This window comes from Martelella lutilitoris, assembly GCF_005924265.1.
Taxonomy (GTDB): domain Bacteria; phylum Pseudomonadota; class Alphaproteobacteria; order Rhizobiales; family Rhizobiaceae; genus Martelella; species Martelella lutilitoris.
Map to the genome: position 1 here is coordinate 1 of NZ_VCLB01000009.1, position 54,832 is coordinate 54,832.

Sequence of the window (54,832 nt, forward strand, 5' to 3'; positions counted from 1 at the left end):
CGTGCAGGCGATCCTGGATTTCACCCATCAGCGGATCGCGTTCGACTATATGAAGGCCGACCCGTTCAGGACCGCCTTTGGTGGCTTCAGCGATGGCGTCGGCGTCTGCCGCGACTATGCCCACCTCGCCATCACGCTCTGCCGCTGCCTCAATATTCCGGCGCGCTATTGCACCGGCTATCTGGGCGACATCGGCGTGCCGAGGGATCCGAACCCGATGGATTTCAGTGCATGGATGGAAGTCTATCTCGGCGGTCGCTGGTATACCGTCGATGCGCGCCACAACAGCCCGCGCATCGGCCGCATCCTGATGGCGAGAGGCCGCGATGCAACCGATGTGGCGATGTCGACGGCCTTCGGCCCGGCCATTCTTCGCCAGTTCGATGTGGTTACCGAGGAAATCTGAACCGGCGGGGCGTGTAGAAAAAAGGCTCAGGTAACGTCAGAGGCCGTCAGGACATAGACCGCCTTGCGGCCTTTCAGGTAGATCCTGCGTGCTGCGTCGTAAATCGTCTCGCGCGCTGCATCGAAAGCGGCGAGATAGGGCTCTTCGCCATCGGCAGGATTGCTCAGAGCATCGGCCCTGGCGAAAAACATCACTTCGAACATGCCGTCATAGCCGGTAAAGCGAACACGTTTGCCCTTGTTGTCATAACTCCGGCTCTGATTGGGGAATTCGAGTGCCATGACCGAATAGATCCTTGAGATTGTGGCGAGAAATGCCACTGGTTTATGGAACAGGCTTGTAAGGTTCATTCTATCGTCACCAGAAACACCGACAGACCGGATTTTCTTGCCCGATCTGTCGTAGCGTCGGCCGGGGGCGGCGTGGCGGTTCAGCCTCTCGGCTTGCCGCGCGTCACATTGTTGTTGCCGGCATTTCTGACCAGTGAGCCGAGCGGCGGCGCCTCGATGGTTGCCGCGCTCTTTTCCTTCTTGGGTTTTCTGACTTCGCGATTGCTTCGCTTCTGACCTTTGGCCATCTGCAAACTCCATGTGTCCGGCGCGCTTCGTTGCGGTGGCGCCTCTTGCTTGCCGCTGGTAAATCCGGGTATTGCCCGTGATGAGAAAGCCGTTTCCGGCTGCCTCTTCGGCGGTTCATTCTCTGTGGTTTTTCATCCGACAAGCGCGGCGGCGCAGCCCGAGGCGGCGTCGCGACTTGCGTCATCGTCTCCCGGCATCGTGGCCCAGCCGCCATCTTCAATGAACTGACGCTGCTTGTAGGAGCTGTCGATGGCCTTCAGTTCGCTCATCTGCTGTGCTGAATCAGGCGCCGCCTTGAACCTCTGGACACAAATGACCGTTGCCAGTTCATCGCGGGAAAGCTCTCCGGCTTCGGCTACGAGGGATCTTGATGTGCCGCCTGTCACCCATCCGCCCCAGGTGAAGCCAATGGTGATCGTGACGATGGCGGTGATGATGCAAGCCCACACGAGTGTCGACTTTGCCGGGTGATAGGCTTTCCACCGTTCGCCGATGGATGACGCTTTATTGTTTTCTGCTGCCATGATGCCGATTCCTTCCGATTTGGGATGAATTGTCTGGTGTGATCGGCGGCAGCGCTCCCCGGCCGCTTCAGCGTAAATGGACGCGCTCTGTTGGCGTCGTGAGCCTGGGAAAGGCACCCCCAATTGCGCACATGCGCCATCATCGCCTCACAATGTGAGCGAAATCCTGAAGTGCTTTTTTACAGGCATTTTTTTCATGAGGCCGGGTTTAGCGGACCATGAAGTTACATATATCTATGATTGCGATTGAATAATAGGTCATAATGGTAATATTTTCATAATATTAATATTTTTATATTTTCGATTTTTCTTCGCAAAAACAAAAATCACGCCTTGATTTAAACATGAAAGAAGCGCATATGACGTCCATCGATCTTGTTTGACGAACTTTATTTTGCGCATAACGCTCTGGTGAAATTCCCATCAACATCGACTTTATCGCTCGGTTGCGACCATCGAGGCCATCCGGGCATTCTCTGTGATTGATTGAAAGGAAATCGTCATGAGCACTGGCACAGTGAAATTCTTCAACAGCACCAAGGGTTTTGGCTTCATCGAGGTCGAGGGCGGCGGCGCGGACGTATTCGTCCATATTTCCGCTGTCGAACGCTCCGGAATGAGCACGATCTCCGAAGGCCAGAAGCTGACCTTTGACGTCGTTGCTGACAGCAGGTCCGGCAAAAGCGCCGCGGAAAACCTGCGCGCTGCATAAAATAGCGTCTTTGCTTCCGTGACCACGGATGTACTGGCACGGAATATCAAGACGAGTGGATCGGCCGGGCAATGCGCTCGGCCTTTCTTGCTTTGAGCGTCCGCGCAAAGGCGGGGCGAACCTTTCGCGACAGATGATCGCGCGTCCGGGTCAAGCGCAGACGGGAGCCCGGAGAAGCCTTGGAAAGCAATACCGCGAGGGTTGAAATCGAACGGAACCATCGTTCATGGATCGCGCCGATTGCCCCCAACCGGCGTGCCAGCCCGCTCCGAAGGACGAACGAGAGCGCCGTCACGGTATTCCCTTTTCGTCGCTTCGTGGGCGCTGCTGGCACTGGCTGTCGTGAACGGCCACTGGCGGGCGCTGTTACTGACGGTTTTCGCGGCCGGTTTTTCTGTTTGCCCGTTTGTCCTGCAGCATGATCGCGACCAAAATGCGCCGCGCAGGCATCGTGCTCTCACGCGAGCAGCGATCGAAATGGCTGAGCCACGTTGTCGCCGAGCGGTCCAGAACCACAGACTGGTATGAAAAATGCGAACCCGACTATCTCGAAGAGCCGATGCGCGCCACCGAGATGATCCTCCAGAAACTGCAGAATCACACCCACAAGAGCCTGATTGCGCCACAATGCAGGCTCCGCGCAATCGCGGCACCAGATAAATAACAATGATTTCAATTGGTTGAATGGTCGGAGTGGAGAGATTCGAACTCCCGACCCTCTGGTCCCAAACCAGATGCGCTACCAGGCTGCGCTACACTCCGACTGCGGCCCGGATACACTGAAGGCCCTGCCACCGCAACAGGAAAATGGCTTTTGCCAATGCGCCGTCAATATGAAAGCGCCGGTCCACTGACGCGGTCGCCCGGCCTGAGGCCATAAGTCGCCGCTTCGCCCCCGCCAATCTCCAGAACATAGCGCACGGGTTCATCGGAAGTAATGATCGCTTTTGATTCCGGTACGGCGTTTTCGTGAAAGCCCGAGACCCGGCCATCCGCGCTGATGAAGACCATGTCGAGCGGGATCAGTGTGTTGGCCATCCACATCGAGGCCGGACGGTCGACGCCGAGATCGAAGATCATGCCGTGATCCCGGGCAAGCTCGGTTCTGAACATCAGCCCGCGCTGTCGCTGCAGCGGGTCTTTCGCGACTTCGACGACAATCGGATAGTCGCCGGTTTTGGTGTGGAGCGTCAGCTGCGAGACGGGAAAGCGGACGGCAGCGCTTTGGGCCAAGACCATGCCGGACGCAAGCAGAGCGAAAAGCCCGACCAGCGCGGCGAGTGCCCTTTTGCCGAGGAAGCGTGTCATCAAGGTCCTCTCAAAGGTTTCTCACGAAAGCCGGCTTCACGGAGCACAGCCGCCTTCGCGAAGAGACACTAGCACTGCAGGCAGCAAACCAAAAAGCCCGCAATGTCAGGATTGCATGACCACGCATCCGGGCGTACCGCAAGACAACGCCTTCAGTGGGTCTGTCGGTTGGAAGCCGGCATGTCGGGATGGACCTCGGCGGCCATCAGCCCCTTCGGGCCCTCGCCGAAGCGCACCAGCACGCTCTGGCCGGGCACAAGTTCGGTAATGCCGTAGCGCCTCAATGTTTCCATGTGCACGAAGATATCCTCCGTCCCCTCGCCGCGGGTCAGGAAACCGAAACCCTTCTCGCGGTTGAACCACTTGACCAGAACGCGCTCGAGCCCGCTCGACGGCTCAACCTGGACATGGGTCTTGACCGGCGGAAGCTGCGAAGGGTGAACTGCCGTCGACTGGTCCATGGAAAGGATACGGAAGGCCTGAAGGCCGCGCTCGCGTTTCTGCACCAGCGCCACCACGCGGGTGCCTTCCAGGATCGTCTGATAACCGTCCCGCCTCAGACAGGTGACATGCAGGAGAATATCCTCCATGCCATTGTCCGGCACGACGAAGCCGAAACCCTTGCCGACATCGAACCACTTCACGAAACCGGTGACCTCCAGCAGTTCACCGGTCTCCGTGCCCGCCTCTTCTCCGGCCGAGTATCGTTCTGCCTCAGACCTTTCGGCCATGCCGCCCCGCTCCTTGAAAAAACCCGGCTGCGAATTAACTGATTCTTGTCATAAGAATAACATTCAAACTGCGGGTTCCCGCAAGTTCTAAACGCAAAACGCGTCCATACGGGTCCCGTCCCCATCGAATAGCTCACCGCCGAACACACAACAGGGAAGAGAACATGCATTACCTCCACACAATGGTCCGCATTACGGACATCGACGCATCGCTGCGCTTCTACCGCGAACTGATGGGCCTCAAGGAAGTGCGCCGCATCGACAACGACAAGGGCCGGTTCACGCTGATCTTCCTCGCCGCGCCGAAGGATCTGGAAAACGGCGACGGCGAACATGTGCCGAAGCTGGAGCTGACCTATAACTGGGATCCGGAAGAGTATACCGGCGGGCGCAATTTCGGCCACCTCGCCTATCGCGTCGAGAACATCTATGATTTCTGTCAGAAGCTTTCGGACGCGGGCGTGATCATCAACCGTCCGCCGCGCGATGGCAACATGGCCTTCGTCCGTTCGCCCGACGGCATCTCGATCGAGATTCTTCAGGAAGGCGATCCGCTGGAGCCGAAAGAACCCTGGGCATCGATGCCGAACACGGGCAGCTGGTAGAGGGCTTCAGAGCCGCGCTGAAACGCGCGGCATCTTCTCATTAAAATCAAACAGTTATGCGCAAGCTTGGATGACCGTTTTCAACATGTCGTTTTTTTGAAGAAATCGCTGTTTTACGCTTGCAGCAATTCTATTGCCTGATTATAAGGGCGCCCAGCGAACGCACGCGCCCTTCGTCTATCGGTTAGGACGCCAGATTTTCATTCTGGAAAGAGGGGTTCGATTCCCCTAGGGCGTGCCATTCGCGCACGGTCGGAAGATCGTGTTGCAATGGGTCCGAAGGTTTGTTTCGGATGACGTGTTTTCGCCGACCGGCGGGATTGCCTGAAGCGATTTCGCCAAACATGAGATGCGCGCCCTTCGTCTATCGGTTAGGACGCCAGATTTTCATTCTGGAAAGAGGGGTTCGATTCCCCTAGGGCGTGCCACTCATTTTCTGCCTGACGGCAACCACCCCTGTGATACAGAGATGGCGACCGCCAACACATGCCGCATGTCCCGTGCATGCGCCCTTCGTCTATCGGTTAGGACGCCAGATTCTCATTCTGGAAAGAGGGGTTCGATTCCCCTAGGGCGTACCAGTTATCCACAACTCTGTTCCCCTCTCCCTCTTCGCCTGTCCCGATGCGGCCTCCTTGACGCCCATCTTCGTCCGCCCTTTATTAGCAAAGCACAATAAGTTACTGGAGGCTTTCCAAAGCAGCGAGGACGTCTTCCCGGAACGAGGAACGGGCATGCATCTCATCCACGAATCGATCGCGCTGATCGAACCCTATCTGCGTCACTATGGCGTGGCGGCGCTGTTCGTCATCGTCTATCTGGAATCGCTCGGCGCGCCGCTGCCCGGCGAAAGCGCCGTCATTGGCGCCTCGCTGCTGGCGTCCGGCGGCCAACTGCCGATCGAGGGCGTGTTTCTGGCAGTGTTCATCGGCGCCGTGCTCGGCGACAATACGGGCTATGCGATCGGCCGCTACGGCGGGCGCAGCCTCGTCGAGCGCTATGGCCGCTATATCGGCTTCACGCACCAGAGGCGGGAATGGATCGAGGGGCTCTACGACAAACATGGGACGGCGGTCGTCGTCGGCGCGCGTTTCGTGGTCATTCTGAGACAGCTTAACGGGATTGTTGCCGGCATGATGGCGATGGCATGGCGCCCTTTCCTGCTGGCAAACATCGCCGGCGCCCTGTTGTGGACCAGCGTCTGGACCGCAGCGCCCTTCGTTTTCGGCGATTTCTTCGCCGCGCATTTCCACGACCTGATGAAGTAGCCGGCTCAGCCGCGCATGATCCGGTCGATCTTGACCGCATAGCGGTCAGTCATCCCCGACACATAGTCGGCCATCGTATGCAGCGCGGAATAGGGGTCGCGCGCATGTCGAAGGTCGATGCCGAGGGCGCGCTGCAACTGACGGGGATAGCCGTCAATCCGGTCTTCGTCGAAATCCGCTTCGGCAAGCGCTTCCAGAACGGGCAGGACGCCGTCCAGAATGCGGTGCACCAGATTGCGCCCCATCACCTCCAGTTCCGTCTTGCGCGGAGACGTAAAGATCCGCTCGCTGGCAAGAGCCTCAATCGTGGCGAAGGCTTCTGCCTGCGCCGAGGCGCTGACGAGCGCACCGGCGAACTGACCGCTCATGATCGCATCGTAGTTCTCGGCAAAGGCCGTGCTGCATGCCTCGAAGGCCCTGTTGATCGCGACTGCCCTCAAAACTGCGATTTTTTCCTGGGGCGTGTCGCCGCGATCATCCTTCGGCGAAAATCCGGTGACGGCGGAAAGCAGTGGAGCAACGTCGCCATAACCAAGATCGCCGGTCGTAAAGGCATCCTCAAGATCGAGAATATTGTAACAGATGTCGTCGGCCGCCTCGACCAGATAGACCAGCGGATGGCGTCGCCACCAACTTGCCGACGCATCGCCGGCAAGAAGCCCGGTTCTGGCGGCGACGGTCTCCAGCGCCTCGCGCTCGGCCTCGAACACGCCGAATTTCTTCAGGCCGCTGTCGCGCGCTTCGATCGTCTGGCGGGTCCGGGCCGTCACCGGATATTTGAGGAAGGCGCCCAGCGTGCCATGGGTGAGCCGCATGCCGCCGCGCCGATGCATCTCCAGCCCGGCAATGATGCGGAAGCCCTGGGCGTTGCCCTCGAAGGCTTCGAATTCCTCGGCAAAACAGGCTTCGCGGTCGGCAAAGAGCCCCTCGCCCCGGTCGAACCTTTCGGCAAACCAGGCGCCGATCGCCGCCTCGCCGGAATGACCGAAGGGCGGATTGCCGATGTCATGCGCGAGACAGGCCGCATGGACGAGACCGGCGACGATTGCCTGTCCGCCCTTTGCCACCTTGCCTTCCTGTTCCAGCCACCAGCCGACCTCGAGCCCAAGGGAACGACCGACGCTTGCCGTCTCGACGGAATGGATCAGGCGGTGATGGATATGATCATTGTCGTAGAGCGGATGAACCTGCGTCTTGTTGGCGAGCCGCCGGAAGGGCGCCGAGAAGGTGATGCGGTCGGCATCCTGGTCATAGGCGGGGCGGCGGGGTTTGTCCGACGAGGAGACCAGGAACAACCGTTCGAGATCGAGCAGTTTCGACCATTCCATCGTCGTCATGCGATTTTCCTTGCTTTCACGGCCACGTTGCAGCCTTCGCTATTCGGCTGCCTTGCCGTCGGTGTCCGCGTCAAGCGCGTCGTCTGCCTCTTCGTCGCGTTCAAGCTCGTAGGCATAGCCCTCGAGCATGGTATAGGCCTGCTCGATCGCCTCGATCTGGTCCTCGGCATTGCGGATCGCCTCGCCGATCGACTCGCTTCTGGCGCGCAGCATGGAGCCGAGCACGTCAGTCGCAGAACTGTCGCGCTTGCGGCGGCCGAGCCGGTCCATATGTTTGCGGACCCGCGCGCGATGCCGCTCGAGCTCGAGGATGTGAAAGCGGCTCTTGAGGATATCGTCGGAGAGCTTGCGACGCATTGCCGCAACCGGATCAAAACTGCCGGGTTCGCGATCGTCGAGGATCATCTCATTGACCAGCGGCTCCAGCAGCATCAGTCCCTTGAGGTCCTTCGGGTCGGCAAGCTCAGGATCATAGCCGGTATCATCAAACACCTTGCGCCGGACGGGGTCCTTCAACAGGTCGTAGGACGCCTGCAGACGGGCGAAACGCTCCTCGTCGCCGCCGCTGTCAGGATGGGCTTCCTTGGCCAGACGACGATAGGCCGCCCGCACGGTCTTCTCGTCGCAATCATGGTCTACGCCAAGCACTTCATAGGGGTCGATCAAGATGCTACCCGTCTCGCCGTGTCGATCAAACTCCCCCTTGAACTACTCTGCCATCGTCGCCGGTTCAAGCCGAAAGCCGGCCTGCCCGGCGCCCCTTCCCCTTGAATTGGCGAAAATCACCCTATTTCCATGACATGATTGAATGCATGACACTTCGGCGCCGGAAATTTGACATTCCACTGCCATAATTCTACACAGCGGAGGCCGCTCGATCGTTGAATTGACAATAGATAAGGTGGCCTTGTCGGGCTCTCTTGAGCCCTGGGGTATCGCGGACATTCGCCGGGTCGGTTCTGCCGAACCTGCGCTTTCGCTCGTATGCGAGAGACATGTCCGGATGGATGCGAACGTCGCTTCCAGAGCCCCTTTTGCGTGGCGCGCGCGGGCCGCGCGCAGGCACAACCGAAGATCGGACGCCTCAGGGACCCTCATTCCCCTGTTGCCGAGTAAGGAAGAGGTATGACTGTCAAACTGACCGCGAAAAACATTTCCAAGCTTTTCAACGATGACAGCGGCGAAGGGGCACGTCGCCTCGCCGCCGGCGAGAGCAAGGAAGAAATCTTCAAGGCCACCGGCGTTACCGTTGGCATCGACAATGTGAGTTTCGATGTTCAGGAAGGCGAGATCTTCGTCATCATGGGCCTTTCGGGCTCCGGTAAGTCCACCATCGTGCGCACGCTGAACGGCCTGATCCCGCCGACATCCGGCTCGATCATGATCGATGACGTCGACGTCGCCAATTGCAGCAAGGAAGCGCTGAGGGATGTACGCAGACAGAAAATCACTATGGTTTTCCAGCACTTTGCGCTGTTTCCTCATAAAACGATTATAGACAATGTTGCTTTCGGCCTCAAACTGAAGGGTGTCGGCAAGGAAGAGCGCCACAAACAGGCGCTGGCCTCGCTCGCCAAGGTCGGGCTTGATGCCTACGCCAACAGCTATCCGAGCCAGCTCTCCGGCGGCATGCAGCAGCGCGTGGGCCTTGCCCGCGGGCTGGCCAATGATCCGGAAATCCTGCTGATGGACGAACCCTTCGGCGCGCTCGACCCGCTGATCCGCCGCGAAATGCAGGACGAATTGATCGTTCTTCAAAAAGAACTGAAGAAGACCATCATCTTCATCACCCACGACCTCAACGAGGCGATGATCCTCGGCGACCGGATCGCCATCATGAAGGACGGCGCTTTCGTGCAGGTGGGCACCGCCCAGGAAATCGTCTCGCAGCCGGCCGACGACTATGTCCGCGCCTTCGTTTCCGATATCGACCGAAGCCGCGTCTTCAAGGTGTCCGATATTTCCAGTGACGCCGCCTGGGTTAAGGTCGACGCCACTGCGCGCGATGCACTTCGCGTCATGGACAAGGCCAAGACGGACCTCGCCTATGTGGTGGAACGCGGCGTGCCCGTTGGCCTTCTGATGCGCTCGGATGCGCTTGAATGTCCGCGTGACACGCCCGTGCGTGACGTCATGTTTGCCGAGCCGCCGACCGTCCCGGAAGAGGCGTACCTCAATGAGGTCTATTCGGCTGCACAGGGCGGCGTTCCCATGGCCGTAACCGACGATGACGGCAAGCTTGTCGGCGTGGTCTCGCAGGACCAGATCTTCGAGCAGCTTGCCGCCGAGCCGGAAGAGCCCGAAGCGGAGACTGAAGAGTCCGACGCAGAGAAAAACAAACCGGCTGCAAGCCAGCCGGCTTCGGAATAAGCCGACAGGAGACCAGAGATTTGCTAGATCCATCGCAGTATTTCACGATCCCGTTCGACACGTGGGTCAATGACTTCGTCCGCGGCTTCCTCGTCCCGAATTTCCGGCCGTTTTTCCGCGCGCTTCAGGTGCCGGTCAACCAGGTTCTGATGGCGCTCGACACCTTCCTCGCTTGGGTGCCGATGCTGGCGATGACCGCCATCTTCGCGCTTCTTGCCTGGCGCATCGTCGGCCGGACCATGGCGCTGGTGACGATTTTCGGGTTTCTGTTCGTCGACCTGATCGGCCTTTGGCCGGAGACAATGACCACGCTCGCCATGATCCTTACATCGGTGTTTTTTTGTACCATCATCGGCGTGCCGGTCGGTATTCTCGTTGCCCGCAGCGACATGCTGTGGCGCATCGTCCGGCCGATCCTCGACGTGATGCAGACCGTGCCGAGCTTCGTCTATCTGGTGCCGATCGTGATGCTCTTCGGCGTCGGCATGGCGCCGGGCATCATCGCAACCATCATCTTTGCCCTTCCTCCGATCATCCGCATGACCAATCTCGGCATCCGCAACGTGCGCACCGACCTGATCGAGGCATCGGAGGCTTTCGGCGCGAATTACACGCAGACGCTGATCGAGGTTCAGCTGCCGCTTGCCATGCGCACCATCATGGCGGGGTTGAATCAGACCCTGATGCTCGCCATGTCAATGGTTGTCATCGCAGCGCTCATTGGCGCGGGCGGCCTAGGACAGGTTGTCAACACCGGTCTCGGCCGACTTGATGTGGGCGGCGCGACCGCCGGCGGCGTCGGCATCGTGGTTCTGGCCATCGTGCTCGACCGCATCACCCAGGGCCTCGTAGAGCCTTCCGATCCCAACCGGATGACCTTCCGTCAGGCGTTGGGAACACTCTTCAGCGGCCAGAAAAAGGCCGCCGAATAAGCACGAGGGCGGCCCGAGGGCCGCTTTCAAGGGATCTCCGATCCCGTAGCCAAGGCGACGCGCCTGCCTCCCCGCAGGCGAGACGCCGCAACACGTAGAAACGGAGAAACACTCATGAACAACAATCTCAGCAAGCTCACCGCTGCCCTGATGATCGGCGCGGCCAGCCTTGTGCCGGCCACTGCCGCCTTCGCTCAGGAGCCCGGCGACGGCAAGACCATCCGCATGGCCCAGGCCGATTGGGATACCGGCTGGTTCCAGGCCGAAATCTACAAGCAGATGTTCGAGGACCTCGGCTACACGGTGACCGGCCCCATGACGCTCGGCGCCTCGGCCTTCTATCAGGCCGTTTCGCAGGGCGACGTCGACCTCTGGGTCAACGGCTGGTTCCCTCTGCACCGCACCTATGAGTCGACCTTCGAGGGCAAGGCCAAGGTTGACGGCGCGGTTGCCAAGGGCGGCGCGCTGCAGGGTTATCTGGTCGACAAGGCCGCCATCGATGAGTTCGACATCAAGACGCTTGACGATTTCAAGCGCGACGAAGTCAAGAAAGCCTTCGACCGCAATGGTGACGGCAAGGCTGATCTCGTAGCCTGCCCGCCGGGCTGGGGTTGCGAGCTGACGATTTCCAAGCACATGGAAGAGTTCGACCTCGGTGACGACATCAACCCGATCAAGGCCGGCTATTCCGCCTCGATGGCCGATGCGATCGCCGCCTACCAGAACGGCGAGCACATTCTGTTCTACACCTGGACCCCGAACTGGACTGTTGACCAGCTTTCGCCGGGCAAGGACGTGATGTGGATCGAAGTACCGCAAAAGGAAGGCGTCGACCTGCCGGCTCCGGCCAAGGGTCTTAAGACCTGCGTTGCCGATCCGTGCTACATGGGCTTTGTCGCCAACGACATCGTTCCGGTCGTCAACGATGAATTCCTCGCGGACAATCCGGCTGTCGATGCACTCCTGAAGGAAGTATCGATCCCGCTGCCGGATATCTTCGCGCAGAACTCGGCCATGAACAATGGCGACGACGACGTGCAGGCCCAGGCCACCAAGTGGATCAAGGACAACCAGGACGAGGTGAACTCCTGGCTTGAAGCCGCCCGCGCCGCTGCCAACTGAGTTTGAGGCAGACAATTGAACGGACTGAACCCGGCCCTGGCGACAGGGCCGGGTTTTTCTGTCGCGTCAGCGGCCGTCGAGGCTGATGCCGCGCGTTTCGATACGGAAGAAGAAGGTTACCACCGCGCCGATCAGCGAGGTTACGACCAGGCCGTAGAGCAGCGCCGTGGTGCCGATATCGACCAGCAGAACCGGAAACAGGAAGGCCGTCATGCAGGCGCCGATCTTGGCGAAGGAGGCGGCAAAGCCCGCACCCGTGCCGCGGATGTGGGTCGGAAACACCTCTCCCGCGATCAGGTAGGTCTGGGCGTTCGGCCCGAGATTGGTCATGAAGTTGAACAGCATGAAGCCGGTGAAGATCAGAGCCGTTTGCGTCGCGCCCGAATAGCTGCCTGCCTGCGCGGCGATGAACAGGCCGACGGCGCAGCCGATGAAACCGAAGACCTGCAGGCGGATACGGCCGATGCGGTCGGCAAGCAGCACGGCGCCGATAATGCCGACCAGAAGCAGAAGGTCGAGCAGCGCCGTTCCCTTGGCGGCGATCAGGTCGTTGTTCACCAGATCGGCGACATTGCGGACATGTTCGGTCTTGTGACCGACGGTCGCGGCCAGGATGGTGGGGGTGAAGATGCCGATGCCATAGGTACCGAGATCCTGCAGGAACCACGGAACGGAGGACAGGATCAGCGGCCGCAGATTGTGCCTCTGGAACAGCGCGCGATAGCCGGTCAACTTCTTGCGCGCGAGTTCCGGAGGCTCCGAGACACTGACCTTGGTCGGATAGGCCGGCACCCTTTTCAGCAGTTTCTGCAGCTCCGACTCGGCCTCCTTGCCGCGGCCGTGGACGGCGAGCCAATGCGGGCTTTCCGGTATGAAGAACCGGCCAATGAACACCGCGAGCGCCGGAATGATCGCCACGCCGTACATCCACCGCCAGGCGCCGATCGAAGGATCGAGGGTCAGGATGATATAGCCGAGAAGCGTGCCGAAGATGGCGCCGACCGCCTGGAAGCCGAATGCCGAGAGCACCAGCCCGCCGCGCGTCTTCGACGGTGTGCTTTCAGAAATCACCAGATGCGCCGTGGGATAGTCACAGCCGAGCGCCAGCCCCATGCCGAACAGGCAAACGATCAGCCAGGCAAAGCTCTGGGTAAAGATGATGGCCGTGAGAAAGGCTATGAAAAGCCCGAGTTCCATGATGAAGACGCGCTTGCGGCCGAACCGGTCGGCAAGCCCGCCAAGCGCGCTCGCGCCGATCAGGATGCCGAACAATGATGCCGAGCCGACCATACCGTGCTGCGTTGCATTCAGGCCGAACTCCGATGCGATCAGCGGCATGGCGACGCCCGTCATGAACACCACCAGCCCTTCGAAGAACTTGCCCGCGACCGACAGCCACCAGATCAGCCATTGCGTACCGGTCATCTTCGGCGGCGGCGCCTCGGTCCCGTCGACCCAATAGGGACGTTCGTCGATATAGAACTGAACACTCCTTGCCCTATCGAGCCGAGCCTGGTCAGTCGACATCTCGTTCATGGAAATTCCTCTCGGGTTACTCATAGACCTTTTACGGGAATGACATAACCGCTGCACTTGTGGGTTTCATGACAATTGCACGACTTCTTCCCGTCAGCAATGCAACCAAGTCGTGCTGCCATCGACCGAACGCGGCCATTCTTGACCTAAGTCAATGAAGATGAGGGGCATTTGTCCGCAAATGGCACCATGAACGGTCGATTCAGCAGGGAGGAACGCATGACGGCCGAAACCCTCGCGACTGATTGCTTGGACACTCAATTGACCCAGCCGATACTTGACACAAATAGCGCGGCGGGCATGGCGCTCAGTTCCGCCCACGCCTCGATCCGGCGCCTTTGCGAGGCACTGGAAGACGTTGCCGATTCGCTCCCCGCCAATGTCAATCGCAGCGATTGTCGACGGCTGGCCGATGATCTGGTGCCTGCGCTCAAGGCCGCGCAGGAAGCGGAAGAAATGCAGGTTTTTCCGGCCATCCGCCGGGCGGCCAGCGGGCGCAATGCGGCCGAAGCGCTCGACCGCCTGGCCTACGAGCATTTTGAGGACCTGTGCTTTGCCGAAGAGGTCACGGACGTATTGCGACGCCTTTCGATCGGCGACACCGTCAATACCGAAGCCGTCGGCTACATGCTGCGCGGCCTTTTCGGCGCGCTCAGACGTCACCTCTCCTTCGAGCAGGAGCTTGCCGCCAGCCGCCTGAGGTAATCGGGCGGCTCCGGCTCATCTATCGCTTACGGCGCGCCCAGCGATCATGATACCAGAGCCATTGCTCCGGATATTCGCGCACCCAGCTTTCCACCTTGTCGTTCAGCGCCTGGGCTGTCGCAGCTACGTCCACCGCGCCCTTTTCCGTCCGGGGAAGCGGCATCTCCTCTTCGAGCTCAAGGCGAAAACGGTTGTCCGGCAGCCTGATGCAGCGGGCAGGAAAGATCTTGCAGTCGAACTGGCGCGCAAGCTTGGCCAGAAGCGGGTTGGTCCGCACTTCCTGGCCGAAATAGGACGACGGCGAGCCGCGCTTGAACTTCTGGTCGACAAGAACGCCGACCCCCCTGCCCGCATCGAGCGCGCTGGCGAGCGCGAAGGCGGAGCCCGCATGAGACGGCACGAGTTCGCCCATGCGCTTGCGGCGAAAGCGGAAGACCTTCTCGGCGATATAGGGATTGTTCGGCGGACGAAAGAGAACCGAGACGTTGAGCCCGAAAGATGCGGCCGCCACCGGAAGCAGCTCGAAATTCGCAGTATGTGCCGTGAACACGATGAACGGCTTGTCGAGCGCCAGAAGATCCATGAAACGTTCCACGCCCGCCACTTCGATCCGCCCCGCGTCTGGCTTTTCCGGATCGAAATCGAAAAGCTCGTCAAGAAACACATATTCCGCCGCCAGTCGGCCGATATGGCCCCAGCTGGCAAGCGCGATCCGCTCGACTTCTGCCTCCTCCATTTCGGGAAAGGCACAGCGCAGGTTTTCAAGCACCAGCTTGTGCCGGCCGGTATAAGGCCCGATCTTGCGCATCGCCCAATCGGCAAACCGGATCGAACCATCCGCCGGGAAGAGCTTCATCACGGAAAGCAGGCCGAACACCAGATAGGCAATCAGCCATTGCTGGAACTGCCGGGCTTTGAGAACGATGCGGGTGACGAAGGACTTCACGGGAACCAGATCCAGAATCGAGTGCGGGCAGCGCGAGTAAACCGCGCTGCCCGCCTTTTAACGAGGATTTTCGTTTAGGCCAAGCTTAACAACGCCTGCCGCTCAGTCTCCGATTTGGAGCACGATCTTGCCGAAGACCTGTCGGCTTTCCATCCGTTCCAGCGCCTTGTCGATGCCGTCGAAATCGACCAGCGTATCGATGACCGGGTGCACGATACCCTGCGCCATCTTCTGCATGGCGTCCGCCATGTTCTCCATGCGGCAGCCGAAGGAGCCGAAGAATTTGAGCTGCTGCTGGAACAGCATCATCAGGTTGACATTGGTGGAAACGCCCGAGGTCGAACCGCAGGTCACAAGGCGGCCGCCGCGCTTCATCGACAGCATGGATCCGGCCCAGGTTTCCGCGCCGACATGTTCGAAGACGACGTCGACGCCCTTCTTCTTCGTCAACTTGCGGACGACGCCCTCGAAGCGATCCTCGCGGTAATTGATCACATGGTCGGCGCCAAGCGCGCGCGCCTTTTCCATCTTGTCTTCCGAACCAACGGTGGTGATCACCGTGCAGCCCATCTTCTTCGCAAGCTGGATTGCCGCCGAGCCGATGCCCGAACCGCCGGCATGCACCAGGATGGTCTCGCCCGGCTGGAGCTTCGCATTGTCGAACAGCATGTGCTCGACCGTGCCGAAGGTGACGGGCGCCAGCGCTGCGGCAACGGCGTCAATACCGGGCGGCGCAACGACAAGCTGGCGGGCGGGAATGTTGATCCTGTCCTGGGCGAAGCCGTCGAGATGGAAACCATGGACGCCGCCCACATGTTCGCACAGATTGTCCCGGCCCTCACGGCAGGCCTTGCAACGCCCGCAGACCCGCGCGCCATAGATCGAGACCAGATCGCCCGGCAGAACATTGGAAACGCCGGGCCCGATCGCTTCGACAATGGCGGAGGCCTCCGCGCCGATGGTGAGCGGCAGCTTGCGCTTGGCAAAGGCCATGCCGCGCCAGCCCCAGACATCGATATGGTTGAGCGCCACCGCCTTCGGCCGCAGCGTAACCTCGCCCGGACCGGGCGCTTCCGGCTCGGCAACGTCCATAAGCTCGATCTTGCGGTCATCTGTCAGCTGCAATGCGCGCATGGGTCATTCCTTCAACATTTCGAAAAGACGGCCTTAGGCCGACTCGCAAACTTACGGCGCGATCCTCCCTCAGGAGGGTTCGCGGGTCATCACCAGGCAGGCATTCTGCCCGCCGAATCCGAACGAGTTGGAAAGCACGGAGGAGACGCTTGCCTCCCGCTTTGCATTCGGCACGACATCGAGCTCGATCGTCGGGTCCGGCGTGTTGTAGTTGATCGTCGGCGGCAGAACGCCCGTCAGCATGGTCTGCAGAGAGAACACCGCCTCGACCGCGCCGGCCGCCGTCAACGTGTGGCCGATCATCGACTTGTTCGACGACAGCGGGATTGACGGCATCATCTCCTCGCCGAAAACGGCCTTGAGAGATGAATATTCCATCTTGTCGTTTTCCGGCGTCGAAGTGCCATGAGCGTTGATATAGTCGAGCCCGTCAATGCCGAGGCCGGCATCCTCAAGCGCCGCGCGAATGGTGGCGATCGCCGGTCCGCCATCGGGCGAGGACCGCGTGCGGTGGAAATGGTCCGCCTTCTCGCCGCAGCCGCGAATGATGCCGTAAACGGTCGCCCCGCGGGCATGGGCGGCTTCCAGCGATTCGAGAATGAGCGTTGCCGCCCCTTCCGCGATGACGAAGCCGTCGCGATCCTTGCTGAACGGCTTGGAGGCCTTTTCCGGCGGGTCATTCTGGGTCGAAAGCGCCGACAGCAGCGAGAAGCGCACCAGCGCCTCGGCCGTCACCGAGCCGTCGGTGGCAACCGTCATCGCCCTGTCGGTGCGGCCCTGGCGGATCGCCTCGACGCCGAGCTGGATCGCGGTGGCGCCGGACGCGCAGGCCGTCGACAGCGTCACCGGCAGGCCGCGCGTGCCGAAGCGGTCGGCGATCCGCTCCGAGATCGAACCGAACATCACAGCCTCGTGGAAGGCGGGATCCGCCTTTTCACGCATGGCGGCGAGAAAACGGATATAGGCGTCATTGTCTTCGCTCGGCGGCGGCGCGCGGTCGGCGAGGTCGAAGCGCATCGACCATTCCGGCTCGACCGGCGGAGCGGCGAGAAACAGCGGCGCATCGAAGTCGCCGGAAAGCCCGGCCATCGCCAGTGCTTCCTCGATCGTGGCCTCGGCAAAGGCGTAGGACCGCGCGACGGGGTTCTGATCGGAGGGGATGAAATCCACCGTACCGGCAATGCGCGTGGACAGGTGGTCGGTCGGAAAGCGCGAGATCGCGTGAATGCCGGAAACGCCGCCGGTCAGCTTCTCCCAGTTATCCTTCAGGCCGCGCCCGAGCGAGGTGACGACGCCCATGCCGGTAACGGCGACCAGCGGACGGCCAAGGTGATCGGTAAATTTGCTCATCTGCCCGTCCTTTCTCACTTCTCGCCGACAAGCACGGCAACGCCTTCGCCGCGCTGCAGGCCGACTGTGGTCACGGCGATCTTCTCAGCCGGCGCCGACATCGATGCCTCTCCGTCATTGAAGACGGGCACCGGCGCCTTGGCGTCGAGCGAAAGCGCGGCCAGCGCGATGCCGAGGGGGAAGTTGGCCTCCATGGCGTGGCCGGTCATACCCGTATAGCCGCGCAGCGGCGTATCCGGGAAACCGGACTTCAGAACATCGGCTTCCTGCTTCGTCAGCGCGCTGAGGCCGGTGGCGCCGGAGAAGATGGCCTCGTTGCTGCCGCCGTCAAAGCCGGCATCGGCAAGGAGCCGGGCGAAGCGTTTTTCGAACTTTCCATCTTCGCGCTTGCCGCGATCGCCCTCAACGCCGGAGAGCGTGGCATAGATATGCGCGCCGCGCGCCTCGGCATAGGCGCGGGATTCGAGCACCAGGAAAGCGCCGGCCGACCCCATGATCATGCCGCCGTCGTCCTCGGCGGCCCTGTCCCAGAGCGGCGCCCATTTGCCGCGCGACAGCGCATGAACGGCCTCGAACATCAACAGGATGTCGCGCCGCTCGGCCACGAAGGAGGCGCCGACAAGCGTGTGCGTCGACTGGCCGGCCAGGATACGGGCGTAAGCCGTGGCAACAGCCGAGATGCCCGCCGCCTCTTCGCCCATGAAGGTGCGCGACGATCCCGTGACCTTGTGGACGATCGAGATATTGCCGGCCACCAGATTGGCAAGCTGGGCGAGGAACAGCGTCGGGCGCAGTTCCGTCGTCAGCTTTTCATTCAGAAGGATTTCGCGGTCGTTCCGTTCGCGCGCCTCGTTGACGATCATCGTGTCGACGGCAATGTCGCGTTCGCCGCCGCCGGCAGCCACGATCATGTCCATGGTCGAGCAGATCTCTTCATTGCCCTTCACGCCCGCATCGTCGAGCGCCAGGCCCGCGGCATAGACGCCGAGACGCTGCCAGTTTTCCATCTGGCGCTGGTCGCCGCGTTTGGGGATCTGATCTTTCCAGTCGATCTCGGGCAAAGGGTGCACCGGATAGGGCGCACAGATCTCGTCATCGATGCGCATATCGGGCGCCGCGCCGCCGGTCAGCATGGCGACATGCGGCGCCTGGCCGACGCCGAAACTGGTCACAAGACCGACGCCGGTGACAACGACATCATTGTCCGATTTCGTCATTTCAGGACCTTTCCACGGTCTGGCCGCTCTCGATCGCGGCGAAAAGGCCGACTTCCTCGGCCCGTCGCCGGACGATCGGCGCCAGATCATTGTCTTCAAAAGAAAGCGTGCGGAATTTCAGCTGCGCGCTGGCGATCGGCTTGCCGGCAGACGCGATCTTCGCCTTGGTCACGGCAAAGCCGGAACCCTCGTGCTCCAGCGCCGCCTCGATATCGAGCACGGCATGCGGCTCGACGAAGCTGCGCAGCTTGGCGCTGTCGACCATCATCAGGAAGGGCATTGCCGAACAGTTATTGACGCCGAGCAGAAGCATGCCGGAGGCCTGCGCCATGGTCTCGATCAGCAGCACGCCCGGCACAAGCGGCATGCCGGGAAAATGCCCTTCGAAAACGGGGCTCTTTTCAGGCACCGTCGAGCGCGCGACGATCCGGCCCGCGGAAACATCCACGGACGCGATCTCGTCGATCATCTGGAAATATTCGAGCAGCATGAATGCCTTCAGCCTCTCCCGCCTGCATCGTTCACGGCCAGGAAACGGAAGCCACGGCAGGCCCCGAAGCTTGTCCGCAGAAGAGGGCTGCCTGACAGAATCAGGCGTTTTTGGCCGCTCTCAGCTCGTCGATCTTGGCGCAGAGATTCTTCAGGATGAAGTATTCATCTGCATCGACCTTGCCCTCATTGACTTCCTGAGTCCATTTTTCGAGCGGAATCTTGATACCGAATTCCTTGTCGATGGCAAACACGATATCGAGGAAATCAAGACTGTCGATGCCCAGATCGTCAATCGTGTTGCTTTCCGGCGTAATCTTGTCGCGGTCGATTTCGCTCGTTTCAGCGATGATATCGGCAACTTTATCGAATGTAGCGCTCACGCCTGTACCTCTTCAAACTATCAATTCAGCCCTTCTCATAGGCAAAGATTGGCGAAAAGCCAATGGCCACGGGGCATCGGATGATCATTTTTCGACATTTGATCAGACAGCCGAGGAGTGACGCCCCCGGCCGCCTTCCAAATAGGTATCAAAAGTCGCCGCAACAGAGCGGGCAAAGGGAAATGCCGCATTTTCCAGGCGAAAACCGAAGGCGTCGAAGCTGCAGATGTCCGGATTGAGACGCGCATAGGCCTTGGCTTCAGCGAGCACATGCTCCGCCGCAGAGCCGAAACGGGCGCGCAACTCGCAACTGGAAAAACCGTAGGCGCACATCACCTTTTCAATGACGAAGCGGCGCAGCCGGTCCTCATCATCAAGCGCAATTCCGCGCACCACCGGCAGTTCCCCGGCCTCCGCCAGACGCCGGTATTCGCCGATCGCCGGCATGTTCTGCCAGTAGCCTTCCCTCACCTCGCTGATCGAGGAAGCGCCGAGCCCGATCAGCGCGTCGGCGCTCTCATCCGTATAGCCCTGGAAATTACGGCGCAGGCGCCCTTCTCTTGCCGCACGCGCCAGGCTATCGCCGGGCAGCGCGAAATGGTCGATGCCGATCGGCTGGTAGCCGGCTTCCGCCAGCATGTCCCCGGCAAGCGTCATCTGCTCGAATCGCGCCTCTGGATCCGGCAGCGCATCCTCGGGAATCAGCGTCTGATGCTTCTTCATCCACGGCACATGGGCGTAACCGAAAAGCGCGATCCGGTCGGGGCGAAGCGAGATGATCTGCGCCACAGTGCGTGACAATGTCTCAAGGCTCTGGTGCGGCAGACCGTAGAGCAGGTCGCAATTGACCGAGCGCACGCCGCGTTCGCGCATCGCGGCAATCACTGCGGCCGTCTGCTCGAAGCTCTGCAGGCGGTTTATGGTCTTTTGCACACGCTCGTCGAAATCCTGAACGCCGAGGCTTGCGCGGGTCACGCCGATATCGGCAAGCGCATCGTAGCGCGGCTCGTCGAGATCGTTCGGATCCATCTCGACGCTGATCTCCGCGTCATCGGCGAAGTCGAATGCGTTCCGCAACCACCCCATCAGCCGGCGCATGTCGTCCGGCGTCAGCATCGTCGGCGATCCGCCGCCCCAGTGCAGGGCGGACACCTTCACCCCCTGCGGAAGCAGGGCGCCAACGGTCTTGATTTCCTGACTGAGGCTTTCCAGATATGAGGTTATCGGATCGTAACGCAGCGTATGTTTCGTGTGACAGGCACAGAACCAGCAAAGCCGGTCGCAATAGGGAATGTGCACATAGAGCGAGACTTTGTCCCCTTCAGGAATAGCCTTCAGCCAGCCGGCAACATCCTTCCCGGCAATCCCGCCGTGAAAATGCGGGGCCGTCGGATAACTCGTATAGCGCGGAACGGGGCGCGAGAACGTCTTCAGCAACTGCCTGCTTGATACCATGACGAAAACCCTTCCTCTTGCGGGATCAGTTTGTCGTTATCGTCTTGCACTGCCCCCGGCTTTGACTTTAATCAAGGAATGAGAATGTCATACGCCCGCGCCGATCTCTAAACTGTTGCGCGCCGGACAAAGGGCGTCTAGACGGGTCGGAAGATTGAAGGCAGCCTCGTGAACGGGCTGCGATTTGGTGAAACCATGGATGAAAAGCCGCATTTCGCAACCGACGATGACGCCATACCGCAGGTGTGCCGGGCCTGCGAGGCGCGCCATGGCGGCATCTGCTCGGTGCTGAACGGTTCGCAGCTGGCTGTCTTGAACAAGCAGTCGTCAAAACGGACGATCGATCCCGGCACGGAAGTCGTCGGCCAGGGCGAAAACGTCAACAGCTATTCCAATATCCTGCGCGGCGTGGTCAAGCTGTCGAAGATGATGGCCGACGGCCGCCAGCAGATTGTCGGACTGCAATTCGCGCCCGATTTTCTCGGCCGTCCCTTCTCGCGCGAAAGCTCGCTGACGGCGGAAGCGGCGACGGCGACGGAGATCTGCGCCTTTCCCCGTGCCGCGATCGAGCGGATGATCGCCGACACGCCCGGTCTCGAACACAAGCTCTACGACCAGTCGCTGAAGGAACTCGACGAGGCGCGCGACTGGATGCTGACGCTCGGCCGCAAGACCGCGCGCGAGAAGGTTGCCTCCTTCCTCCACCTGATCGCCACCCATATCGATCCTGAAGCCGATGACGGCTGCACCTTTGATCTGCCTTTGTCGCGCGCAGACATCGCCGACTTCCTTGGCCTGACCATAGAGACGGTCAGCCGCCAGATGACGAAGCTGCGCAAGGAAAAGGTGATCGTCGTGGAGAACAACCGGCACGTGACCGTGCCGGATATCGAGCGTCTGAACGAGGCCGCCGGCAACGACTGAGCGTCAAGCCAAACGCAAGCTTCCTGCAACCGTCCGAATCAGAGACGGCTGATGATGTGGCTCTCGCCCTCGTCATCGGCGTCCTGCTCGGCCCAAAGCGCCTCGATCGCCGGCAGGATTTCGCCAACGTCCTCGATCAGGCGCGGGCGCACCTGGTGGCTCGTGTGCAGGAACCCCTCGCCGCTCATATGTTCGAGCAGCTGGATCATCGGGTTCCAGAAACCGTCGACATTAGCGAAGATCATCGGCTTCGAATGGCGACCGAGCTGCGCCCAGGTCATGATCTCGACGATTTCCTCCAGCGTGCCGATACCGCCCGGAAGCGCGACAAAGGCATCGGCGCGTTCGAACATGGTGTGCTTGCGCACATGCATGTCCGGGGTGATCAGCAGTTCGTCGAGCGCCTCGAGCTGGTGGCGGGTCGCCTCCATGTCCACCAGAAACTCCGGGATGATGCCGACCACATGGCCGCCATTTTCGAGCACGCCCTCGGCAACGGCGCCCATTATGCCCTTGGTGCCGCCGCCATAGACGAGGCGATATCCTGCCATTGCGATGGCCGTTCCAAGCGCCTTGCCGGCGGCCATGTAGCTTGGCGATGTGCCGGGTCTTGATCCGCAATAGACGCAGACGGATCGAATCGTATCTTGTTCGTTGTTCATGAATTTACTCAACCTCATTTGGCCGTTGCCGGTCAAGCGCATTGCAAATCGACCACAATCAGACGTTTACCTTGTTCATGCTTTCTCGCAAGCGCGAATGAACACTTGTGTATAACCGGCACTGTCGCTAGCGTTTTCAGCGAATTGACGTCGTCTGCGTGACGCCGTGACTGGAGTGACGAATGAACAAGAACAACACACGAGTCATCATTGCCGTGCTTGTGCTGCTGCTGATTGCAGCCGGCGCCTATTTTGCGTTGCGCGACAAGGGTGAGGACCTTTCCGGCGAGCAGCAGGCTGCCCCGAACACGCAGACCGCCGCACCGCAAACGGAGCCCTCCAGTCCCGACATGCAGGAAGAAAGCGCCGCCGCACAGGGCGAAACGACAAGATCAGGATCTGAAACGGAAGTCACCGAGGACGACCAAAGCCCTCCTGTTGAGCAGCAGCAGGCCACGCTGCGCATACCCACATTCGATCTCCTGCGCGTTGAACCTGATGGTACCGCCGTGATCGCCGGCGGCGCCGAGCCGCTCGGTCTTCTTGATGTAAAAGAGGAGGAAAGCGTCCTCGCCTCCTCCGACGTCACCGAAACCGGCGATTTCGTCGCCATCGTCGAGACCCCGCTTTCGCCCGGCGACCATCTGATCTATCTGAGCGTCACCATGCCGGACGGACGGACCGTCCGGTCCGAGCAGACGGCCACGGTCTCCATACCCGACGGCAATAATGGCGAACTTCTTGCGCTGATCACCGAGCCCGGCAAGGCCTCGGAAATCATCTCCGCGCCGGAACTGCAGACGACAACAACGCCCGACAACACTGTCGTTGCGACCCGCGAGACCGACGGGAACGAGGAAACGGCCGGCGCGCGGGACAATGGTCGGGATCAGGACATGGTCTCCGGCGATACGTCCGGAGACAGCGACACGGAAACCAACCTGCCGGCGATCAACGTCGAAACGCGGGGCAGAGACCGCGACACGGCCGAGGCGGTCACGGCGGCGCAGGAGCCCCTGTCCGACCAGAAGCCGGTCGCCGTCACCGTCAGAATCAAGGCGGTGGAGATCGAGGACGACACGCTTTTCGTCGCCGGCGAAGGCGAGATCGGCGCGACAATTCGCGGCTATGTCGACGATGTGCTCGTGGCCGAGGGATCGGTCAATGTCGAGGGCAATTACGTGCTCGAGGCGAAGACCGATGTCTCCGTCGGGCTCCACACCATCCGCGTCGACATGCTCGATGCCGACAGCCGGGTGGTTGCCCGCGCCGTCGTGCCGTTCGACCGCCCGCCCGGCAACCAAATCGCCGCGATCTCGACCGATGCCGACGGCACCAGCGCCGAGCAGAGCGACGGCACCCGAACCTTCGTCCAGCCGCAGCTTCAGGGCAGCGACAATGCCGTCATCATCCGTCGCGGCGACAATCTGTGGCGGATCTCGCGCCGGGTCTACGGTCGCGGCGTGCGCTACACCACAATCTACCTCGCCAACGAGACCCAGATCGTCAATCCGGACCTCATTCTGCCCGGTCAGGTGTTTTCCGTGCCCGTCGAACCATTGCCGGACAGCGAGGCGGAAACCATCCACCGCCGCCTGCTGGAAGGCATGCCGGTGGGCCCGGAATACCAGCTTCCGCCGGCCGATCAATAAGGCGCAATTGCGGCAAAGACGCCGTTCCGGCATTGCAATCGGTCGCTGACGACCCTATCTCGCAGAACAAAACGACGCCCCGTGCGTCGTTTTCCCGTCTTTGAACCTTATTTGTTTTGGCTCGGCAAACCCGCCTTGAGCCGGGGGATTAACATGGCAGACCGCCAGAAAACCGTTTCAGCGGATTCAGCCAATCCGCTTCAGACCATCATCAATCTCTGGCCCTATATCTGGCCGTCCACCCGCCCGGACCTGAAGCGGCGCGTCGTCTATGCAACGATCGCCCTGGTGATCGCCAAGCTGATCCTGCTCATGGTCCCCTACTCCTTCAAATGGGCGACCAATGCGCTGACCGGCGAACTGGAGATCAACACCATCCTGCCGGCCTTCCTGTTCGGGGCGATCACGCTGGTGCTGTTCTACAATCTGGCCCGCATCGGCCAGCTCGGCTTCAACCAGCTGCGCGACGCGCTCTTTGCCAGCGTCGGCCAATATGCCGTGCGCCAGCTCGCCCACCGCGTCTTCGTGCATATGCACCAACTGGCGCTGCGTTTCCATTTGTCGCGCAAGACCGGCGGGCTTTCCCGCATCATCGAGCGCGGCACCAAGGGCATCGAGACCATCGTCCGCTTCACCATTCTCGCCACCCTTCCAACCGTGCTGGAATTCTTCCTGGTCGCGATAATCTTCTGGTGGGGCTATGGATTCGACTATCTGGCGATCACCGCCGTCACCGTCGTCCTCTATGTCTGGTTCACCATCAAGGCCAGCGACTGGCGCATCGCCATCCGTCGGCAGATGAACGAGAGCGACACAGACGCCAATACCAAGGCGGTCGATTCGCTACTCAACTACGAAACCGTCAAATATTTCGGCAATGAGGAGATGGAGGCGCGTCGGTTCGACAGTTCCATGGCCCGGTACGAGGCGGCGGCAACGCGCATCTGGACCTCGCTCGGCTGGCTGAACTTCGGACAGGGCATCATCTTCGGCGCCGGCATGACGGTCATGATGGTGCTTTCCGCAATCGCGGTGAAGAACGGCACGCAGACCATCGGCGATTTCGTCTTCGTCAACGCCATGCTGATCCAGCTCGCTATTCCGCTCAACTTCATCGGCTCGGTCTATCGCGAGATCCGCCAGGGACTGACCGACATCGAGGAGATGTTCAACATCCTCGAGGTCGACCCGGAAGTCACCGACAAGGACGAGGCGCAAGACCTGCAGATCCGCCAGGGCGCAATCGCCTTCAAGGATGTGCACTTCGCCTATGACCCCGCGCGGCCGATCCTCAAAGGCGTCTCCTTCGAGGTGCCGGCCGGCAAGACGGTGGCGATCGTCGGGCCGACAGGCGCGGGCAAATCGACGATTTCACGTCTTCTGTTCCGCTTCTACGACGTCAACGAGGGCGCGATCACCATTGACGGCCAGGACCTGCGCGAGGTGCGCCAGCATTCGCTCAGAGAGGCGATCGGAATGGTGCCGCAGGATACCGTGCTGTTCAACGACACGATCGCCTACAATATCCGCTACGGCCGAACCTCAGCGACCGACGAGGAAGTCAATGCGGCGGCCGAGCTTGCCCAGGTGGGCGATTTCATCCGGCAGTTGCCCGAGGGTTTCGACACCCAGGTCGGCGAGCGCGGACTGAAGCTTTCGGGCGGCGAGAAGCAGCGCGTCGCCATCGCCCGCACGATCCTCAAGGCCCCGCCCATCCTCGTGCTCGACGAGGCAACCTCGGCGCTCGATACCCATACCGAGCGCGAGATCCAGGCCGCCCTCGACGTCGTCTCGAAAAACCGCACGACGCTCGTGATCGCCCACCGGCTCTCCACCGTCATCGGCGCCGACGAGATCATCGTCCTGAAGCGCGGCGAGATCGCCGAGCGCGGCACCCATGACGACCTGATCGCCATGAACGGCCTTTACGCGCAGATGTGGGAGCGCCAGCGCGAGGCGACGCTCGCCGAAGAACACCTGCGCGAGGTGCGCGAGAGCGACGACATGGGCGTGATCATGCGGCTCGACCCCGCCAACTGACCGGTAAAGCCCGCCTTGCGGACACCCATTTTCAACGCGAAGGGGAACCTGTAAGCTTCCCGCGCGTCAAACACTGTAGAAGCGCAATGCCGCGCCCGGAGCCAAGGATAAAGATGACCGTTTTCGATTCGATCAGGAAGGCGATCGTACCCATCCACAAGGAGGGCTATCCCTTCATCGCGATCTTTCTCGTCGCGACGCTCATTCTCGGCTGGATCGCCGATCCACTGTTCTGGATCGGCCTCTTCGCCACGCTCTGGTGCGCCTATTTCTTCCGCGATCCCGAGCGCGTCGTGCCGCAGGATGACGACATTGTCATTTCGCCGGCAGACGGACGGGTCTCCTCCATCAGCGAGGAAATCCCGCCGCAAGAAATGGGACTTGGCGACGAGCCGATGCTACGCATCTGCGTGTTCATGAATGTGTTCAACTGCCATGTGAACCGTGCGCCCATGGCCGGCACGGTGCGGGGCATTCATTACCGCCCCGGCAAATTCCTCAATGCCGAGCTCGACAAGGCAAGCGAGGACAATGAGCGCAACGGCGTGGTGCTCGACACAGCCCATGGCGCGATCGGCGTCGTCCAGATCGCTGGCCTTGTTGCCCGCCGCATCGTCTGCTTCGTCGAAAACGGCGATGTGGTCGACGCCGGCGAGCGTTTCGGCCTCATCCGCTTCGGCTCCAGGCTTGACGTCTACCTTCCCGCCGGCACGACGCCGCGGGTAGCGGTCGGTCAGACGGCGACCGCCGGCGAGACGGTTCTGGCCGTTTTCGGAGACTTTGAACTGCCCGTGGTCGGACGGCGGATCTGATGGTGGAGAATGAGACTGACGGACCGAATGACGGTCCTCTCGCGACGCGGAAGAAAGCCGGCGCCGACCGGTCCGGCCGCGGACCGCGCCTGCGTGAAATTCCGCTGCGCCTGATTGTTCCCAACCTGGTGACCGTGCTGGCCATCTGCGCCGGGCTTTCCGGCATCAGGCAGGCGATCGACGGCAAGTTCACCGAAGCCGTGATGATGCTGCTGATCGCAGCCTTTCTCGACGGCATTGACGGCCGGCTGGCGCGGCTTTTGAAGGCATCCTCGAAATTCGGCGAGCAGATGGATTCGCTTGCCGATATCGTCAATTTCGGCATCGCGCCGGCGCTCGTTTCCTATATCTACCTGTTGAACGATGCCGGAACCCCCGGCTGGATCGCCGCCCTGCTCTATGCGATTGCCGCCGCGCTGCGCTTGGCACGTTTCAACGTGATGGCCGATCGCAAGCGCAAGGCCAGCTGGCAGGGCGAGTATTTCGTCGGCGTGCCCGCGCCTGCCGGGGCGATCATCGTGCTTCTTCCGGTCTATCTCGGCTTTCTCGGCATGGAGCCGAGCCGCGGCATCGCGCTCGCCGCCTCGCTCTATACCGTCCTCATCGGCTTCCTCCTGATCAGCCGCCTGCCGGTCTGGTCGGGCAAGAGCCTCGGCCTCAACGTCCGGCGCGAATTCGCGCTGCCGATGATGCTGCTGGCCGTCCTCTCCGTTGCCCTCCTCGTCGCCTATACGTGGCACATGATGATTGCCGGCTCCGCGCTCTATCTTGCGGCCCTGCCGCTCGGCGCCCGCGCCTGGCATTCGAAATACGGCACGCTGGTAATGGAGGAAGACGACGATGAGGATGACGAGGAGGATCCGGGTCATCCGCGCAAGAACCGGCTCGATCTCGATATCTGACCTGTCGACCGCAGGCGCGTCAGAACAGATCCATCTGATCGCCCGGTCCCGTCTCCGGCTCGTCCGGCAGCAGCGCAGGCCCGATCGGCTCGATCAGTTCAGCGCCGAGATTGCGGGCGTTGCTGACCGCCTTTGAGACCGGAAAGGCCTCGAAGAAATCGTCCGGCGCCGGCTTCATCAGATCGGCCACATGGCGCGGCTCGAGCGTGCGGCAGTCAAGCCATCGTTCGAAGTCCTCCGGCATAATGACCACCGGCGAGCGGTCGTGCAGCTTCGCCACCACGCCGCTTGCCTGCGTGGTCAGGATCGTTCCGGTATCAAGCTCCGTGCCGTCCGCCCCCTGCCAGGGCGACATCAGCCCGGCAAAAGCGATGAGGCCGCCATGGCGCGGGCGGATCCAGTAGGGCTGGGCCGTGCCCCTGCCGCCCGCCTTGCGCCACTCGAAGAAGCCGCTTGCCGGCACCAGCGCGCGGAAATGGCGCATGGCGCCGCGAAAGGCCGGTTTTTCGGCCGCACTCTCCGAACGCGCATTGAAGAGGAGCGGAAAATCCCGGCCGTCCTTGACCCAGGCCGGAATAAGCCCCCAGCGCACCAGAAGCGCCCTTCGCCCCTCTCCGCCTCCGGTCAGTTCCGAGGCGTTGACCACCATCAGGATCGGTTGCGACGGCGCGATATTGTAGCGCGGCGGAAACGGCTCGATCCCGGTCAGATCGAAAGCCGCCGCCGCCGTCTCAGGGCTTGTTATCAGTCCGAAACGTCCGCACATTCCCACTAGATTTCATCTTGCGCGGCGGATGACAAGCTCCGTGCGCGCATGCCGGAAGGACTATCATGACCGTTTCCCCCAGACCCGCCTCCTCCGTAATCGTCAGACGCGGCGAAAAATTCCTGCTCGTGCGCCGGGCCAACCCGCCGGCACAGGCGATGTATGCCTTTCCCGGCGGCAAGGCCGAAGAGGGAGAAACGGCCGAACAGGCCGCGATCCGCGAGCTTGCCGAGGAAACAGGGCTTGTTGCCGCGTCCGCCCGGCTGTTCGCCGTCTATGACCTGATCGACCGCGACGACAGCGGAGAAATCGCCAGCTTCTTCCGGCTCAGCGTGTTTCAGGCGGATGTCGACGGAGAAGCCGTTGCGGCGGCCGCGGACGATGCCGACGATCTCGGCTGGTACGCGCTCGAGGAAATTCGGGCCATGAATGTGCCGACCAGCGTGCTCGAATGCGCCGAAAGGCTCGGTCGCCCGGGCTGAGAGTGTGGCAGCTGCGACACATCGGCGGTACAAGAAACACGGACCGCCCCTGACGTTAACCGGCTGTTCACTTTTTATGGCAGTGCCGCTGACAGACCGGGTAAAATGTTGATACGATAGTGCCGGAACGACCAAGAACGAGAAGCCAGCAAGGAACCGAGATGAAGCCGAATGCCAATGAAATCGACGACATGATCGTGCGGGAAAAGATGCAGGCGGCTCTCGAATACCAGAACGAAGCTTGGGCCGACGGCGTTGCCGACGGCATCGAACCCGAAATCATCGCCGATGCGGCGCTCGCGCTTGCCATGCGCGAAACCGTGCGGATGATCGGCGAGGAAGGCGCGGAGGCGATGCTGGAATCGCTGCGCGAACGGATGCTCGCCGGCGAGTTCTCCCCTGAGCGCATCCTGCAGTAATCCCGGCCTGCCGACCGAACGCTCCTCCCCGCATTGACGAATGCCGCTTCGCGCGTGACAAATCGGGTCGCGATTCGATCCGCGCCGCGCATGAAAGGGACGACCATGGCATTGATCCACCTTCCGGACAGAGCCTTCATCACGCTTGAGGGCGAAGACGCCGAAGCGTTTCTGCAGAACCTGATCACAACCAATATCGAGGGGCTTGCCCCCGGCGAGGCCTGGCCCGGCGCGCTGTTGACGCCGCAGGGCAAGATCATGTTCGATTTTCTGATCGCGCGATGCCCAAACGGCTTTCTGATCGAGACCCATGCCGCGGACCAGGCCGCGCTTGCGAAGCGGCTGATGCTCTACAAGCTGCGCGCCAAGGTGACGATCGGCACGCCCGACCATGACGGCGTCACGATTCTGGTGAACGAGGAGACTGTTTTCGAGGGCGCGACCACCGACAAACGCTTCTCAGCTTCCGATATCGCGCTTTACCGTCTGCCCGGACGCCTGGACGACGCGGCAGACGATGCCGACGCCTATACCGCTTTGCGGATCGAAGCTGGCGCTGCGGAAATGCATGCGGATTTTGCCGCCGAAGACGCGTTTCCGCACGACGTGCTGTTCGACAAGAACGGCGGCCTCAACTTCCGCAAGGGCTGCTATGTCGGCCAGGAGGTCGTCTCGCGCATGCAGCATCGCGGCACGGCGCGGCGAAGACTCGTGCGGCTGGAGGCGTCCGAACCCTTCAACACGGATCAGGGCGCGGTCGAGGCGGGCGGCAAGAGCGCCGGCAGCCTCGGCTCGGTCAGCGGACACGCCGCCATGGCGATCGTGCGCATCGACCGGATCGCCTCGGCTGCCGGTGATGTCAGCGTCGGCGGCATGCCGGTCAGCGTCACGCCCTATGCTTGGAGCGGCGTATCGCTCGAGCCGACCGGCGCGGAGCCCGAGTAGCCATGGCGAAGACCGATGCCCGGGCCTGGCAGCGCATGCTGTCCGGCCGCCGCCTGGACCTGCTCGATCCCTCCCCGCTTGACGTCGAAATATCCGACATCGCCCACGGGCTTGCCCGCGTTGCCCGCTGGAACGGCCAGACCGTCGGGGCCCACGCCTATTCCGTCGCCCAGCACAGCCTGGTGGTCGAGACCATCTTCGTGCACTGCCACAAGGCAAGCCCCGAAGACTGCCAGATGGCGCTTCTGCATGATGCGCCCGAATATGTGATCGGCGACATGATCTCTCCGTTCAAAGCGGTTGTCGGCGGCGGCTACAAGAGCGTTGAAAAGCGGCTGGAGGCGGCCGTTCACCTGCGCTTCGGGCTGCCGCCGCATCCCTCACGGACGCTGAAGGCGCGCATCAAGGCTGCCGACCGCATCGCCGCCTATTTCGAGGCGATCACCCTCGCCGGCTTTTCGCGCGCCGAGGCCAAGCGCTTTTTCGGCGAGCCCAACGGCGTGTCGATCGAGATGCTCGCAATCGAGCCGATGGCGACGACCGATGCCCAGACGCGCTTTCTGGCGCGGTTCTCCGAGATCGAGGCCGAGCGCGCCAGCCGGGAAGCGTCGGCGAAGGGGAATGGCGGATGAGCGCGGCAATCGTGGTTAGCCCGCTGGCGCGCATCGGCGAGATGGCCGCCCGCCACAAATGCCGGTCGATGCTGTCGCTGATGGCGAACGGCCATGATTTCTCGCGACCGGGCGTAATCGATCCAGCCCGGCACCTGACGCTGCGGATGAACGATATCGCCTTTGCCGGCAGCGGCAAGCTGGTTGCGCCGGAGGCCTTTCACGTCGAAGAGATTATCCGCTTTGCCCGGGCCGCCGACGGACCCATGCTCGTTCACTGCTGGATGGGCGTATCCCGCTCTCCCGCCGCGGCGTTGATCGCGGCGCTTGCCCGCACGCCTGTGCTCGATGATCGTGCGTTGGCAAAGGCGCTGAGGGCAGCATCGCCCTTTGCCACGCCGAATGCGCGTCTCATTGCCCTCGGCGACGAAGCGCTCGACCGGAAAGGGCGTCTTGCCGAAGCGGTCAGGGCGATCGGGCGCGGACGCGACTGCCAGCTGAACCTGCCCTTCGTGCTGGAACCGCAGCGGCTTTTCGATGACGGTGGCGATGTTGCAGCGACGCTCAAGTTTTCGTAGCATGGACTTGCGCTTAAACCGCCCTAGCTAGACAGAAAACAAACCTCGAATTTCCAAAGACAAGGCCTTTTCAATGGACAGTATCGAGCAGCAGGTCGGAGAACTCGTCAAGAGCTCCGGAGATTTCGCCAACGCAATGTGGGCGCTGGTCATCACCTACACATTTTCGGTTCTGGGCGCGGTCATCCTCCTGATCGTCGGCTGGATCATCGCGGCAATCACCCAGCGATCAATCAAGAACGCATTCCTCAAATTTGAGAATGTCGACCGAACCCTGGCGGGGTTCTTCGGCAATATCGCCCGTTACGGCATCTTGACCATCGTCATTATCATGGTGCTCGGCCAGTTCGGCGTGCAGACGGCGTCCATCCTCGCCGCTCTCGGCGCTGCCGGCCTGGCCATCGGTCTCGCCCTGCAGGGAACGCTGCAGAATATCGCGGCGGGCATCATGCTTCTCGTGCTGCGTCCCTTCCGAGTCGGCGAATATATCAGCACCGGCTCGATCGACGGCACGGTTCAGGAGGTCGGCCTGTTCGCCACCGAACTGAAGACCTTTGACGGCCTCTTCCGTCTGGCGCCCAACTCGACGCTCTGGAATGTCTCGATCACCAATTATTCGCGCGTTACCCAGCGCATGCATGAGCTTGCCATCGGTATCGGCTATGACGACGACCTGAAGAAGGCGATCGAGATCCTGCTGGATCTGGCCAGGAACAATGAAAACGTTCTTGCCGATCCCGAGCCCTACGCCTTCGTCAAGGAACTCGGCGACAGCGCCGTTGTCGTCGCGATGCGCTACTGGGCGCCCGGCTCCGTGTGGTGGAAGACGACGCATATCATGACCCGCGATGCCAAGCTCGCCTTCGACGAGGCCGGCATTTCCATTCCCTTCCCGCAGGTCACGCTGTCGACTCTGGACGGCGACGAACAGCTCCTCGAAAAAGGGGACGAGGCCGCAGACAAACCGGCGGAGAAGAGCTAGGATCAGGAACAAAGTTGCCGGCCTCGCGCCGGCTTCTTTTTTGATCCTTCACGCCGGAGCCTGTCATGAAGATTGCCGCACTCAACATCTATCCGCTGAAAAGCGCGCGCGCGATCGCGCTTGAGGAAAGCCCGTGCGGCCCGTCGGGACTTGTCGGCGACAGGACTGCGATGATCACGGACGCCGCCGGTCGGTTCATTACCCAGCGCGACATGCCGGCGCTGGCCCGGCTTTCCGCTGTCCGTCAGGACGACGGGCTGGTGCTCGCGATGGACGGCTACAAGCCGATTTTTGCTGCTCCGCGCCATGCCGACAGGCTTGATGTCACCGTGTGGAAGGACACGGTCAATGCCGCAACCACATCGGACGAGGTCGATGCGACATTGTCGGACTGGTTCGGCCGGCCTGTTCGCCTGGCCTTCTTTGACGATTCTGCAAGCCGCGTCGCGAGCCGCGACTGGGTGGAGCAGGATACGCCCGTTTCCTTCGCCGACGGCTTCCAGCTTCTGGTGACCACCACCGGCTCGCTTGCAGCGCTCAATGCCGATCTTGAAGCCCATGGCGCGGAGCCGGTCGGCATGGAGCGCTTCCGACCGAATATCGTGCTCGACTGCGCGGAACCCTGGGCGGAGGACGGCTGGACCGGTATCCAAATTGCCGGAATCCGGTTCGACTTCGTCAAACCCTGCGCCCGCTGCATCATGACCACGCAGGACCAAGCGACCGGATCGCGCGACGGCGCCAATCCTCTGCCGGCAATGGGGCGCATCCGCATGTCGGCGGATCGCCGGGTGCCCGGTCCGCTCTTCGGCTGGAACGCCGTGCCGCGCGGCGAAGGTCTTCTGCGGATCGGCGACGCGGTGGAAATTACCGGAACGCGGGACGAAAGCTGGCCGCTGAAGCGGCGGGGTTGAACGTCAGGCCGTTTCCTGCTTCTCCAGCGCCCTCAGGGTTGCCGCGATGAAACTGTCGCGGGCGCTGTCCGGCCTGATCCCGCGCGGCTCGTAGACGTGGCGATCGAGAAAGAAGCCGGTCAGGCGAAAACCCGCCGCCAGCCCTGCAGGATCGGCGGCCTCGTTGATGTCTGCCCTCAAGAAGTCCGGCAGCGACAGCATCCGGTCGGCATAGGGCGCGCCGGCATCCCGCGAGACCGCCCTGCCCGACTTCGGCGACACATAGACAAGATCGACCACGGAACCGTTTGCGGCGCAGCGCGCCAGATCAAGCCCGAAGCCGAGCTCGTTCAGGAGCGCCAGTTCGAAACGAACATAGAGCTCGCCCGCCGAGACGGGGTCATCCAGGTTCGCGATGATCACTTCGACGGCTTCGCAGAGATGGCGATGCGGGTCGCGTTCCGGCAGGAGTCGCAGAAGGGCCGCCATGGCGCGCAAGCCGTGGAGCGCGGTTGCCGATTGCATCAGAATGCCGGCGCGCTGGCTGAGCGGTTCCACGCGGAATTCGCCGAGATGTTCGGAGAGCCTGGCCCGCCAGGTGAGCGAAACCCGGTTTCCCGGCTGCAGCACCGGACGCATGGCGCGGGAACGACCGCCGCGCACGAGCCCCAGATGGCGTCCATGGGCAAGCGTCATCACCTCGGCGATGGCGCTTGTCTCGCCATGGCGGCGCATGCCCAGAACTATGCCCTCGTCCTGCCACTCCATCGCTCACATCATCCGACGTTTACTGCGAATAATCGAGCCCCATCTCGCGATAGCGCTCCGGATCGTCGCCCCAGTTCTCGCGCACCTTGACGAACAGGAACAGATGGACCTTCTGTTCGAGGATCTCGGACAGCTCCTTGCGCGCGGCCATGGAGATCGACTTGATCGCCTCGCCGCCCTTGCCGAGCGCGATCTTCTTCTGGCTGTCGCGTTCCAGATAGACCACCTGCTCGATGCGCACCGAACCGTCCTTGCGCTCCTCCCACTTCTCGGTTTCGACATGGGCAGAGTAAGGCAGTTCCTGATGCAGCCGCAGAAACAGTTTTTCGCGGGTGATCTCGGCGGCAAGCTGGCGCATCGGCAGATCGGAAATCTGGTCTTCGGGATAGTACCACGGACCCTCCGGCAGGGCTTTCGCCAGATAATCCATCAGGTCGTCACAGCCCGAACCATTGGTGGCCGAAATCATGAAGGTCTGCTCGAAACCGATCGCCTCATTGGCGGCGGCAGCGAGTTTCAGCAGGTCTTCATGGCGCACGCGATCGATCTTGTTGAGCACCAGGATCTTCGGCTGGCGGACCTCTTTCAGACCTTCGAGAATAGCCTCAGCGTCGCCCTTCAGACCGCGCTCGGCATCGACCAGCAGCATGATCAGATCGGCATCGCGCGCGCCGCTCCAGGCCGCCAGCACCATGGCCCGGTCAAGCCTGCGGCGCGGCTTGAAGATGCCGGGCGTATCCATGAACACGATCTGGGCATTGTCATGAATGGCGATGCCGCGCAGCGTGGCCCGCGTGGTCTGCACCTTGTGGCTGACGATGGAAACCTTGGCGCCGACCAGCCGGTTTACGAGGGTCGACTTGCCGGCATTGGTCGGACCGATCAACGCGACGAAGCCGGAACGGGTCGCGGCGGTCTCTGCGCCATTTTCTGCGTCAGTCATCTGCTTCTCCTGCGGCTCGCACCAAAACGCGGAAACCGGTAAAACACTTTGAATACAGTCTATTGTCACGCCATACGAAACGCGTGCATCAAGCGCGAGGCATCAGTCCCCGGCCGTCCAGATGCCTTCGCGCTCCAGAAGCCTGGTCGCAGCCACCTGTTCGGCCGCCCGTTTCGAACGGTCGACGCCGATCTCGGGCTCTACGCCCTTCACGGTGACCTTCACGGTGAAACGCGGCTCATGATCCGGGCCGGAGCGGTCCTCGACATGATAGACCGGGGTTTCGCCGTGATTGGCGTGCGCCCACTCCTGCAGTTCCGTCTTGGCGTCGCGTCTCAGCTTCACGCCATCGGCAAACAGCGGCTTCCAGTGCGTCTCGATGAAGCGGCGCGCCGGCTCCAGGCCGCCCTCCATATAGATCGCCGCGATCACGCTCTCGACCACGTCGGCGCGGATCGAAAGCACGCGCTTGCCCGTCAGCTTCTTCACGTCCTGACCGGTCTTGATGAACCGGTGCAGGCCAAGATCGTCGGCGACCCTGGCGCAGGCCTCCGCGCTCACCAGCTGGTTGAGGCGAACGGAGAGCTCGCCCTCGGTTGCCGTCGGGAAAAGCTTGAACAGGTTCTCCGCGATCACCAGCCCCAGCACGCGGTCGCCGAGGAACTCCATGCGTTCGTAATTGCCGTCCTTGCCGCTGCGCGCGCTCGAATGTGTCAGAGCCCGCGCAATCCGGTCCCGGTCGGAAAATTCGAAACCGATCAGCCTCGCCAGTTCGCCGACTTCATCCTCTCCTGCGCCCCGTGCCGCCATTCAGCCACCGATGACCTTGAACAGGCGGTCCCAACGCATGTTGAACGGCCATTTCCAGATTTCGGCGAAGGACGTGTCATTGCCGAGCGAGAAGAAGATCAGGCTGGCGCGGCCGATGAGGTTTTCCGCCGGCACGAAACCGACGTCAAAGCGGCTGTCGAGCGAATTGTCGCGGTTGTCGCCCATCATGAAATAATGGCCCTCGGGGACGATGAATTCGCGGGTGTTGTCGCCCGGCGAATTGCGGATCTCGTCAAGCGTGTCATAGCTCACGCCATCGGGAAGGGTCTCGCGGAAGACCGGAATGTCGCGGCCCGGATCCCGGCGATAGTCGGAGGTGAAGGTTCCGTCAGCGGTACGCGGAACCGGCGCGCCATTGAGGTAGAGGATGCCGTTCTGCACCTGCACCCGGTCGCCCGGAAGACCGATCACGCGCTTGATGTAGTCGACACTCGGGTTCGGCGGGTAACGAAACACCACTACGTCGCCGCGATCGGGATCAGAGCCGAAAATGCGACCTTCGAACAGGTTGGGCGAAAACGGCAGAGAATAGCGCGAATAGCCGTAGGAGAACTTGTTCACGAAAAGATAGTCGCCCACCAGTAGGGTCGGCATCATCGAGCCCGAGGGAATGGTGAAGGGCTGGAACAGGAACGTCTTGATAACGAGAGCAAGCAGCAGCGCCTGGACAATGACTTTGACATTGCTCCAGAGCGAGCTTTCCTTTTTTTCTTCTTCTTCGGCCACGCTTTGTTTCCTTCTTCCACCCAGGCAGTCCGTTTGCCTGAGCTTTAGCCCCTCCCTGCGGTACGGGCAATGTTTTTAAACGAAAATGCCGCCTCTACACAGCTTCGATGATGACGAAGGCCTGGGCGAGAGGATAGTCGTCGGTGATCGTCACGTGGATGCGGGGCGTCAGCCCTTCGGGGATCATCCGGGCAAGATGTTCGGCGGCGCGACCGGTGAGTTCCATGGTCGGCTTGCCGCCGGGAAGGTTGACCACGCCCATCTCCCGCCAGAAAACGCCGCGCGCAATGCCCGTACCAAGCGCCTTGGCACAGGCCTCCTTGGCGGCAAACCGCTTGGCGTAGGATGCCGCGCGATTGCGGCGTTGATCGGACAGTTCCTGTTCGATTTCGGTGAAGCAACGTGTGGTGAACCGCGCGCCGTGCCGCTCGATCGATTTCTCGATTCGCCTGATATCGATGAGATCGCTGCCCAGTCCGACAATCATCGTCTTGTTCTCCGCATCAGATCAGCTCTTGCTGCCCTCTGCGGCCCGGTTTTCCTGCGGCTTGTTGCCGCGCGCCTCGAGCATGGCCTGCCGGCGCTGCTGGAAGGACTGCACGGCAAAATAGGTCAGCCCGTAAAACAGGGCACCGCTCAAAAGCGCGGGCAGCACCGCGCCGACGGCCATCGGTTCCAGGAGCGGACGCCAGAGATCGGAAAGCTCGAAGCGGTGCACCAGGTCGACCAGATCGATATGGTCGCGTCCGCTGACGTCACGACCGAGCAGCGCGCTGCCGAGCCGCCAGGTGGAGAGCCAGATGAAGGGAAAGGTGAGCGGGTTGCCGAAGGCCGTGCCGAGGGCCGCCGCCGCATAATTCCCGCCGAAGAGGAAGGCGAGCAGGAAAGCCGAAAGGAAATGCCCGCCGATGAACGGCGTCCAGGATACGGCGACGCCCGCGGCTATGCCCATGGCTATCGCATGCGGAGTCGCCCTCAGGCGAACCGTGCGGTGATATAGATAGACCGGCACGCGCCAGAAGCCCTTCTTGGGCCATATCGCGGCACGAATCCGCTGCCAATAATTTGCCTGGGAACGTCTCTTAAAAAGCATCGCCTACTTTTGACATCTGGCGGGGGGATTGCAAGGGCGTAGATGGTTTCTTCGTCCGCTGCACCACAGTTTGACGGGCGCGCAAAGCGCGAGAGAAAACTGACGCCGGATGGATGGGCAGAGCCCCCCCTCCTTCGTTGTTCTCCCAGATGTCGGCTACTGGCGGCGGGACGGTCAGCCTTCCTTGTGTTCGCCGGAGTCGCGCTGCGGCGTCGGACGGTTGGGATCGAAACTGTGGTCGATATTGTCGATCACATGCTTCACGCCATCGACCTCCTTGTCGGTAACCTTGGGACTGGTAAAGCGCTTGAAGAAGCGCGTTAGACGATCCAGCATCTCATACCTTCCTTTCCTCGTTGGCCCTGCCTTATTAGACATCAAGCGCTAACAGAAAGACGCGGCGAAATGGTGGAAAGTTCCATATTTTCCAGACAACCGCGCTATTCGAAAAGGCGGTCTACCGTGGCAACGCAATCAAGCGCCTTGAGCTGGTTCAATGTCTGGGTCAATTGCCGCAGATCCCAGACCTCCATATCCATCGTCACCTCGGCAAAATCCTCGGCGACAACCTTCATCTGAATGGTGCGAATATTGACGCCGAGCGTCGCGATCGTCTCCGTGATCCGGGCAAGCGTGCCCGGCTCGTTCAGGACACTGATGCCGACGCGGGCGCGGAAGCGCTTGTCATTGGTGGAATCGATGTCCCAGCGAATATCGATCCAGCGATCGGGCTCATCGTCGAAATGCTGCAGGTCCGGGGACTGGATCGGGTAGACGGTGATGCTGCCGTCATCGCCCGCAATGCCGACGATCCGGTCCCCCGGCACGGCGCCCGACGGCGCGAAGCGCACGGTTGCCCCGGCATCCAGACCGCGCAGTGGAAAGCCTGCCCCGGCCTCGCCGCCGTCTGCGGGTTCGGGAAGCTTGAACGCCATGCCCTCGCCCTTCGGCAGGTTGACCCAACCCTCCTCGATGCTCGGCTTGATGGTGACGCGCTCATCCTTGTGGTCGGGAAAGACGGCGCGCAGGACGTCGCTCGACGACATTTCGTTGCGCCCGACCGCAGCGATCACGTCCTCGACATCGCTCTGTCCGAGCCGATGCAGAACGGTCGATAATACCTCGCGCGAAAAGGTCTTGCCCGAGCGGGCGAAGGTGCGCTCCAGGATGCGATAGCCGAGGCCGCTATACTGTTTGCGGATCGCGGCCCGCGTCGCCCGGCGGATCGCTGCGCGCGCCTTGCCGGTTACCACGATGCCTTCCCAGGCAGGCGGCGGAACCTGAACGCCGGAACGGATGATCTCCACCTCGTCGCCATTGTTGAGCCGCGTGACGAGCGGCATCATCCGGCCGTTCACCTTGGCGCCCACGCAGGTATCGCCGACATTGGTGTGCACCGCATAGGCAAAGTCGATCGGCGTCGCGTCCTTCGGCAGGGCGATCAGCTTGCCCTTCGGCGTGAAGCAGAACACCTGGTCCTGGAAGAGTTCGAGCTTGGTATGCTCGAGGAATTCCTCCGGACTGTCGCCCTCCGCCAGCGCCTCGATGGTCTTGCGGAACCATGAGAAGACGCTGGTCTCCTCGTCCCCGACCTGCCCCTTGACGGTCTTGCCGTCCTTGTAGAGCGAATGCGCGGCAATACCGTATTCGGCGATCTCGTGCATGTGCTTCGTACGGATCTGCAGCTCGATGCGCTGGCGCATCGGCCCGACGATGGTCGTATGCAGCGACTGGTAGCCGTTCTGCTTGGGATTGGAGATATAATCCTTGAACCGCTCGGGCACCATCCGCCAGGTGGTATGCACGAGGCCAAGCGCCCTGTAGCAAGTCTCCACCTCGTCAACGATGATGCGGAAGCCGTAAAGGTCTGACATCTGCTCGAAGGAAAGCGATTTCGACTGCATCTTGTTGAAAATCGAAAACGGCTTCTTCTGCCGGCCCTTGACCTTGACGTCCTCAAGCCCTTGCTGCTGCAGCAGCGCTTTCAGCTCATCCTCGATGCTCTTCACCAGAGCCTTGTTCTGCCCCGAGAGGTCCTCGAGCTTGCCCTTGATCGTCTGGTAGGCGTCCGGGTTGATATACTGGAAGGACAGATCCTCCAGCTCCTCGCGCATGTCCTGCATGCCCATGCGGCCGGCAAGCGGCGCATAGATTTCCATCGTTTCCTCGGAAATCCGCCGGCGCTTGTCGGGGCGCATATAATAGAGCGTGCGCATATTGTGCAGCCGGTCGGCAAGCTTGACCAGAAGCACGCGCACATCGTCGGCAACGGAAAGAAGAAGCTTGCGCAGGTTCTCCGCCTGCTGCGCCTTGCGGGAGACGAGATCGAGTCGCTTGATCTTGGTCAGCCCCTCGACCAGCGCGCCGATCTCATCGCCGAAAAAGGCATCGATCTCCGCGCGCGTCGCCGAGGTATCCTCGATCGTGTCGTGCAGCAGCGCGACGGCGATCGTCGATTCATCCATATGCAGATCGGTCAGGATCGCGGCGACTTCGAGCGGATGCGAGATATAGGGATCGCCGCTGGCGCGCCTTTGCCGGCCATGCTTCTGCATGGCGTAGACATAGGCCTTGTTGAGCAACGCTATGTCGGCGTCAGGCTTGTATTTCTGTACCCGCTCAACAAGTTCGTATTGCCGCATCATAACTGAAAGACCAGGCCCGATCGGGCGAAATACGGGTCAGGCGCGGCCCGTTCTGTCACAGGAAAGAGAAGAGCGTGCGGGGCATAAAACCCCGCAACACGGGCGATCAGTAGTCGTCGCCCTTTTCCGGCGGTACAAGCCCCTCGATACCGGCGCGAAGCTCTTCTTCCGACATCTGGTCGAAAGGAATGGCTTCGGGCTGATCGGGGCGATCTGCAGTCTCTTCGCTGACATCGTCTTCCGATGCCGTGCTCTGCGTCTGTTCGGCTTCCGGCTCGTCCACCTCGACGTGACGCTGCAGGGAATGGATCAGGTCTTCCTTGAGGTCGTCGGGCGAAAGCGTTTCGTCAGCGATTTCACGCAGTGCGACAACAGGGTTCTTGTCATTGTCGCGATCGACAGTTATCGGAGCGCCTTGGGAGATAAGACGCGCACGATGTCCGGCGAGCAGAACCAGATCAAACCGGTTGTCAACTTTGTCGATACAGTCTTCAACTGTGACACGTGCCATTGACTGTCCTTTTGGGTGATTTCTGTGGAAATGCTTCTCATAGAGATTCAGATATCGGAATTCAAGAGCGCATTTTCAATCCCGAACAGGGGTTTCGGAACAAACCGCGCTTCTGTCCGTTCACGGACTATAACTATGGGTTGAATGTTTCTGCATAGGTGATTAAATCACGTAAAGGCGCGACTGGCATTTTCGCCCTGCAGCCTTTATTTTGAAGGTTCTTTATTTATCGCAATTCGGGCCCGACCCACGCAAAGCTGGTTTTAAATGAAGGGTATTTTGCATGTTTGATCCGCGCGAGAAAATTGCGCTCTTTATCGATGGAGCGAACCTCTATGCCGCTTCGAAAAGCCTCGGGTTCGACATCGATTATCGCAAGCTGTTGAAAACGTTCAACAACAAAGCCTATCTCCTGCGCGCCTATTATTATACGGCGCTGATCGAGGACCAGGAATATTCGTCGATCCGTCCGCTGATCGACTGGCTCGACTACAATGGCTACAAGGTGGTCACCAAGCCGGCCAAGGAATTCACCGATTCCATGGGACGGCGGAAGATCAAGGGCAATATGGACATCGAACTGGCGATAGACGCGATGGAACAGTCGGCCACGGTGGACCACCTCGTCATCTTTTCCGGCGACGGCGACTTCACCACGCTGGTCGAGGCGCTGCAGCGCAAGGGACGCAAGGTCTCCGTGGTTTCCACCATGTCGACCCAGCCGCCGATGATTGCCGATGACCTGCGCCGCCAGGCGGACCACTTCATCGATCTGATATCCCTGCGCGCGGAAGTCGGACGTGAGCCCTCGGAACGTCCGCAGCGTGCCGCCGAAGTCGTCTCGTCGGATTTCGACGACTGAAAACCAGACCCGAATTAAGGGGCGTCATCTTGGCGTGCCATAGCTGATAGCGTTGTCAGCAACCCACTACGAAAGAACAACCTTAGGTCGAAACGACTTTTTCAGCCGAGTTGCTTCAGAAGCCTGCTCTTTTCGCGGTTCCAGTCCCGCTTCTTGACGGTCTCGCGCTTGTCGTGCGCCTTCTTGCCCTTGCCCAGCGCGAGCTGCAGCTTCGCCAGCCCCCGTTCATTGAAATAGAGCTTCAGCGGAATAAGCGTCATGCCCTCGCGATTGACGGCGGACCGCAGCCGGTTGATCTCGCGGCGTCCGAGCAGAAGCTTGCGGCGGCGGCGCGGCTCGTGGTTGAAGCGATTGCCCTGCAGATATTCCGGCAAATAGGAATTGATCAGCCACATCTCGCCGTCCTCGTCGGAAGCATAGGATTCGGCGATATTGGCCTTGCCCTCGCGCAGCGACTTGACCTCGGTTCCGGTCAGAACCAGGCCGGCCTCGAGCGTATCGAGGATTTCGTAATTGAACCGCGCCTTGCGGTTTTCGGCGACGGTCTTGAATGCGCCGCCCTTGCTGCCTTTCGGAGCCATGGTCTTTTCCGTATCCTTGAGCGGCGGCCGCGTTCCTAGTCGATCAGCCCTGCATGACGAAGGGCGGCGTCGATGGCGCCGGCCGTTCTGTCCTCAACGCCGAGAAGCGGCAGTCGCACCGCGTCGCTCATCCGTGCGAGTTTCTTCAGCGCATATTTAGTGCCGCTGACACCGGGTTCAAGAAACAGCGCCTTGTGCAGGGGCATCAGCCGATCCTGCAGGGAAAGCGCTATCTTGAAATCGCCGTCCAGAAGCGCCGTCTGAAGCTCGGCGCAGAGCTTGGGAGCGACATTGGCCGTGACCGAAATGCAGCCGACGCCGCCCTGGGCGACGAAACCGTGCGCCGTGGCGTCCTCGCCGGAAATCTGGATGAAATCGGGGCCGCAGGAGATGCGCTGCTCGCAGACACGCTCCAGCTTGCCCGTTGCATCCTTTACGCCGACGATATTGGAGAAGTCTCTCGCAAGCTGCCCCATCGTCTCGGGCAGCATGTCGACGACCGAGCGCGGCGGAATATTGTAGATGATGATCGGCAGAGTGATCGCCTCGGCAACGGCGGCGAAATGGGCATAAAGCCCCTTCTGCGTCGGCTTGTTGTAATAGGGCGTCACCACAAGAACGGCGTCCGCTCCGGCCTTTTCCGCATGCTGGGCGAGCTCGATCGCCTCACGCGTATTGTTGGAGCCTGCGCCGGCGATGACGGGCACGCGCTTTGCGACGGCCTCAACGCACAGATCGACAACCCGACGGTGTTCGTCATGGCTGAGCGTCGGCGATTCGCCGGTGGTCCCGACCGGCACGACCCCGTTGCTGCCCGCGTCGATCACCCAATTGACGTGATCGACAAAGCCCGCCTCGTCCAGCCCTCCGTTTTCGGCAAACGGGGTGACAAGGGCGGGAATGGACCCCTTGAACATGCGGCTTCTCCTGGCGGCATTCATTTTAAGGCCGCATTCCTGTTTCAAAATCGACCGCACCATAATGCCGGACTTGGGGCACTGCAAGCATTGCGTTCGGCGTTGGAGAGGTCTTCCGCAACCCTTGAATTTCGTCAGGGTTAAGCCGATCTTAACCGAGGAGACCGATAGTTCAGGCGCTGTTCAATTCGTTCCCGGGACGCTCGAATGAAGAAAACCCTGTTGATGCTTTCGCTTGCCGCTTCCGTGGCCGTGACCGACGTCGCGCTTGTCTCCGCGCAGGACTTTCCCTCCGTCGCCCCCATTCCCTATGCAAAGCCTGACCGCACGGCAGGCGCCCCCTCCATGGAGATCACAGGCGCCATCAGCCAACCGGTGGCGAACCCCGCCTCGAGCTCGATCCTGAAACACGGCCTCGACGCGCTGAAGGAATCCGATGTCTCGACTGCGCTGCGCGACCGCAACCGCCTGCCGGAAGGTTCGCTCGATCACCAGATCATGAGCTGGGCGATCGCGCTTTCCGGCGACAAGGGCGTCCCCTCCTCCGAGATCGCCGAGGCCCAGCAAGAATTGCGCGGCTGGCCGGGGCTTTCCGCCCTGAGGCCCAATTCCGAGCGCGCCTTCGCCGATGAGAACCCCTCCTCCAATGCCGTCATCGCTGCCTTCGGCAATTCCCTGCCGGAGACCTCCGAAGGCACGCTGCTGCTCGGCAAAGCGCTGCTTGCCACCGGCCAGCGCCAGAAAGCCCATGACATCGTCACCCGCGCCTGGAGCGGATGGGCTCTCGACACGGCAACGGAAAACCAGTTCATCAACGCCTTCGGCTCGATCCTCACGCAGGAGGATCACAAGAACCGCATGATCTACCTGCTTTACCGCGACCGCGCGACGCAGGCCAAGCGCTTCTCCGAATACGGCAATGCGCAATCCTTCTACAATGCCTGGGCGGCGGTGATCCGCCGCCAGTCCAGTGCCGACAGCCTGATCAACGCCGTCCATTCATCCTGGCGCAGCGATCCGGGCTTTCTCTATATCCAGATCCGCAATGCCCGACAGAACAACCGTTTCGACACGGCCGCAGCACTGCTGAAGAAGATGCCGCGCAACCAGGCGGCGCTCGTCAATCCGGACCAGTGGTGGGATGAAAGCCGCATCGTCGGCCGCCATTTCTACGAGGAAGGCAATCCGCGCCAGGCCTACCAGATCGTGGCCGCAGCCATGCCGGACGGCAGGCTGGACCAGCTGGACGAGGCCTTCCACGCCGGCTGGATCGCGCTGCGCGGCCTCAATGACGGCCGCACGGCCGCGGGTCATTTCGCAAGGATCGTCGAAATCTCGCCGACGCCGATCTCGGCCGCCCGCTCCTATTACTGGCAGGGCCGCGCGGCTGAAGCCGGAGGGCCGGGCAATGCGCGCGACTTCTATCGCCGCGCCGGCCAGTACCCGACGACCTTCTACGGCCAGCTTGCCCTGCAGAAGCTCGGCCAGACGCAGTTCAACGTCGACTATCCGAGCCCGACGCCGGCCGACCGCGCCAATTTCCAGAAGAACCCCGCCGTGCAGGCCATCAACCGGCTGCAATCGGTCGGCCACGGCTGGCGCGCCGACCGGCTCTACCTTGCCCTTGCCGACGAACTGACCAGCCCCGGCGAGCTGGCGATCCTCGCCTACCAGGCCGAAAAGGATCGCACCCACTCGCTATCGCTGCAGGTTGGCAAGATTGCCTATGGCCGCGGGATCGATGTGGCTGCCCTTGCCTTTCCCATCGGCGTCATCCCGACGGATGCGAATATCTCGGGCTCGGGCATGGCGCTTGCCTATGCGATCGCGCGCCAGGAAAGCGCCTTCAATCCGGGCGCCGTTTCGCCTGCCGATGCGCGCGGCCTGCTGCAGCTTCTGCCGACAACGGCCCAGCGCGTGGCAAGCCGCCACGGGCTTTCCTATTCCGCAAGCCGCCTGACCACCGACCCCGCCTATAACGCCACCCTCGGCGCCCATTATCTCGGCGAGCAGATCGACCGGTTTGACGGCTCCTACATCCTCACCTTCGTCGCCTACAATGCCGGGCCCGCCCGCGTGCCGCAATGGATCGAACGCTTCGGCGACCCGCGCGGCAAGAGCCTCGACTTCGTCATCGACTGGATCGAATCGATCCCCTACCCCGAGACGCGCAACTACGTTCAGCGCATCATGGAAAACTACGAAATCTACAAGGCCCGCCTCGGCCAGCCGACGGACATCGCTCGGGATTTGATCTACGGGCGGACGTGAGGTCTTCGTGGATGAGGGCTTGGCTGATGGGCGACCATTCGCCAGACCAGCCGCAGAAATAACGGGCCTTGGGGTCTGGATCCTCGGGTCAAGCCCGAGGATGACGCAGAAGATGGCGATACGACACGGAAAAAACCAAGGCCGGAGGCTTCGTCTTTGGCTTTTGCTTTTGACAACACCTGCGGACACACACCGTGTCATCCTCGGGCTTGACCCGAGGATCCAGGCCGAATTCGAATTTCAAAGCCTTTGCGGCCGTCGTCGTGCGCCGTCGCGCTCTGCCCCGCAAATGCGGCCAGGCGCTTCGACAGAGAAGTCCGGATGCTCGAACCAAGACTGATCGCGTGCAGTCGGTTTTTCAGCAATCCGGAGGCGCGCCGCTTGCGCGCCTCCTCAAAGCCCCTAACTCTGTCACCGCGTCAGCCGCTTGTACGTCACCCGCTTGGGGTTGACGCTGTCCGGGCCGAGCCTTCTGATCTTGTCGGCTTCGTAGTCGGCGAAGTTGCCCTCGAACCATTCCACATGGCTGTCGCCCTCGAAAGCGAGGATGTGGGTGGCCAGGCGGTCGAGGAACATGCGGTCATGGGAGATGACCACGGCGCAGCCGGCGAAGTTTTCCAGCGCGTCCTCAAGCGCTGCCAGCGTCTCGGTGTCGAGGTCGTTGGTGGGCTCGTCGAGGAGCAGCACGTTGGAGCCGGATTTCAGCATCTTCGCAAGGTGCACGCGGTTGCGCTGGCCGCCCGACAGCGTGCCGACCTTCTGCTGCTGGTCTCCGCCCTTGAAGTTGAACGAGCCGCAATAGGCGCGGCTGTTGACCTCGTGGCTGCCAAGCTTGATCACGTCATTGCCGCCGGAAATCTCTTCCCAGACTGTCTTGTTGCCGTCCAGCGTGTCGCGGCTCTGGTCGACATAGCCGAGATCGACCGTCTCGCCGATGCGGATTTCACCGTTGTCGGGCGTTTCCTGGCCGGTGATCATCCGGAACAGCGTCGATTTACCGGCGCCGTTCGGGCCGATAATGCCGACAATGCCGCCGGGCGGCAGTTTGAAGGAGAGGTCGTCGATCAGCAGGCGGTCGCCATAACCCTTGGAAAGCCCCTCGGCCTCGATGACGACCTGGCCAAGACGCTCGCCCATCGGAATGACGATCTGGGCATCGCCCGGACGGCGATCGGCCGCCGATTTGACGAGATCGTCATAGGCGCGGATACGGGCCTTCGACTTGGTCTGACGCGCCTTGGGATTGGACGAAATCCATTCCTGCTCGCGTGACAGCGCCTTCTGGCGGGCGGCATCCTCGCGGCCTTCCTGGGCCATGCGCTTGGCCTTGGCCTGCAGATAGGCGGTGTAGTTGCCCTCATAGGGAATGCCGCGGCCGCGGTCGAGCTCGAGGATCCAGCCGGTGACATTGTCGAGGAAGTAGCGGTCATGGGTGATCATCAGGACAGCGCCCGGATATTCGCGCAGATGCTTTTCAAGCCAGGCGATGGTCTCGGCGTCGAGATGGTTGGTCGGCTCGTCGAGGAGCAGCAGGTCGGGCTGCGACAGAAGCAGGCGGCAGAGCGCCACGCGGCGCTTCTCACCGCCGGAAAGATTGACGACATTGGCATCGCCCGGCGGGCAGCGCAGCGCGTCCATGGCCATCTCGACCTGGCTTTCCAGGTCCCAGAGGTTCTGGCTGTCGATGACATCCTGCAGCTTGGCGGCCTCATCGGCCGTCTCGTCGGAATAGTTCATCATCAGTTCGTTGTAGCGGTCGAGCACGGCCTGTTTCTCGGCAACGCCTTCCATGGCGTTTTCCAGCACCGTCTTTTCCGCATCAAGCTCCGGCTCCTGCGGCAGATAGCCAACGGTGGCGCCGTCCGCCACCCAGGCCTCGCCGGTATACTCCTTGTCGAGGCCGGCCATGATTCTGAGGACCGTCGACTTACCGGCGCCGTTCGGGCCCAGAATGCCGATCTTGGCATCCGGGTAGAAGGACAGGTGAATGTTCTCCAGAACCTTCTTGTTGCCATAGGCCTTGTTGAGGCCTGCCATGTGATAGATGAACTGACGTGCCATATGCCGCGTGATCCTGATTTGAAATGCTCTTTGCGTTCTCGGGCCGCTATTTAGGCGAAACGCGGCGCATTAACAATGCGCCTTGCGCGAATTGACCAATTTGGCCCTGCCCCATGGAGGCCTTGATCGGGTCACGAATTGAACAATCGCCGCCGCCATACGTTTTATCGTTAGGAGAAAACAGGAAGAGGAAGGACGCGACGATGGTACACAAGAAAGCAGCTTTCTTCGGCAGGCCGGTGGAGAAGACCGACGACTGGAAGGACAGCGCCCAAAAGGAAGACGCAATCGCCACCGAACTTGCCGCCTCCGGCCTGGTGGATGCGACCGAGGTGCAGGTCGCCGTCGACGGCGACGAGGCAAGGCTGACGGGCGAGGTCTATCTGCGAGAGGAGATCGCCACCGCCGGCAATATCGCCCTCGGCGTCGAGGGCATTGCCCGCGTCAGAAATGCGCTGAGAGCGCGCGAGCGCTCGATCCAGAGCAAGGGCAAGGAGGCTGACGCCCGCGCCCAGACGCGCACGCTTTAGGCGTCAACGATCAAGGCCTGCGCGGTCGACAATGCCGCCCGCGCAGCCAAACGACGTGCCGCCCGCCGACTGGATGAGTTCGCCGAGCGATCTGTTGTCGGCATAATCACCGCCGAGCCCGATGGTCAGTTCCGTAATCAGGAGGCGGCCGTCGTCATCCGTGCGGCATTTCATCTTCACCCGGCGCGCCGCGCCTCTCCCGAAGGCCTCGTCAAAGGCATGCATGATCGCCTCGGACGAGACATACTGCCCTAGATTTTCCGCAAAGAGATCGGCCACGGCCGACATGTTCAGGTCTTCCATCAGGGCGATGGAGCGGGCGTAATATCGCTCCGCATCCATGCCGCTGCAGGTGCCGTGTTTGATCCATTCATGGCGCTGAAGGCCTGACTGCGTGCCGGGCATGACCGTATCCAGAAGCCGCCTGGTCCCGGCGTCCAGATCAAGAGCCGGAAGCGCGAGCCAGTCGCCCGCCTCATCCAGCTTCCTAGGCTTCGCGTCGACCCCGCAATAATTCTCGCCCATCGGCCAAAGCCCGTGCAGCGAGAAGCGACTGGCATCGAAGCGGGCTTCCGTCTGGCTGCGGCATTCGGTTTTTTCAGGCCGTGCCTCGCAGAAGGCCGGCTGCCAACTGACGGCGAGAAGCGCCTCGGTTCTTCCGGCCGCAGCCGGACTGCCGCCCGCCAAAATGACGACAGCCGTAAAAAGGGCAAGGACAGGTTGGGGGATAGCGACGGTCGTCTTCACATTCTTTCTCCCGAAAACAAACGGCCCCCGCAATCGCGGAGGCCGCCCAATATCATCGAAGCCGAAGGGTTCAGTCGAGCGCGGCCGTCACCGTGAACTCGACGAGAATCTCGGGCTTGGCAAGTTCGGCCTGGCTGGTGGCGCGCGCCGGCGGGTTTGCCGGGTCGATCCAGTCCTTCCAGACGGAATTCATCTCGGCGAAATCGCCCATGTCCTTCAGATAGATCAGCGTCTGCAGAAGCTTCGACTTGTCGCTGCCGGCGGCGGCGAGAAGCCGGTCAACCTTGGCGAGGCAATCCTTGGCCTGCTCTGTCACGGTCGCACCCGAACCGGTCTGGCCGGACAGATAGACGGTGTTGCCGTGGACGACCGCGCCGGTCATCAGCGGTCCAACTTCAATACGTTTTACAGTCATTTATCACGTCTTTCCAATGTGATTGTCGAACAAAAAATCAACCGCGCAGGCGCTTTGCCTCTTCATAGATGCGGGTGGAGCGGGCACCGGACCGGCAATAGCCGAGCACCGGCTTTTCGAGATCATCCAGCGCGTCGACCATGCCCGTCACCGCGTCCGGGGTCAGCCCCATGCCGCCGACCGGCACATGGGCGACGTAAAGACCTTGCTTCTCGGCGGCGGCTGCCACATCGGCGAAGGCCGGCTGGCCTGCCTCCTCGTCATCGGGCCTGTGGCAGACGATGGACCTGTAGCCGGCCGCCTTGATTTCGGCGACGTCTTCCGGGGTGATCTGCTCGCTCACGGCATAAAAATCATCGATCGGACGGATATTCATTCCGGCACTCCTTGCGTTTTGCCAGGAAATTAAGACAACGGCGCGCCATTGCAAGGGCGAAAAGGCTCAGGCAAAGCGGATGCGCAGCCGAAACGTCCGGGCTTCATCCGGCAAAAGCGGCTCCAGCGCGCCTTCCTCCGCCAGCTTCCGCCGGCTGGTCCAGCGATGCGAGGCGGGCTCGATGCCGACGATATGGGCCGGCGCCTCCTGGTTGCGCCAGATCTGCAGGAACGGCAGCGTCGCCGTATCCACCTCGAGATGAAACGACAGCCCGCCGAGGGCGGCGATGGGGCCGAAATGCGTGGCCGACCAACCGTCCTCACCGGCAACCGCCGGGACGCAGAAAATGCCGTGATCGCCATCTCCGAAGCGCCAGGGCAGTGATTTTTCCGGCAGCGATTGGCTTTCCAGCCGCACGCCGTCGTCGAGGTGCTTCGCGCCGAAATTGATATGATACATCATCATCGCCGGTAGCGGGCGATCCGATTTGTTGATCACGGTATCGGTGAGTTCCAGAACCCCGGATGCCCCGTTCAGCGTCCACTGGCGCTCGATCAACATGTCGCCGCCAGTGGCGGTCTTTACCGGGACATGGCAGACGCATTCCGCGCCCATATCGCTGATCTCCAGCGATTTCACCGCCGCCGCATTGCCCGAGGCCGATCCGTGGAGCGGGAAGAAACGGCCCTCGTCACCTTCCACCGGTTCGGGGTGGCGGATATGATCGGGACCGCAAGTGAAGAGAAAGCCCTCAAGCGAATGGTCGATCCGGGCATCTCCGTCGTCCGGAATCGCCCGCTTCGGCGCGATGTCGATGCCGGCGACGACGCAGCCGGCGATATCCATGACGGAGGTGGGATCCAGAAAGACGCGGGGACCGTTTCCGGCGGCAAATTCGATCATCTTTTTAACCAAGTCTCGAGATAATGGAAACAAGCGCGTTCAGCGGGCGTTCACCTCATAAGCGCCTGAATAGGCAGAGGACACGCTAGGCGAAACACCGCGCCAATGACAGCGGCAAAATGCATCGAGACCATGAAAAAAGCGACGTTTTACACTATTCCCTTGCTGATCGCCGCGCTCGCCCTGCCGGCAACCGCCGCCCATGCGCATGAGCCGCTCTACAAGAACGGGCAACAGATCTTTCTGGTCGCCCCGGACGGCAGCCTGCTCGACTATATTCCCGAATATGGCAGCGTGGTCATGGGCCGGGACGGCCGAGGACGACCGATCCTTCTCGACCACAACGGAAACCTTGTCGCGACGGAAATGACCGCCGGCGAATATGGCGTCTATCGCGACAGCTACGGTGGCGCGCCGGACCCGGCCGCCAACGGCTGGGGCCGCAGGGACTGGCGACAGAACGGCGACCGATTCGCCGCGCGTCCGAACCGGTTCGGCGAAAGCGCCCCGCGGTGGAACGGCCAACCGAGTTCGGCCTTCCCTCAGGCGCCAGAGATCCCGGCGCCGGCCAGTCCCGACATCTCCGAAGAGCGCCCCGCCGCCAGGACGAGCAGCGCCAAACCGGACATGAATGTTGTCGCGCTTCAGGTGTTTCTCGACCGCAACGGCATTTCGCCCGGCGTTATCGACGGGCTGATGGGCGACAATGTCCGCAAGGCGCTCGCCGCCTATGCCAAGAAGAGCGGCCGTGCCATCGACCCGGAGGCGGACAAGGAAACCATCCTGCAGTCGCTCTCGCTCGAAGGCGGCCTCCCGGTCAGGACCTATACGATCACCGCCGAGGACGCCGCCGGACCCTATGTCGCGAGCATTCCCTCCGACTATGGCAAGAAGGCAGAGCTTCCCGCGCTCTCCTATACCTCGGTTTCGGAAATGCTGGCCGAGAAATTCCACATGGGTGAGGGCTTTCTGAAGACGCTCAATCCCGATGCCGACTTCTCCCGACCGGGCACCGTCATCAAGGTGGTTACCCCTGGCGGGAAGCAGAAGGACACCGTTGCCCGCATCATCGCCGACAAGGGCCGCAAGCAGCTGTTCGCCTATGATGCCGAGGGCGGTCTCGTTGCCGCCTATCCGGCCACCATCGGCTCCAACGACACGCCTTCGCCCTCCGGCACCGTCACGGTCGAGCGGATCGCCATCGATCCGAACTATACCTACGACCCCAAAAAAAACTTCAAGCAGGGCGACAATGACCGGGTGCTGACCATCAATCCGGGGCCGAACGGACCGGTCGGCAATGTCTGGATCGCGCTGTCGAAGCCCAGTTACGGCATTCACGGCACGCCCGATCCCGAACGGATCGGCAAGACATCGAGCCACGGTTGTGTGCGCCTGACGAACTGGGACGCACAGGAGCTTGCCGGCATGGTCAAGGCAGGCGTCACGGTCGAATTTATCGACTGACCGCTCCTTCAGATCGCTGCACGCGGAGAAAAATCAGCCTTTCGGACGTGACTGTTGGCAAAAACAGTCGCGCCCCGTCTTCGCAAATGCGAAATCTTCGTTTATGTTCGGACCTATAGTTTAGCAAATTTCGATAATTCAAAACTCATTGCGACTTCCGCGCCGACGGCAGTCTGATTTTACCGGCCAGTTCCGACCATGAACGATATTACCTCATTCGAGATCATAGGCATGTTTTCCGAAATCGCGGCTGCGGTGTCGCGCAACAGCCATTGGCTGAGCCGGCTCGACACGGTGGCCGGCGACGGCGACCACGGCGAGGTCATGGCGGCTGCCTTTATGGCAATGGAGCATCAGCTCGCCGCGCTCGATCCGTCCTCGGTCACGCCTGCCCGCGTGTTCGACATGGCGGCAGAAACCTTCCTGACCATCGATTCTGCCTCGGCCCGGCTCTACGCTTCGGCCTTCCGCCGCGCGGGCAGCACGCTTCCAGGCCGGCACGTGATCACCGAGGCCGAGTTCAACCGCGCCTTCGAGGCCATGGCGAACGGCATCATCGCCCATGGCCAGGCGAATGCGCCGCACAAGAATATGGTGGATGCCTGGCAACCGGCCCTCTCGGCCTTTAACGCGGCAAGAAACAATGGCGGCGATCTCAGCACCTGCCTGACGGAGGCCGCGGATGCAGCGCTTGCCGGCGCCGAGCAGGACCCACTGAGGCCTGATCCCCTGCCCTTTGCCCACCCCGACAGGGTGATGGACCCGGGTTGCGCCTCTGCCGTGCTCATCATCCGTTCGATCCGCTACGCCCTGCAGGACTGACGCCGGCCACGATCGAAGGCTTCGGGTCTTTTCTCGCGCCCGGCCCGCCCTACATCATGGCCATTCATCGCCGTGACGGGACGCCATGCCAGACAAGACACCTGCCATCTACTGGATCCGCAAGGACCTCCGCCTCACCGACAATCGCGCGCTTCTTGCCGCATGCGAAGACGAAAGGCCGGTCATTCCGGTCTTCATCCGCGAGGATGACAGCGCCGGCGCGCTCGGCCGCGCGCAGGCCTGGTGGCTGGAACGCTCGCTCGCCCGCCTTTCAGAAACTTATGAACAGCGTGGTGCCAGGCTGATCCTGAAGAGCGGCGATCCGGCAGACGTCATCTTCGCGTTGATCGAGGAAACCGGCGCGCAATCCGTCTTCTGGAACCGCCGTTATACGCCGGACGGCATCGAGACAGACACGGCGCTGAAGAAGAAACTCAAGGACGCGGATCTTCAGGTCGAGAGCTTTGCCGGCCACATCCTGCATGAACCTTCGAAATTCAAGACCAAGTCCGGCGGCCCCTACAAGGTCTATACGCCCTTCTGGAAGGCATTTTCAGCAGAGGCAAGCGTGCCGGATCCGCTCGATGCGCCGGAAAAGCTGAAGGCGGCGAAGAAAATGCCGGAAAGCGAAAAACTTTCCGACTGGGGACTTTATCCCGGAAAGCCCGACTGGGCGGCCGACTTCGACGCGCTCTGGGAACCGGGGGAAACCGGGGCCCGCGACAGGTTGGAGCGCTTCATTGACGAGATCGCCGAACACTATGCTTCCTCGCGCGACCGGCCGGATATCGAGGCGACCTCCATGCTCTCGCCGCATCTGGCGCTCGGCGAGATCTCCCCGGCGACGATCTGGCACCGGATCAACCGCGCCAAAAATCTCTCGTCGGAGAACAGGAAAAAATTCCTGCAGGAACTGGTCTGGCGGGATTTCTGCCATCACCTTCTGTTCCACGCCCCCGCGCTTGCGACGAAGAACTGGAACGACCGCTTCGACGGCTTCGAATGGGCCGATGACGACAAGGCGCTTGCGGCCTGGAGGAAGGGCGAGACCGGCTATCCGATCGTCGATGCCGGCATGCGCCAGCTCTGGCGCGAAGGCACGATGCACAACCGGGTGCGCATGATTGCCGCCTCTTTCCTGATCAAGGACCTGATGATCGACTGGCGGAGCGGCGAAGAATGGTTTCGCGACACGCTGGTCGATGCCGACCCCGCTTCCAACCCGGCCAACTGGCAATGGGTCGCCGGTTCCGGCGCCGACGCCTCCCCCTTTTTCCGTATTTTCAATCCGGTGCTGCAGGGCGAAAAATTCGATCCCAAGGGAGACTATGTCCGCCGCTACGTGCCGGAGCTTGATGCCATGCCGGCGAAACATATTCACGCCCCCTTCGATGCGCCGAAAGAGGTGCTGGAAGAGGCCGGCGTCACCCTTGGCAAGACCTATCCGAAGCCGCTTGTCGACCACAAGGCGGCCCGCAAGCGCGCGCTCGCGGCCTTCGAAAAGGTGAAGGGCTGAAATCAGTTTGCGCCGACCGGGCGTTTCGCGCAATCGATTGCCTTGGCAAGGGCCTGCCGCCCGGTTCATAG

At 61.5% G+C, this 54,832-nt stretch carries 60 protein-coding genes and 4 tRNA genes; 30 read left to right on the forward strand and 34 right to left on the reverse strand.

The genetic code is table 11. The features are described 5' to 3' along the window. Positions 1-406 (forward strand): transglutaminase-like domain-containing protein (locus FF124_RS16160; RefSeq protein ID WP_138749528.1); only part of this gene is annotated, 406 nt, incomplete at its 5' end. A gap of 26 nt (positions 407-432) precedes the next feature. Here the strand turns inward: FF124_RS16160 and FF124_RS16165 are convergent. From FF124_RS16165 to FF124_RS16170, 3 genes are all read right to left on the reverse strand, one after another. Then, positions 433-687, reverse strand: coding sequence for a DUF1488 family protein (locus tag FF124_RS16165; RefSeq protein WP_187326976.1), 255 nt, complete (start codon positions 685-687; stop codon positions 433-435). A 149-nt stretch (positions 688-836) separates the two neighbouring features. Then, positions 837-983 (reverse strand): hypothetical protein, encoded by a 147-nt coding sequence (locus FF124_RS20610; protein ID WP_187326977.1) that lies wholly within the window; start codon positions 981-983, stop codon positions 837-839. Positions 984-1,115: 132 nt separating this feature from the next. Beyond that, on the reverse strand, positions 1,116-1,508 hold the full coding sequence (locus tag FF124_RS16170; protein WP_138749529.1) for a hypothetical protein: 393 nt from the start codon (positions 1,506-1,508) through the stop codon (positions 1,116-1,118). 502 nt (positions 1,509-2,010) lie between these two features. Here FF124_RS16170 and FF124_RS16175 point away from each other — a divergent pair. Both FF124_RS16175 and FF124_RS16180 read left to right on the forward strand, forming a co-directional pair. Continuing rightward, positions 2,011-2,220 carry a cold-shock protein gene (locus FF124_RS16175; RefSeq protein ID WP_138749530.1) on the forward strand — a complete coding sequence of 70 codons (210 nt, stop codon included), beginning with the start codon at positions 2,011-2,013 and terminating at the stop codon, positions 2,218-2,220. A gap of 418 nt (positions 2,221-2,638) precedes the next feature. Next, positions 2,639-2,884, forward strand: a complete 246-nt coding sequence (locus FF124_RS16180) for a hypothetical protein (protein WP_138749531.1) — start codon at positions 2,639-2,641, stop codon at positions 2,882-2,884. A 21-nt stretch (positions 2,885-2,905) separates the two neighbouring features. Here FF124_RS16180 and FF124_RS16185 read toward each other — a convergent pair. The 3 genes from FF124_RS16185 to FF124_RS16195 all read right to left on the reverse strand — a co-directional run bounded on the left by FF124_RS16185 (position 2,906) and on the right by FF124_RS16195 (position 4,259). Next, positions 2,906-2,982 (reverse strand) — tRNA-Pro (locus FF124_RS16185). Positions 2,983-3,048: 66 nt separating this feature from the next. After that, positions 3,049-3,528, reverse strand: coding sequence for a DUF192 domain-containing protein (locus tag FF124_RS16190; RefSeq protein WP_138749532.1), 480 nt, complete (start codon positions 3,526-3,528; stop codon positions 3,049-3,051). A 152-nt stretch (positions 3,529-3,680) separates the two neighbouring features. Beyond that, positions 3,681-4,259 carry a cold-shock protein gene (locus FF124_RS16195; protein ID WP_138749533.1) on the reverse strand — a complete coding sequence of 193 codons (579 nt, stop codon included), beginning with the start codon at positions 4,257-4,259 and terminating at the stop codon, positions 3,681-3,683. 164 nt (positions 4,260-4,423) lie between these two features. On the opposite strand from FF124_RS16195, the gene FF124_RS16200 reads away from it, so the two are divergent. From FF124_RS16200 to FF124_RS16220, 5 genes are all read left to right on the forward strand, one after another. After that, positions 4,424-4,864, forward strand: coding sequence for a VOC family protein (locus tag FF124_RS16200; protein ID WP_138749534.1), 441 nt, complete (start codon positions 4,424-4,426; stop codon positions 4,862-4,864). Positions 4,865-5,030: 166 nt separating this feature from the next. Next, a tRNA-Glu gene (locus FF124_RS16205) sits at positions 5,031-5,105 on the forward strand. 112 nt (positions 5,106-5,217) lie between these two features. Then, a tRNA-Glu gene (locus tag FF124_RS16210) sits at positions 5,218-5,292 on the forward strand. A 78-nt stretch (positions 5,293-5,370) separates the two neighbouring features. Next, positions 5,371-5,445 (forward strand) — tRNA-Glu (locus FF124_RS16215). A 174-nt stretch (positions 5,446-5,619) separates the two neighbouring features. Continuing rightward, a complete protein-coding gene (locus FF124_RS16220) occupies positions 5,620-6,132 on the forward strand; it encodes a DedA family protein (RefSeq protein WP_138749756.1) in 513 nt (170 codons plus the stop codon). A 5-nt stretch (positions 6,133-6,137) separates the two neighbouring features. On the opposite strand, the gene dgt is transcribed toward FF124_RS16220, so the two are convergent. Beyond that, positions 6,138-7,469 (reverse strand): dGTP triphosphohydrolase, encoded by a 1,332-nt coding sequence (dgt, locus tag FF124_RS16225; protein WP_210237487.1) that lies wholly within the window; start codon positions 7,467-7,469, stop codon positions 6,138-6,140. 39 nt (positions 7,470-7,508) lie between these two features. Continuing rightward, positions 7,509-8,135, reverse strand: coding sequence for a J domain-containing protein (locus FF124_RS16230; RefSeq protein ID WP_138749535.1), 627 nt, complete (start codon positions 8,133-8,135; stop codon positions 7,509-7,511). A gap of 459 nt (positions 8,136-8,594) precedes the next feature. On the opposite strand from FF124_RS16230, the gene FF124_RS16235 reads away from it, so the two are divergent. The 3 genes from FF124_RS16235 to proX all read left to right on the forward strand — a co-directional run bounded on the left by FF124_RS16235 (position 8,595) and on the right by proX (position 11,893). Next, on the forward strand, positions 8,595-9,839 hold the full coding sequence (locus tag FF124_RS16235; protein WP_138749536.1) for a quaternary amine ABC transporter ATP-binding protein: 1,245 nt from the start codon (positions 8,595-8,597) through the stop codon (positions 9,837-9,839). Positions 9,840-9,859: 20 nt separating this feature from the next. Next, positions 9,860-10,771 carry an ABC transporter permease gene (locus FF124_RS16240; RefSeq protein WP_138749537.1) on the forward strand — a complete coding sequence of 304 codons (912 nt, stop codon included), beginning with the start codon at positions 9,860-9,862 and terminating at the stop codon, positions 10,769-10,771. 114 nt (positions 10,772-10,885) lie between these two features. Next, positions 10,886-11,893 carry a glycine betaine/L-proline ABC transporter substrate-binding protein ProX gene (proX, locus tag FF124_RS16245; protein ID WP_138749538.1) on the forward strand — a complete coding sequence of 336 codons (1,008 nt, stop codon included), beginning with the start codon at positions 10,886-10,888 and terminating at the stop codon, positions 11,891-11,893. A gap of 66 nt (positions 11,894-11,959) precedes the next feature. On the opposite strand, the gene FF124_RS16250 is transcribed toward proX, so the two are convergent. Next, positions 11,960-13,429: an MFS transporter gene (locus FF124_RS16250; RefSeq protein WP_210237488.1), complete on the reverse strand. Its 1,470-nt coding sequence runs from the start codon at positions 13,427-13,429 to the stop codon at positions 11,960-11,962. Positions 13,430-13,729: 300 nt separating this feature from the next. On the opposite strand from FF124_RS16250, the gene FF124_RS16255 reads away from it, so the two are divergent. After that, positions 13,730-14,134 (forward strand): hemerythrin domain-containing protein, encoded by a 405-nt coding sequence (locus FF124_RS16255; RefSeq protein ID WP_138749539.1) that lies wholly within the window; start codon positions 13,730-13,732, stop codon positions 14,132-14,134. Between the two features lie 19 nt (positions 14,135-14,153). On the opposite strand, the gene FF124_RS16260 is transcribed toward FF124_RS16255, so the two are convergent. The 7 genes from FF124_RS16260 to hemN form a co-directional block, all read right to left on the reverse strand. After that, entirely contained in the window at positions 14,154-15,080 is a 927-nt protein-coding gene (locus FF124_RS16260) for a lipid A biosynthesis lauroyl acyltransferase (protein ID WP_138749540.1), read from the reverse strand. Between the two features lie 102 nt (positions 15,081-15,182). Beyond that, positions 15,183-16,214 carry a zinc-binding dehydrogenase gene (locus FF124_RS16265; protein WP_138749541.1) on the reverse strand — a complete coding sequence of 344 codons (1,032 nt, stop codon included), beginning with the start codon at positions 16,212-16,214 and terminating at the stop codon, positions 15,183-15,185. Between the two features lie 69 nt (positions 16,215-16,283). Next, on the reverse strand, positions 16,284-17,564 hold the full coding sequence (locus FF124_RS16270; RefSeq protein WP_138749542.1) for a beta-ketoacyl-ACP synthase: 1,281 nt from the start codon (positions 17,562-17,564) through the stop codon (positions 16,284-16,286). 14 nt (positions 17,565-17,578) lie between these two features. Beyond that, positions 17,579-18,781 carry a beta-ketoacyl-ACP synthase gene (locus FF124_RS16275; protein ID WP_138749543.1) on the reverse strand — a complete coding sequence of 401 codons (1,203 nt, stop codon included), beginning with the start codon at positions 18,779-18,781 and terminating at the stop codon, positions 17,579-17,581. A gap of 1 nt (position 18,782) precedes the next feature. Further along, positions 18,783-19,271 carry a 3-hydroxyacyl-ACP dehydratase FabZ family protein gene (locus FF124_RS16280; RefSeq protein WP_138749544.1) on the reverse strand — a complete coding sequence of 163 codons (489 nt, stop codon included), beginning with the start codon at positions 19,269-19,271 and terminating at the stop codon, positions 18,783-18,785. 100 nt (positions 19,272-19,371) lie between these two features. Next, on the reverse strand, positions 19,372-19,653 hold the full coding sequence (locus FF124_RS16285) for an acyl carrier protein (RefSeq protein WP_138749545.1): 282 nt from the start codon (positions 19,651-19,653) through the stop codon (positions 19,372-19,374). A gap of 102 nt (positions 19,654-19,755) precedes the next feature. Then, positions 19,756-21,108 carry an oxygen-independent coproporphyrinogen III oxidase gene (gene hemN / locus FF124_RS16290; RefSeq protein ID WP_138749546.1) on the reverse strand — a complete coding sequence of 451 codons (1,353 nt, stop codon included), beginning with the start codon at positions 21,106-21,108 and terminating at the stop codon, positions 19,756-19,758. A 195-nt stretch (positions 21,109-21,303) separates the two neighbouring features. Between hemN and FF124_RS16295 the strand changes: the two genes are divergently transcribed. Then, a complete protein-coding gene (locus FF124_RS16295) occupies positions 21,304-22,032 on the forward strand; it encodes a Crp/Fnr family transcriptional regulator (protein WP_138749547.1) in 729 nt (242 codons plus the stop codon). Between the two features lie 38 nt (positions 22,033-22,070). Here the strand turns inward: FF124_RS16295 and FF124_RS16300 are convergent, their stop codons facing one another. Next, a complete protein-coding gene (locus tag FF124_RS16300) occupies positions 22,071-22,694 on the reverse strand; it encodes an LOG family protein (RefSeq protein ID WP_138749548.1) in 624 nt (207 codons plus the stop codon). 182 nt (positions 22,695-22,876) lie between these two features. Here FF124_RS16300 and FF124_RS16305 point away from each other — a divergent pair, with 182 nt between their 5' ends. The 4 genes from FF124_RS16305 to pssA all read left to right on the forward strand — a co-directional run bounded on the left by FF124_RS16305 (position 22,877) and on the right by pssA (position 28,100). Continuing rightward, positions 22,877-24,346 (forward strand): LysM peptidoglycan-binding domain-containing protein, encoded by a 1,470-nt coding sequence (locus tag FF124_RS16305; RefSeq protein WP_138749549.1) that lies wholly within the window; start codon positions 22,877-22,879, stop codon positions 24,344-24,346. A 153-nt stretch (positions 24,347-24,499) separates the two neighbouring features. Continuing rightward, the gene (locus tag FF124_RS16310) at positions 24,500-26,386 is read left to right on the forward strand and encodes an ABCB family ABC transporter ATP-binding protein/permease (RefSeq protein ID WP_138749550.1); all 1,887 of its coding nucleotides are present in this window, start codon (positions 24,500-24,502) and stop codon (positions 26,384-26,386) included. 113 nt (positions 26,387-26,499) lie between these two features. Further along, on the forward strand, positions 26,500-27,198 hold the full coding sequence (locus FF124_RS16315; RefSeq protein ID WP_138749551.1) for a phosphatidylserine decarboxylase: 699 nt from the start codon (positions 26,500-26,502) through the stop codon (positions 27,196-27,198). Continuing rightward, the gene (pssA, locus tag FF124_RS16320) at positions 27,198-28,100 is read left to right on the forward strand and encodes a CDP-diacylglycerol--serine O-phosphatidyltransferase (protein WP_138749552.1); all 903 of its coding nucleotides are present in this window, start codon (positions 27,198-27,200) and stop codon (positions 28,098-28,100) included. Before FF124_RS16315 ends, pssA begins: the two co-directional genes overlap by 1 nt. 19 nt (positions 28,101-28,119) lie before the next feature. Here pssA and FF124_RS16325 read toward each other — a convergent pair whose 3' ends face one another. Then, positions 28,120-28,866, reverse strand: coding sequence for an SOS response-associated peptidase (locus tag FF124_RS16325; protein ID WP_138749553.1), 747 nt, complete (start codon positions 28,864-28,866; stop codon positions 28,120-28,122). 65 nt (positions 28,867-28,931) lie between these two features. On the opposite strand from FF124_RS16325, the gene FF124_RS16330 reads away from it, so the two are divergent. The 7 genes from FF124_RS16330 to FF124_RS16360 all read left to right on the forward strand — a co-directional run bounded on the left by FF124_RS16330 (position 28,932) and on the right by FF124_RS16360 (position 33,797). Beyond that, positions 28,932-29,348, forward strand: a complete 417-nt coding sequence (locus FF124_RS16330) for an NUDIX hydrolase (RefSeq protein ID WP_138749554.1) — start codon at positions 28,932-28,934, stop codon at positions 29,346-29,348. 161 nt (positions 29,349-29,509) lie between these two features. Next, positions 29,510-29,767, forward strand: a complete 258-nt coding sequence (locus tag FF124_RS16335; protein WP_138749555.1) for a hypothetical protein — start codon at positions 29,510-29,512, stop codon at positions 29,765-29,767. Between the two features lie 105 nt (positions 29,768-29,872). Continuing rightward, complete coding sequence (gene ygfZ / locus FF124_RS16340) at positions 29,873-30,712, forward strand: CAF17-like 4Fe-4S cluster assembly/insertion protein YgfZ (RefSeq protein WP_138749556.1); 840 nt, start codon at positions 29,873-29,875, stop codon at positions 30,710-30,712. Between the two features lie 2 nt (positions 30,713-30,714). Continuing rightward, on the forward strand, positions 30,715-31,344 hold the full coding sequence (locus FF124_RS16345) for a YfbR-like 5'-deoxynucleotidase (RefSeq protein WP_138749557.1): 630 nt from the start codon (positions 30,715-30,717) through the stop codon (positions 31,342-31,344). After that, entirely contained in the window at positions 31,341-31,901 is a 561-nt protein-coding gene (locus FF124_RS16350; RefSeq protein ID WP_138749558.1) for a tyrosine phosphatase family protein, read from the forward strand. Before FF124_RS16345 ends, FF124_RS16350 begins: the two co-directional genes overlap by 4 nt. A gap of 82 nt (positions 31,902-31,983) precedes the next feature. Then, positions 31,984-32,883, forward strand: coding sequence for a mechanosensitive ion channel family protein (locus FF124_RS16355; RefSeq protein ID WP_425462547.1), 900 nt, complete (start codon positions 31,984-31,986; stop codon positions 32,881-32,883). Positions 32,884-32,948: 65 nt separating this feature from the next. Further along, positions 32,949-33,797, forward strand: a complete 849-nt coding sequence (locus FF124_RS16360) for an MOSC domain-containing protein (protein WP_138749560.1) — start codon at positions 32,949-32,951, stop codon at positions 33,795-33,797. A gap of 3 nt (positions 33,798-33,800) precedes the next feature. On the opposite strand, the gene recO is transcribed toward FF124_RS16360, so the two are convergent. The 9 genes from recO to rpoZ form a co-directional block, all read right to left on the reverse strand. Continuing rightward, positions 33,801-34,544 carry a DNA repair protein RecO gene (gene recO / locus FF124_RS16365; RefSeq protein WP_138749561.1) on the reverse strand — a complete coding sequence of 248 codons (744 nt, stop codon included), beginning with the start codon at positions 34,542-34,544 and terminating at the stop codon, positions 33,801-33,803. Between the two features lie 19 nt (positions 34,545-34,563). Beyond that, positions 34,564-35,487, reverse strand: a complete 924-nt coding sequence (gene era / locus FF124_RS16370; protein WP_138749562.1) for a GTPase Era — start codon at positions 35,485-35,487, stop codon at positions 34,564-34,566. Between the two features lie 102 nt (positions 35,488-35,589). Further along, complete coding sequence (gene rnc, locus FF124_RS16375; protein ID WP_138749563.1) at positions 35,590-36,297, reverse strand: ribonuclease III; 708 nt, start codon at positions 36,295-36,297, stop codon at positions 35,590-35,592. Beyond that, positions 36,298-37,044, reverse strand: coding sequence for a signal peptidase I (lepB, locus tag FF124_RS16380; RefSeq protein WP_138749564.1), 747 nt, complete (start codon positions 37,042-37,044; stop codon positions 36,298-36,300). It lies immediately after the preceding gene. A gap of 94 nt (positions 37,045-37,138) precedes the next feature. Further along, the gene (acpS, locus tag FF124_RS16385; RefSeq protein WP_138749565.1) at positions 37,139-37,531 is read right to left on the reverse strand and encodes a holo-ACP synthase; all 393 of its coding nucleotides are present in this window, start codon (positions 37,529-37,531) and stop codon (positions 37,139-37,141) included. 21 nt (positions 37,532-37,552) lie between these two features. Then, the gene (locus FF124_RS16390; RefSeq protein ID WP_281285280.1) at positions 37,553-38,137 is read right to left on the reverse strand and encodes a DUF2062 domain-containing protein; all 585 of its coding nucleotides are present in this window, start codon (positions 38,135-38,137) and stop codon (positions 37,553-37,555) included. A 174-nt stretch (positions 38,138-38,311) separates the two neighbouring features. Then, positions 38,312-38,473 carry a hypothetical protein gene (locus FF124_RS20615; protein ID WP_187326978.1) on the reverse strand — a complete coding sequence of 54 codons (162 nt, stop codon included), beginning with the start codon at positions 38,471-38,473 and terminating at the stop codon, positions 38,312-38,314. A gap of 104 nt (positions 38,474-38,577) precedes the next feature. Beyond that, a complete protein-coding gene (locus tag FF124_RS16395) occupies positions 38,578-40,782 on the reverse strand; it encodes a RelA/SpoT family protein (protein ID WP_138749566.1) in 2,205 nt (734 codons plus the stop codon). A 106-nt stretch (positions 40,783-40,888) separates the two neighbouring features. Then, positions 40,889-41,293, reverse strand: coding sequence for a DNA-directed RNA polymerase subunit omega (gene rpoZ / locus FF124_RS16400; RefSeq protein WP_138749567.1), 405 nt, complete (start codon positions 41,291-41,293; stop codon positions 40,889-40,891). Positions 41,294-41,576: 283 nt separating this feature from the next. Here rpoZ and FF124_RS16405 point away from each other — a divergent pair, with 283 nt between their 5' ends. Further along, entirely contained in the window at positions 41,577-42,155 is a 579-nt protein-coding gene (locus FF124_RS16405; RefSeq protein ID WP_138749568.1) for a LabA-like NYN domain-containing protein, read from the forward strand. A gap of 101 nt (positions 42,156-42,256) precedes the next feature. Here FF124_RS16405 and smpB read toward each other — a convergent pair whose 3' ends face one another. After that, on the reverse strand, positions 42,257-42,736 hold the full coding sequence (gene smpB / locus FF124_RS16410) for an SsrA-binding protein SmpB (protein WP_138749569.1): 480 nt from the start codon (positions 42,734-42,736) through the stop codon (positions 42,257-42,259). A 35-nt stretch (positions 42,737-42,771) separates the two neighbouring features. Continuing rightward, entirely contained in the window at positions 42,772-43,653 is an 882-nt protein-coding gene (dapA, locus tag FF124_RS16415; RefSeq protein ID WP_138749570.1) for a 4-hydroxy-tetrahydrodipicolinate synthase, read from the reverse strand. Between the two features lie 207 nt (positions 43,654-43,860). Between dapA and FF124_RS16420 the strand changes: the two genes are divergently transcribed. Continuing rightward, complete coding sequence (locus tag FF124_RS16420) at positions 43,861-45,924, forward strand: lytic transglycosylase domain-containing protein (RefSeq protein ID WP_138749571.1); 2,064 nt, start codon at positions 43,861-43,863, stop codon at positions 45,922-45,924. 411 nt (positions 45,925-46,335) lie between these two features. Here the strand turns inward: FF124_RS16420 and ettA are convergent, their stop codons facing one another. Next, positions 46,336-47,985: an energy-dependent translational throttle protein EttA gene (ettA, locus tag FF124_RS16425; RefSeq protein ID WP_138749572.1), complete on the reverse strand. Its 1,650-nt coding sequence runs from the start codon at positions 47,983-47,985 to the stop codon at positions 46,336-46,338. 203 nt (positions 47,986-48,188) lie between these two features. Between ettA and FF124_RS16430 the strand changes: the two genes are divergently transcribed. After that, complete coding sequence (locus FF124_RS16430) at positions 48,189-48,515, forward strand: BON domain-containing protein (protein WP_187326979.1); 327 nt, start codon at positions 48,189-48,191, stop codon at positions 48,513-48,515. A gap of 3 nt (positions 48,516-48,518) precedes the next feature. Here the strand turns inward: FF124_RS16430 and FF124_RS16435 are convergent, their stop codons facing one another. The 4 genes from FF124_RS16435 to FF124_RS16450 form a co-directional block, all read right to left on the reverse strand. Beyond that, positions 48,519-49,262, reverse strand: coding sequence for a ribonuclease T2 family protein (locus FF124_RS16435; RefSeq protein ID WP_246072511.1), 744 nt, complete (start codon positions 49,260-49,262; stop codon positions 48,519-48,521). 70 nt (positions 49,263-49,332) lie between these two features. Continuing rightward, complete coding sequence (locus FF124_RS16440) at positions 49,333-49,677, reverse strand: RidA family protein (RefSeq protein WP_138749574.1); 345 nt, start codon at positions 49,675-49,677, stop codon at positions 49,333-49,335. Between the two features lie 37 nt (positions 49,678-49,714). Next, the gene (locus FF124_RS16445; RefSeq protein WP_138749575.1) at positions 49,715-50,053 is read right to left on the reverse strand and encodes a protein tyrosine phosphatase family protein; all 339 of its coding nucleotides are present in this window, start codon (positions 50,051-50,053) and stop codon (positions 49,715-49,717) included. A 66-nt stretch (positions 50,054-50,119) separates the two neighbouring features. After that, the gene (locus FF124_RS16450) at positions 50,120-50,956 is read right to left on the reverse strand and encodes a DUF4432 family protein (protein ID WP_138749576.1); all 837 of its coding nucleotides are present in this window, start codon (positions 50,954-50,956) and stop codon (positions 50,120-50,122) included. A gap of 132 nt (positions 50,957-51,088) precedes the next feature. Here FF124_RS16450 and FF124_RS16455 point away from each other — a divergent pair, with 132 nt between their 5' ends. From FF124_RS16455 to FF124_RS16465, 3 genes are all read left to right on the forward strand, one after another. Next, positions 51,089-52,423 (forward strand): L,D-transpeptidase family protein, encoded by a 1,335-nt coding sequence (locus FF124_RS16455; protein WP_246072512.1) that lies wholly within the window; start codon positions 51,089-51,091, stop codon positions 52,421-52,423. Between the two features lie 198 nt (positions 52,424-52,621). Then, positions 52,622-53,245 carry a DAK2 domain-containing protein gene (locus tag FF124_RS16460; RefSeq protein ID WP_138749578.1) on the forward strand — a complete coding sequence of 208 codons (624 nt, stop codon included), beginning with the start codon at positions 52,622-52,624 and terminating at the stop codon, positions 53,243-53,245. 85 nt (positions 53,246-53,330) lie between these two features. Further along, positions 53,331-54,761 (forward strand): cryptochrome/photolyase family protein, encoded by a 1,431-nt coding sequence (locus FF124_RS16465; protein ID WP_138749579.1) that lies wholly within the window; start codon positions 53,331-53,333, stop codon positions 54,759-54,761. The last annotated feature ends 71 nt before the right edge of the window (positions 54,762-54,832 follow it).

Bases quoted from the DNA above. Each gene is read 5' to 3' on its own strand.
- FF124_RS16165 (WP_187326976.1), bottom strand. From the start codon at position 687: ATGGCACTCGAATTCCCCAATCAGAGCCGGAGTTATGACAACAAGGGC.
- FF124_RS20610 (WP_187326977.1), bottom strand. From the start codon at position 983: ATGGCCAAAGGTCAGAAGCGAAGCAATCGCGAAGTCAGAAAACCCAAG.
- FF124_RS16170 (WP_138749529.1), bottom strand. From the start codon at position 1,508: ATGGCAGCAGAAAACAATAAAGCGTCATCCATCGGCGAACGGTGGAAA.
- FF124_RS16175 (WP_138749530.1), top strand. From the start codon at position 2,011: ATGAGCACTGGCACAGTGAAATTCTTCAACAGCACCAAGGGTTTTGGC.
- FF124_RS16180 (WP_138749531.1), top strand. From the start codon at position 2,639: ATGATCGCGACCAAAATGCGCCGCGCAGGCATCGTGCTCTCACGCGAG.
- FF124_RS16190 (WP_138749532.1), bottom strand. From the start codon at position 3,528: ATGACACGCTTCCTCGGCAAAAGGGCACTCGCCGCGCTGGTCGGGCTT.
- FF124_RS16195 (WP_138749533.1), bottom strand. From the start codon at position 4,259: ATGGCCGAAAGGTCTGAGGCAGAACGATACTCGGCCGGAGAAGAGGCG.
- FF124_RS16200 (WP_138749534.1), top strand. From the start codon at position 4,424: ATGCATTACCTCCACACAATGGTCCGCATTACGGACATCGACGCATCG.
- dgt (WP_210237487.1), bottom strand. From the start codon at position 7,469: ATGACGACGATGGAATGGTCGAAACTGCTCGATCTCGAACGGTTGTTC.
- FF124_RS16235 (WP_138749536.1), top strand. From the start codon at position 8,595: ATGACTGTCAAACTGACCGCGAAAAACATTTCCAAGCTTTTCAACGAT.
- proX (WP_138749538.1), top strand. From the start codon at position 10,886: ATGAACAACAATCTCAGCAAGCTCACCGCTGCCCTGATGATCGGCGCG.
- FF124_RS16250 (WP_210237488.1), bottom strand. From the start codon at position 13,429: ATGAACGAGATGTCGACTGACCAGGCTCGGCTCGATAGGGCAAGGAGT.
- FF124_RS16255 (WP_138749539.1), top strand. From the start codon at position 13,730: ATGGCGCTCAGTTCCGCCCACGCCTCGATCCGGCGCCTTTGCGAGGCA.
- FF124_RS16265 (WP_138749541.1), bottom strand. From the start codon at position 16,214: ATGCGCGCATTGCAGCTGACAGATGACCGCAAGATCGAGCTTATGGAC.
- FF124_RS16270 (WP_138749542.1), bottom strand. From the start codon at position 17,564: ATGAGCAAATTTACCGATCACCTTGGCCGTCCGCTGGTCGCCGTTACC.
- FF124_RS16275 (WP_138749543.1), bottom strand. From the start codon at position 18,781: ATGACGAAATCGGACAATGATGTCGTTGTCACCGGCGTCGGTCTTGTG.
- FF124_RS16280 (WP_138749544.1), bottom strand. From the start codon at position 19,271: ATGCTGCTCGAATATTTCCAGATGATCGACGAGATCGCGTCCGTGGAT.
- hemN (WP_138749546.1), bottom strand. From the start codon at position 21,108: ATGGTATCAAGCAGGCAGTTGCTGAAGACGTTCTCGCGCCCCGTTCCG.
- FF124_RS16295 (WP_138749547.1), top strand. From the start codon at position 21,304: ATGGATGAAAAGCCGCATTTCGCAACCGACGATGACGCCATACCGCAG.
- FF124_RS16300 (WP_138749548.1), bottom strand. From the start codon at position 22,694: ATGAACAACGAACAAGATACGATTCGATCCGTCTGCGTCTATTGCGGA.
- FF124_RS16305 (WP_138749549.1), top strand. From the start codon at position 22,877: ATGAACAAGAACAACACACGAGTCATCATTGCCGTGCTTGTGCTGCTG.
- FF124_RS16310 (WP_138749550.1), top strand. From the start codon at position 24,500: ATGGCAGACCGCCAGAAAACCGTTTCAGCGGATTCAGCCAATCCGCTT.
- FF124_RS16315 (WP_138749551.1), top strand. From the start codon at position 26,500: ATGACCGTTTTCGATTCGATCAGGAAGGCGATCGTACCCATCCACAAG.
- pssA (WP_138749552.1), top strand. From the start codon at position 27,198: ATGGTGGAGAATGAGACTGACGGACCGAATGACGGTCCTCTCGCGACG.
- FF124_RS16325 (WP_138749553.1), bottom strand. From the start codon at position 28,866: ATGTGCGGACGTTTCGGACTGATAACAAGCCCTGAGACGGCGGCGGCG.
- FF124_RS16330 (WP_138749554.1), top strand. From the start codon at position 28,932: ATGACCGTTTCCCCCAGACCCGCCTCCTCCGTAATCGTCAGACGCGGC.
- FF124_RS16335 (WP_138749555.1), top strand. From the start codon at position 29,510: ATGAAGCCGAATGCCAATGAAATCGACGACATGATCGTGCGGGAAAAG.
- ygfZ (WP_138749556.1), top strand. From the start codon at position 29,873: ATGGCATTGATCCACCTTCCGGACAGAGCCTTCATCACGCTTGAGGGC.
- FF124_RS16345 (WP_138749557.1), top strand. From the start codon at position 30,715: ATGGCGAAGACCGATGCCCGGGCCTGGCAGCGCATGCTGTCCGGCCGC.
- FF124_RS16350 (WP_138749558.1), top strand. From the start codon at position 31,341: ATGAGCGCGGCAATCGTGGTTAGCCCGCTGGCGCGCATCGGCGAGATG.
- FF124_RS16360 (WP_138749560.1), top strand. From the start codon at position 32,949: ATGAAGATTGCCGCACTCAACATCTATCCGCTGAAAAGCGCGCGCGCG.
- recO (WP_138749561.1), bottom strand. From the start codon at position 34,544: ATGGAGTGGCAGGACGAGGGCATAGTTCTGGGCATGCGCCGCCATGGC.
- era (WP_138749562.1), bottom strand. From the start codon at position 35,487: ATGACTGACGCAGAAAATGGCGCAGAGACCGCCGCGACCCGTTCCGGC.
- rnc (WP_138749563.1), bottom strand. From the start codon at position 36,297: ATGGCGGCACGGGGCGCAGGAGAGGATGAAGTCGGCGAACTGGCGAGG.
- acpS (WP_138749565.1), bottom strand. From the start codon at position 37,531: ATGATTGTCGGACTGGGCAGCGATCTCATCGATATCAGGCGAATCGAG.
- FF124_RS16390 (WP_281285280.1), bottom strand. From the start codon at position 38,137: ATGCTTTTTAAGAGACGTTCCCAGGCAAATTATTGGCAGCGGATTCGT.
- FF124_RS20615 (WP_187326978.1), bottom strand. From the start codon at position 38,473: ATGCTGGATCGTCTAACGCGCTTCTTCAAGCGCTTTACCAGTCCCAAG.
- FF124_RS16395 (WP_138749566.1), bottom strand. From the start codon at position 40,782: ATGATGCGGCAATACGAACTTGTTGAGCGGGTACAGAAATACAAGCCT.
- rpoZ (WP_138749567.1), bottom strand. From the start codon at position 41,293: ATGGCACGTGTCACAGTTGAAGACTGTATCGACAAAGTTGACAACCGG.
- FF124_RS16405 (WP_138749568.1), top strand. From the start codon at position 41,577: ATGTTTGATCCGCGCGAGAAAATTGCGCTCTTTATCGATGGAGCGAAC.
- smpB (WP_138749569.1), bottom strand. From the start codon at position 42,736: ATGGCTCCGAAAGGCAGCAAGGGCGGCGCATTCAAGACCGTCGCCGAA.
- dapA (WP_138749570.1), bottom strand. From the start codon at position 43,653: ATGTTCAAGGGGTCCATTCCCGCCCTTGTCACCCCGTTTGCCGAAAAC.
- FF124_RS16420 (WP_138749571.1), top strand. From the start codon at position 43,861: ATGAAGAAAACCCTGTTGATGCTTTCGCTTGCCGCTTCCGTGGCCGTG.
- ettA (WP_138749572.1), bottom strand. From the start codon at position 47,985: ATGGCACGTCAGTTCATCTATCACATGGCAGGCCTCAACAAGGCCTAT.
- FF124_RS16430 (WP_187326979.1), top strand. From the start codon at position 48,189: ATGGTACACAAGAAAGCAGCTTTCTTCGGCAGGCCGGTGGAGAAGACC.
- FF124_RS16440 (WP_138749574.1), bottom strand. From the start codon at position 49,677: ATGACTGTAAAACGTATTGAAGTTGGACCGCTGATGACCGGCGCGGTC.
- FF124_RS16445 (WP_138749575.1), bottom strand. From the start codon at position 50,053: ATGAATATCCGTCCGATCGATGATTTTTATGCCGTGAGCGAGCAGATC.
- FF124_RS16450 (WP_138749576.1), bottom strand. From the start codon at position 50,956: ATGATCGAATTTGCCGCCGGAAACGGTCCCCGCGTCTTTCTGGATCCC.
- FF124_RS16455 (WP_246072512.1), top strand. From the start codon at position 51,089: ATGAAAAAAGCGACGTTTTACACTATTCCCTTGCTGATCGCCGCGCTC.
- FF124_RS16460 (WP_138749578.1), top strand. From the start codon at position 52,622: ATGAACGATATTACCTCATTCGAGATCATAGGCATGTTTTCCGAAATC.
- FF124_RS16465 (WP_138749579.1), top strand. From the start codon at position 53,331: ATGCCAGACAAGACACCTGCCATCTACTGGATCCGCAAGGACCTCCGC.